The sequence below is a fragment of the Streptomyces sp. NPDC002790 genome (genome assembly GCF_040295505.1).
GTDB lineage: Bacteria > Actinomycetota > Actinomycetes > Streptomycetales > Streptomycetaceae > Streptomyces.
In genome coordinates this window covers 229,653-284,557 of record NZ_JBEOVM010000001.1, presented here as the reverse complement: position 1 = coordinate 284,557, position 54,905 = coordinate 229,653, and the positions used below count along the sequence as shown (strand labels likewise).

At 71.0% G+C, this 54,905-nt stretch carries 58 protein-coding genes (2 of these 58 cut by a window edge); 28 read left to right on the top strand and 30 right to left on the bottom strand.

The annotated features are described in order from the left end of the window. The 3 genes in view from ABT004_RS01335 to ABT004_RS01325 are tightly spaced (each overlapping or abutting the next) and all read right to left on the bottom strand, a layout consistent with a single transcriptional unit that may run on beyond the window. On the bottom strand, positions 1-13 hold the 5' portion of the coding sequence (locus tag ABT004_RS01335) for an ABC transporter permease (RefSeq protein ID WP_351330616.1). 893 nt of this gene lie to the left of the window's left edge; only the first 13 of its 906 coding nucleotides appear in the window; it begins with the start codon at positions 11-13; the stop codon falls past the left edge of the window. Then, positions 10-960, bottom strand: coding sequence for an ABC transporter permease (locus ABT004_RS01330; protein WP_351330614.1), 951 nt, complete (start codon positions 958-960; stop codon positions 10-12). The genes ABT004_RS01335 and ABT004_RS01330 overlap by 4 nt, the downstream gene beginning before the upstream one ends. After that, positions 957-2,816, bottom strand: a complete 1,860-nt coding sequence (locus ABT004_RS01325; protein ID WP_351330613.1) for a peptide ABC transporter substrate-binding protein — start codon at positions 2,814-2,816, stop codon at positions 957-959. The genes ABT004_RS01330 and ABT004_RS01325 overlap by 4 nt, the downstream gene beginning before the upstream one ends. 226 nt (positions 2,817-3,042) lie before the next feature. Here ABT004_RS01325 and ABT004_RS01320 point away from each other — a divergent pair, with 226 nt between their 5' ends. Next, complete coding sequence (locus ABT004_RS01320; RefSeq protein ID WP_351330611.1) at positions 3,043-4,230, top strand: ROK family transcriptional regulator; 1,188 nt, start codon at positions 3,043-3,045, stop codon at positions 4,228-4,230. Continuing rightward, positions 4,227-5,792, top strand: a complete 1,566-nt coding sequence (locus ABT004_RS01315) for a M81 family metallopeptidase (protein ID WP_351330610.1) — start codon at positions 4,227-4,229, stop codon at positions 5,790-5,792. Before ABT004_RS01320 ends, ABT004_RS01315 begins: the two co-directional genes overlap by 4 nt. 3 nt (positions 5,793-5,795) lie before the next feature. Here the strand turns inward: ABT004_RS01315 and ABT004_RS01310 are convergent, their stop codons facing one another. The 3 genes from ABT004_RS01310 to ABT004_RS01300 form a co-directional block, all read right to left on the bottom strand. Continuing rightward, a complete protein-coding gene (locus tag ABT004_RS01310; RefSeq protein WP_351330609.1) occupies positions 5,796-6,620 on the bottom strand; it encodes a transporter substrate-binding domain-containing protein in 825 nt (274 codons plus the stop codon). A gap of 156 nt (positions 6,621-6,776) precedes the next feature. Beyond that, positions 6,777-7,973 (bottom strand): globin domain-containing protein, encoded by a 1,197-nt coding sequence (locus tag ABT004_RS01305; protein WP_351330608.1) that lies wholly within the window; start codon positions 7,971-7,973, stop codon positions 6,777-6,779. A gap of 103 nt (positions 7,974-8,076) precedes the next feature. Beyond that, positions 8,077-8,520: an RrF2 family transcriptional regulator gene (locus tag ABT004_RS01300; RefSeq protein WP_351330606.1), complete on the bottom strand. Its 444-nt coding sequence runs from the start codon at positions 8,518-8,520 to the stop codon at positions 8,077-8,079. Between the two features lie 219 nt (positions 8,521-8,739). Here ABT004_RS01300 and ABT004_RS01295 point away from each other — a divergent pair, with 219 nt between their 5' ends. The 3 genes from ABT004_RS01295 to ABT004_RS01285 all read left to right on the top strand — a co-directional run bounded on the left by ABT004_RS01295 (position 8,740) and on the right by ABT004_RS01285 (position 11,250). Next, complete coding sequence (locus tag ABT004_RS01295) at positions 8,740-9,576, top strand: ABC transporter substrate-binding protein (protein WP_351330605.1); 837 nt, start codon at positions 8,740-8,742, stop codon at positions 9,574-9,576. 62 nt (positions 9,577-9,638) lie between these two features. Continuing rightward, complete coding sequence (locus ABT004_RS01290) at positions 9,639-10,427, top strand: amino acid ABC transporter permease (protein WP_351330652.1); 789 nt, start codon at positions 9,639-9,641, stop codon at positions 10,425-10,427. Positions 10,428-10,434: 7 nt separating this feature from the next. Continuing rightward, positions 10,435-11,250, top strand: coding sequence for an amino acid ABC transporter ATP-binding protein (locus ABT004_RS01285; protein ID WP_351330604.1), 816 nt, complete (start codon positions 10,435-10,437; stop codon positions 11,248-11,250). Positions 11,251-11,265: 15 nt separating this feature from the next. On the opposite strand, the gene ABT004_RS01280 is transcribed toward ABT004_RS01285, so the two are convergent. Continuing rightward, positions 11,266-11,625, bottom strand: a complete 360-nt coding sequence (locus tag ABT004_RS01280) for a nuclear transport factor 2 family protein (RefSeq protein WP_351330602.1) — start codon at positions 11,623-11,625, stop codon at positions 11,266-11,268. Between the two features lie 129 nt (positions 11,626-11,754). Between ABT004_RS01280 and ABT004_RS01275 the strand changes: the two genes are divergently transcribed. Together ABT004_RS01275 and ABT004_RS01270 are read left to right on the top strand one after the other, a co-directional pair. Next, complete coding sequence (locus ABT004_RS01275) at positions 11,755-12,576, top strand: helix-turn-helix domain-containing protein (protein ID WP_351330600.1); 822 nt, start codon at positions 11,755-11,757, stop codon at positions 12,574-12,576. 12 nt (positions 12,577-12,588) lie between these two features. Then, a complete protein-coding gene (locus tag ABT004_RS01270; RefSeq protein ID WP_351330598.1) occupies positions 12,589-13,080 on the top strand; it encodes a nuclear transport factor 2 family protein in 492 nt (163 codons plus the stop codon). A gap of 67 nt (positions 13,081-13,147) precedes the next feature. On the opposite strand, the gene ABT004_RS01265 is transcribed toward ABT004_RS01270, so the two are convergent. Next, positions 13,148-14,230, bottom strand: coding sequence for an NADH:flavin oxidoreductase/NADH oxidase (locus ABT004_RS01265; protein WP_351330597.1), 1,083 nt, complete (start codon positions 14,228-14,230; stop codon positions 13,148-13,150). 172 nt (positions 14,231-14,402) lie between these two features. On the opposite strand from ABT004_RS01265, the gene ABT004_RS01260 reads away from it, so the two are divergent. Then, positions 14,403-14,777: an ArsR/SmtB family transcription factor gene (locus ABT004_RS01260; RefSeq protein ID WP_351330595.1), complete on the top strand. Its 375-nt coding sequence runs from the start codon at positions 14,403-14,405 to the stop codon at positions 14,775-14,777. Between the two features lie 61 nt (positions 14,778-14,838). On the opposite strand, the gene ABT004_RS01255 is transcribed toward ABT004_RS01260, so the two are convergent. Together ABT004_RS01255 and ABT004_RS01250 are read right to left on the bottom strand one after the other, a co-directional pair. Continuing rightward, positions 14,839-16,191, bottom strand: coding sequence for a ferredoxin--NADP reductase domain-containing protein (locus ABT004_RS01255; RefSeq protein WP_351330594.1), 1,353 nt, complete (start codon positions 16,189-16,191; stop codon positions 14,839-14,841). Between the two features lie 80 nt (positions 16,192-16,271). Then, a complete protein-coding gene (locus tag ABT004_RS01250; protein ID WP_351330592.1) occupies positions 16,272-16,949 on the bottom strand; it encodes a DUF305 domain-containing protein in 678 nt (225 codons plus the stop codon). 75 nt (positions 16,950-17,024) lie between these two features. Between ABT004_RS01250 and ABT004_RS01245 the strand changes: the two genes are divergently transcribed. Next, positions 17,025-18,524, top strand: a complete 1,500-nt coding sequence (locus ABT004_RS01245) for an LVIVD repeat-containing protein (RefSeq protein WP_351330590.1) — start codon at positions 17,025-17,027, stop codon at positions 18,522-18,524. Here ABT004_RS01245 and ABT004_RS01240 read toward each other — a convergent pair. From ABT004_RS01240 to ABT004_RS01220, 5 genes are all read right to left on the bottom strand, one after another. Beyond that, positions 18,512-19,222, bottom strand: a complete 711-nt coding sequence (locus ABT004_RS01240; RefSeq protein ID WP_351330588.1) for a TetR/AcrR family transcriptional regulator — start codon at positions 19,220-19,222, stop codon at positions 18,512-18,514. The two genes, ABT004_RS01245 and ABT004_RS01240, sit on opposite strands and share 13 nt — an antisense overlap. A gap of 194 nt (positions 19,223-19,416) precedes the next feature. Further along, positions 19,417-20,112 (bottom strand): HAD family hydrolase, encoded by a 696-nt coding sequence (locus tag ABT004_RS01235; RefSeq protein WP_351330586.1) that lies wholly within the window; start codon positions 20,110-20,112, stop codon positions 19,417-19,419. Between the two features lie 33 nt (positions 20,113-20,145). Further along, a complete protein-coding gene (locus ABT004_RS01230) occupies positions 20,146-20,829 on the bottom strand; it encodes a phosphatase PAP2 family protein (RefSeq protein ID WP_351330585.1) in 684 nt (227 codons plus the stop codon). A gap of 62 nt (positions 20,830-20,891) precedes the next feature. Then, the gene (locus ABT004_RS01225) at positions 20,892-21,827 is read right to left on the bottom strand and encodes a M56 family metallopeptidase (protein WP_351330584.1); all 936 of its coding nucleotides are present in this window, start codon (positions 21,825-21,827) and stop codon (positions 20,892-20,894) included. Between the two features lie 110 nt (positions 21,828-21,937). Further along, on the bottom strand, positions 21,938-22,498 hold the full coding sequence (locus tag ABT004_RS01220) for a DUF5134 domain-containing protein (protein WP_351330583.1): 561 nt from the start codon (positions 22,496-22,498) through the stop codon (positions 21,938-21,940). Positions 22,499-22,662: 164 nt separating this feature from the next. On the opposite strand from ABT004_RS01220, the gene ABT004_RS01215 reads away from it, so the two are divergent. Together ABT004_RS01215 and ABT004_RS01210 are read left to right on the top strand one after the other, a co-directional pair. Continuing rightward, positions 22,663-24,339, top strand: a complete 1,677-nt coding sequence (locus ABT004_RS01215) for an FUSC family protein (RefSeq protein ID WP_351330581.1) — start codon at positions 22,663-22,665, stop codon at positions 24,337-24,339. Between the two features lie 56 nt (positions 24,340-24,395). Continuing rightward, on the top strand, positions 24,396-24,950 hold the full coding sequence (locus tag ABT004_RS01210; protein ID WP_351330579.1) for a MarR family winged helix-turn-helix transcriptional regulator: 555 nt from the start codon (positions 24,396-24,398) through the stop codon (positions 24,948-24,950). Between the two features lie 17 nt (positions 24,951-24,967). Here ABT004_RS01210 and ABT004_RS01205 read toward each other — a convergent pair whose 3' ends face one another. The 5 genes from ABT004_RS01205 to ABT004_RS01185 form a co-directional block, all read right to left on the bottom strand. Further along, positions 24,968-25,708, bottom strand: a complete 741-nt coding sequence (locus ABT004_RS01205; RefSeq protein WP_351330577.1) for a cupin domain-containing protein — start codon at positions 25,706-25,708, stop codon at positions 24,968-24,970. Further along, entirely contained in the window at positions 25,702-26,661 is a 960-nt protein-coding gene (locus tag ABT004_RS01200) for a DUF6807 domain-containing protein (protein WP_351330576.1), read from the bottom strand. The genes ABT004_RS01205 and ABT004_RS01200 overlap by 7 nt, the downstream gene beginning before the upstream one ends. Beyond that, positions 26,658-27,773 carry a Gfo/Idh/MocA family protein gene (locus tag ABT004_RS01195; protein WP_351330575.1) on the bottom strand — a complete coding sequence of 372 codons (1,116 nt, stop codon included), beginning with the start codon at positions 27,771-27,773 and terminating at the stop codon, positions 26,658-26,660. The genes ABT004_RS01200 and ABT004_RS01195 overlap by 4 nt, the downstream gene beginning before the upstream one ends. A 318-nt stretch (positions 27,774-28,091) precedes the next feature. Further along, the gene (locus tag ABT004_RS01190; RefSeq protein WP_351330573.1) at positions 28,092-29,522 is read right to left on the bottom strand and encodes an NAD(P)/FAD-dependent oxidoreductase; all 1,431 of its coding nucleotides are present in this window, start codon (positions 29,520-29,522) and stop codon (positions 28,092-28,094) included. Positions 29,523-29,760: 238 nt separating this feature from the next. After that, on the bottom strand, positions 29,761-30,153 hold the full coding sequence (locus ABT004_RS01185; RefSeq protein ID WP_351330571.1) for a VOC family protein: 393 nt from the start codon (positions 30,151-30,153) through the stop codon (positions 29,761-29,763). 79 nt (positions 30,154-30,232) lie between these two features. Here ABT004_RS01185 and ABT004_RS01180 point away from each other — a divergent pair, with 79 nt between their 5' ends. After that, entirely contained in the window at positions 30,233-30,766 is a 534-nt protein-coding gene (locus ABT004_RS01180; protein ID WP_351330569.1) for a GNAT family N-acetyltransferase, read from the top strand. Between the two features lie 9 nt (positions 30,767-30,775). On the opposite strand, the gene ABT004_RS01175 is transcribed toward ABT004_RS01180, so the two are convergent. From ABT004_RS01175 to ABT004_RS01160, 4 genes are all read right to left on the bottom strand, one after another. After that, positions 30,776-31,459, bottom strand: a complete 684-nt coding sequence (locus tag ABT004_RS01175) for a glycerophosphodiester phosphodiesterase (protein WP_351330567.1) — start codon at positions 31,457-31,459, stop codon at positions 30,776-30,778. Positions 31,460-31,521: 62 nt separating this feature from the next. Further along, entirely contained in the window at positions 31,522-31,647 is a 126-nt protein-coding gene (locus ABT004_RS01170; protein ID WP_351330565.1) for a hypothetical protein, read from the bottom strand. 78 nt (positions 31,648-31,725) lie between these two features. Further along, the gene (locus tag ABT004_RS01165) at positions 31,726-32,331 is read right to left on the bottom strand and encodes a PadR family transcriptional regulator (protein ID WP_351330563.1); all 606 of its coding nucleotides are present in this window, start codon (positions 32,329-32,331) and stop codon (positions 31,726-31,728) included. Between the two features lie 40 nt (positions 32,332-32,371). Next, on the bottom strand, positions 32,372-32,893 hold the full coding sequence (locus ABT004_RS01160) for a heme-binding beta-barrel domain-containing protein (RefSeq protein WP_351330562.1): 522 nt from the start codon (positions 32,891-32,893) through the stop codon (positions 32,372-32,374). A 132-nt stretch (positions 32,894-33,025) separates the two neighbouring features. Here ABT004_RS01160 and ABT004_RS01155 point away from each other — a divergent pair, with 132 nt between their 5' ends. From ABT004_RS01155 to ABT004_RS01130, 6 genes are all read left to right on the top strand, one after another. Then, a complete protein-coding gene (locus ABT004_RS01155) occupies positions 33,026-34,165 on the top strand; it encodes an LLM class flavin-dependent oxidoreductase (protein WP_351330560.1) in 1,140 nt (379 codons plus the stop codon). A 253-nt stretch (positions 34,166-34,418) separates the two neighbouring features. Beyond that, the gene (gene lipP1 / locus ABT004_RS01150) at positions 34,419-35,438 is read left to right on the top strand and encodes a LipP1 family hormone-sensitive lipase (RefSeq protein ID WP_351330558.1); all 1,020 of its coding nucleotides are present in this window, start codon (positions 34,419-34,421) and stop codon (positions 35,436-35,438) included. Positions 35,439-35,519: 81 nt separating this feature from the next. Continuing rightward, positions 35,520-36,983: a DUF6421 family protein gene (locus tag ABT004_RS01145; RefSeq protein ID WP_351330556.1), complete on the top strand. Its 1,464-nt coding sequence runs from the start codon at positions 35,520-35,522 to the stop codon at positions 36,981-36,983. Positions 36,984-37,015: 32 nt separating this feature from the next. Beyond that, entirely contained in the window at positions 37,016-37,777 is a 762-nt protein-coding gene (locus tag ABT004_RS01140) for an SDR family NAD(P)-dependent oxidoreductase (protein WP_351330554.1), read from the top strand. After that, positions 37,774-38,856, top strand: a complete 1,083-nt coding sequence (locus ABT004_RS01135) for a threonine aldolase family protein (RefSeq protein WP_351330553.1) — start codon at positions 37,774-37,776, stop codon at positions 38,854-38,856. The genes ABT004_RS01140 and ABT004_RS01135 overlap by 4 nt, the downstream gene beginning before the upstream one ends. An 86-nt stretch (positions 38,857-38,942) precedes the next feature. Further along, positions 38,943-39,542 (top strand): transglutaminase domain-containing protein, encoded by a 600-nt coding sequence (locus ABT004_RS01130; protein WP_351330552.1) that lies wholly within the window; start codon positions 38,943-38,945, stop codon positions 39,540-39,542. A 1-nt stretch (position 39,543) separates the two neighbouring features. Here ABT004_RS01130 and ABT004_RS01125 read toward each other — a convergent pair whose 3' ends face one another. After that, complete coding sequence (locus tag ABT004_RS01125; protein ID WP_351330550.1) at positions 39,544-40,272, bottom strand: lysophospholipid acyltransferase family protein; 729 nt, start codon at positions 40,270-40,272, stop codon at positions 39,544-39,546. Between the two features lie 186 nt (positions 40,273-40,458). Between ABT004_RS01125 and ABT004_RS01120 the strand changes: the two genes are divergently transcribed. The 5 genes from ABT004_RS01120 (at position 40,459) to ABT004_RS01100 (ending at position 45,075) form a co-directional block, all read left to right on the top strand. Then, positions 40,459-40,779, top strand: coding sequence for a TlpA family protein disulfide reductase (locus ABT004_RS01120; protein WP_351330548.1), 321 nt, complete (start codon positions 40,459-40,461; stop codon positions 40,777-40,779). Between the two features lie 237 nt (positions 40,780-41,016). Beyond that, positions 41,017-41,523 carry a flavin reductase family protein gene (locus ABT004_RS01115; RefSeq protein ID WP_351330547.1) on the top strand — a complete coding sequence of 169 codons (507 nt, stop codon included), beginning with the start codon at positions 41,017-41,019 and terminating at the stop codon, positions 41,521-41,523. A gap of 260 nt (positions 41,524-41,783) precedes the next feature. Continuing rightward, the gene (locus tag ABT004_RS01110) at positions 41,784-42,572 is read left to right on the top strand and encodes an electron transfer flavoprotein subunit beta/FixA family protein (RefSeq protein ID WP_351330545.1); all 789 of its coding nucleotides are present in this window, start codon (positions 41,784-41,786) and stop codon (positions 42,570-42,572) included. A 60-nt stretch (positions 42,573-42,632) separates the two neighbouring features. After that, positions 42,633-43,595, top strand: coding sequence for an electron transfer flavoprotein subunit alpha/FixB family protein (locus ABT004_RS01105; protein ID WP_351330543.1), 963 nt, complete (start codon positions 42,633-42,635; stop codon positions 43,593-43,595). Positions 43,596-43,776: 181 nt separating this feature from the next. Next, positions 43,777-45,075: a DUF6986 family protein gene (locus tag ABT004_RS01100; protein ID WP_351330650.1), complete on the top strand. Its 1,299-nt coding sequence runs from the start codon at positions 43,777-43,779 to the stop codon at positions 45,073-45,075. Positions 45,076-45,340: 265 nt separating this feature from the next. Here the strand turns inward: ABT004_RS01100 and ABT004_RS01095 are convergent, their stop codons facing one another. Continuing rightward, complete coding sequence (locus ABT004_RS01095; RefSeq protein ID WP_451186870.1) at positions 45,341-46,378, bottom strand: LacI family DNA-binding transcriptional regulator; 1,038 nt, start codon at positions 46,376-46,378, stop codon at positions 45,341-45,343. A 149-nt stretch (positions 46,379-46,527) separates the two neighbouring features. Here ABT004_RS01095 and ABT004_RS01090 point away from each other — a divergent pair, with 149 nt between their 5' ends. Continuing rightward, entirely contained in the window at positions 46,528-47,490 is a 963-nt protein-coding gene (locus ABT004_RS01090; protein ID WP_351330539.1) for an ROK family protein, read from the top strand. A 75-nt stretch (positions 47,491-47,565) separates the two neighbouring features. Here ABT004_RS01090 and ABT004_RS01085 read toward each other — a convergent pair whose 3' ends face one another. Next, positions 47,566-47,994 carry an STAS domain-containing protein gene (locus tag ABT004_RS01085; protein WP_351330537.1) on the bottom strand — a complete coding sequence of 143 codons (429 nt, stop codon included), beginning with the start codon at positions 47,992-47,994 and terminating at the stop codon, positions 47,566-47,568. A gap of 637 nt (positions 47,995-48,631) precedes the next feature. Here ABT004_RS01085 and ABT004_RS01080 point away from each other — a divergent pair. Beyond that, positions 48,632-49,627, top strand: coding sequence for an NUDIX hydrolase (locus ABT004_RS01080; RefSeq protein ID WP_351330536.1), 996 nt, complete (start codon positions 48,632-48,634; stop codon positions 49,625-49,627). Here the strand turns inward: ABT004_RS01080 and ABT004_RS01075 are convergent. Next, positions 49,597-50,334, bottom strand: a complete 738-nt coding sequence (locus ABT004_RS01075; protein WP_351330648.1) for an MBL fold metallo-hydrolase — start codon at positions 50,332-50,334, stop codon at positions 49,597-49,599. The two genes, ABT004_RS01080 and ABT004_RS01075, sit on opposite strands and share 31 nt — an antisense overlap. Before the next feature lie 99 nt (positions 50,335-50,433). Next, on the bottom strand, positions 50,434-51,795 hold the full coding sequence (locus ABT004_RS01070) for a dipeptidase (protein WP_351330535.1): 1,362 nt from the start codon (positions 51,793-51,795) through the stop codon (positions 50,434-50,436). Positions 51,796-51,938: 143 nt separating this feature from the next. On the opposite strand from ABT004_RS01070, the gene ABT004_RS01065 reads away from it, so the two are divergent. Next, entirely contained in the window at positions 51,939-53,177 is a 1,239-nt protein-coding gene (locus tag ABT004_RS01065; RefSeq protein WP_351330533.1) for a geranylgeranyl reductase family protein, read from the top strand. A gap of 3 nt (positions 53,178-53,180) precedes the next feature. Here the strand turns inward: ABT004_RS01065 and ABT004_RS01060 are convergent, their stop codons facing one another. Beyond that, complete coding sequence (locus ABT004_RS01060) at positions 53,181-53,639, bottom strand: nitroreductase family deazaflavin-dependent oxidoreductase (RefSeq protein ID WP_351330531.1); 459 nt, start codon at positions 53,637-53,639, stop codon at positions 53,181-53,183. Positions 53,640-53,788: 149 nt separating this feature from the next. On the opposite strand from ABT004_RS01060, the gene ABT004_RS01055 reads away from it, so the two are divergent. Together ABT004_RS01055 and ABT004_RS01050 are read left to right on the top strand one after the other, a co-directional pair. Beyond that, a complete protein-coding gene (locus ABT004_RS01055; protein WP_351330529.1) occupies positions 53,789-54,514 on the top strand; it encodes a TetR/AcrR family transcriptional regulator in 726 nt (241 codons plus the stop codon). 101 nt (positions 54,515-54,615) lie between these two features. Next, positions 54,616-54,905, top strand: partial view of a sensor histidine kinase gene (locus ABT004_RS01050; RefSeq protein ID WP_351330527.1) — the 5' end (the start) only. It continues 958 nt past the right edge of the window; 290 of the gene's 1,248 nt are visible here — the first part of the coding sequence; it begins with the start codon at positions 54,616-54,618; the stop codon falls past the right edge of the window.

The window sequence follows — 54,905 nt, the reverse complement described above, 5'->3', positions numbered from 1 at the left end:
CAGCAGTGGTCATGACACGCTCCGGATCCGGGGGTCGAGGACGGCGTACAGGATGTCGGTGATCAGCGAGCCGAGGACGGTCGCGATGCCGACGACGAGGGTCACGCCGAGGAGGACGGGGAAGTCCGAGCCCTGCGCGGCGTTCCAGAACAGCAGCCCCATGCCGGGGTAGTTGAACATCGACTCGACGACGAGGGCACCGCTGAACAGGGTCGGCAAGTAGAGGCCGAGCAGGGTGGCGAGCGGGATCAGGGCGTTGCGCAGCACGTGCTTGACCATGATCCGGCGGCTCGACTGGCCCTTCGCCATGGCCGTGCGCACGTATTCCTCGGTGAGGTTGTCGAGGACCGCCGAGCGCATGTAGCGGCTGAACATGGCCACGATGCCGAACGCCATGGTCACGACCGGGAGGACCAACCCCGATATGTCGCCGAGAAGTTGTCCGATCGACTCGCCCTGCGGGGCCTCCGCCGGGAAGATCGGCAACACCTGTGCGAACAGGATGATCATGATGAGGCCGAGGAAGAACACCGGGGTCGCGTACATCAGGAACGCGACCCCGGTCAGCGCGTAGTCGGACGCCTTGCCGCGCCGCACCGCCTGGAGCAGGCCGAGCGGCACCGCGATGATCACCGCGAGCACCGTCGACAGGAGGGTGAGCAGGAGTGTCTTCGGCAGCCGCTGGGTGAGCAGGTCGAACACGGGCGAGTTGAGCTTGTACGACTCGCCGAGGTCGCCGGTGAACAGCCGCTTGAGGTACATCCCGTACTGCGTGGGCAGCGAACGGTCGTAGCCCTGAAGGTGGTTGAAGTGCTCGATCTGCTGCGGTGTGCCCTTGGGGCCGAGGATCGCGCGGGCGGGGCCGCCCGGCAGCAGGTGCAGCAGGGTGAAGACGATGATCGAGACGAGGAACAGGACGACGAGCGCCTGAAGGAAACGCTTGACCAGAAAGCCGGTCACTTCTCGGCCTCCTTCTTTACGCTCTTGGAGTTCTTGACGTAGTACCAGTGCTGTGGCGCGAACGTGACCGTCGGGTTCTGCTCGATGCCCCGCAGGTCATTGCGGATCACCGACACCTGGTACGCGGGGTTGGGCATCCACATCACCGGCAGTTGCTCGGCGAGGTACGAGCCGTACTTGTGCATCGCCTTCATGTCGGGTGCGTACTGCACCGCGCGGATCAGCCGGTCGGCCTTCTTGTCGCTGTAGTTGCCGAAGTTGGAGGAGGCGCCCGTGGAGAACAGCTGCTCGCCGCTCGGGTTGAGCGGGTAGTACCAGCTGCCCGCGGTGCCGAAGAAGGACATGTCCCACGTGCAGCCGGGGTCGTCCTTCTTGCACGGAACGGAGTTGCCGAGCACGGAGTTGAGCGGCTGCTGGCGCACGGTCAGGTCGACGCCCGCCTTGCTGAGCGAGGACTTGAGCTCCTGCATCATGTTCGTCGTCTCGGTCGAGCCGGACTGCGTGAGCAGCGTCAGCTCCAGCGGGTCGTTCTTGCCGATGCCCTTGCCGCACTCGTCGTCACCTGTACCGGGCCGGACGCAGTGGGCCGTGCCGTCGACCGTCTTCCAGCCGTGCGCGGACAGCAGGGACCTGGCCTTGGAGACGGAGAACGGGTACTGGTTCTTCGCCATGTCCTTGGACAGGTACTGGCTCTTGGGCGTGACCGGGACGGGGCCGAGCGTGGGTGTCGCGCTGCCCTGCCAGATGACCTTGCTCATCGCGTCCTGGTCGACGAGGTGCTGCATCGCCTGCCGGATGTAGAGCTGGTTCATCGCGGGGCCCGCGTGCGTGGAGTTGAAGTTGTAGACGATGTAGGTGGCCGCCCAGCCCTCCCACGGATCGACGCGGTACCCCTTGTCCTCGAAGCTCTCCTTCTGCGCCATCACAGAGGGCGGGATGTAGCCGTAGTCGACGCCGCCCGAGCGCAGCACGTTGTACTCGGAGTCGGCGGTGGTGAACGGCTTGAAGACGACCTTGTCGAGGTGCGGGCGCTCCGACTTCGGCCCGGTGTACTTCTCGTTCGCGGCGATGGTGACCTGCCCGGTGTCCCGCCAGCCGGCCAGCTTCCAGGGCCCGTTGACGGTCTTCCAGAGCGGGTCGGTCGCGTACGAGCCCAGGTGCTTGGAGTGCTCGGTGAGTCTCGCGAAGACGGCCTTGGCGCCCTTGGCCGTACGGTCGAAGTCCCCGATCTTCCCGCCGTCCTTCGTGGCGTCCCAGGCGTGCTGGGGCAGGGCGCGCATCCGGGAGAGCTGGTTCGCGGTGAACCAGTCCGGGTTGTACGAGCGGTCCAGGCGCAGCCGGGCCGTGTGGTCGTCGACGATCTCGAACTTCTTGACGTTGTCGGGGAACGCCCCGACCGAGTAGCCGCCCCAGTCGGCTTTGTTCGCCTTGGTGAGGTTGAAGGCGAACTCAAGGTCCCGGGAGGTCACTTCGGTCCCGTCGGACCACTTGACTCCCTTGCGCAGCGGGATGGTGACCGTCTTGTTCCCGTCGCTGTACTTCGGTTCGAGGCCGAGGGTGCCGGGGCCCTGTGTGGTGAGTTCGCCCTTGCTCTGCACGGCGTCGTACACGGGAAGGAACAGGAGTTGCTGGATCCCGGCGTTGTACGACGCGGCGTAGCCGGGCGGCGCGATCGGGAAGATCCAGTTCGGGGTCGCCGCCGGGGGCAGGGCCATGGTGGCCGTGCCGCCCTCGACAGGGGTGCCGCCCGTGCGGCCCACGGCGATGCTGCCGGCCTCGTGCGTACAGCCGGTGAGCGTCACGAGCGCCGCCGCGAGGGCGAGCGCGGCGGACGCCTTTGACCTGAGAGAACGCATGCCGAAGGGCCTCCAAGGGGACGGGATCCAGCCCCGTGTGAAGATTCGACGAGGGGCGCTCGAACGCTAAGTCGACCGTTCGAAACAAGTCAATAGGTTCATTCGGAAAGTAACTAAAAATCCGGGGGGTCTGGCGAACCTGGTTCGGTGATGGTTAGTGTTCGGTCTGGCATCGAACGAACTCATCGAAGTAAGTGCGTCTCGGCGTACGACCCAGGGGGACCGGATGACGGACACCGTGAACGAAGGCGAGCCGGGCTCGGCCCAGCACATACTCCGGCTCGTCTCGTCCGGAGCCGCCGCGTCCCGCGCCGACCTCGTCAGGGAACTGGGCCTCGCACCCTCCACCGTCTCGCTGCGCGTGCAGGAGCTGGTGGCCCAGGGCGTGCTCACCGAGTCCGGCGAGGGCGCCTCGCGCGGCGGACGCAGGCCCCGGCTGCTGCGGATCAAGGCGCAGGGCGGTGTCGCGCTCGCCGCCGATCTCGGCAGCCGGCACGCGCGGCTCGGCGCCGTCGACCTCGGCGCGGCCGTGCACGACGCCGAGGACCTGCCGCACGACATCACCGCGGGACCCGAGTCCGCCGTCGACTGGCTGTGCGCCCAAGTGGCCCGGCTCGCCGAGACGCAGCGGGAGTCGGGGCGGACCGTGCGCGCGCTCGGCGTCTCCTTCCCGGGCCCCGTCGACCCGGCGGACGGCCGCGTGCTGAGCCCCTCGCGGATGCCGGGCTGGCACCGCTACCCGCTGCGCGACGTCCTCACCGAGCGGCTCGGCATGCCGGTGACCGTCGCCAATGACGCCACGATGATGGCGGTCGGCGAGCACCGCACGTCCCGGCCCGAGCTCGACCACATGGTCGTCGTGAAGGCAGGCCGCGGCATCGGCAGCGGCGTCATCGTCGCGGGCCGGCCGCACGACGGAGCCAACGGCAGCGCGGGCGACATCAGCCACGTCCGCGTGGAGGAGGCCGGCGAGCGGCCCTGCTCCTGCGGGAACATCGGCTGCCTGGAGACCGTCGCGAGCGGCGCGGCCCTCATCCGCGAACTCGCCGCGCAGGGCGTCGACGTGGCGAACACCACGGAGCTGCTCCAGCTCGTCGCCGACGGCGACCCCGTCGCCACCACCCTCGTACGCGCCGCGGGACGGCACATCGGCACCGTGCTCTCCGTCGTCGTGAACTTCTTCAACCCGCGGGCCGTCGCCATCGGCGGCGTACTCGCCACCGCCGAACCTCTCGTCGCCGCCGTCCGCGGCGTGCTGTACGAGCGCTGTCTGCCGCTCGCCACGGCAGACCTCGAGATCACCACGACGGCCGCAGGCCGCGACGCGGGCCTGCTCGGCGCGGGCCTCACGGCGCTGCACAAGAACCTGTCGGCCGCCGCCCCCGCCTTCAAGGAAGAGAGCGTCCACGCATGACGAGCACCACCCCGATCACCGGCCGCCGCCTGCGCATCGGCATCGGCGGCATCGGTATCGAGTCGTCCACGTTCTGCCCGCACCGGTCCACCACCGAGGACTTCCGGCAGACGCGAGGGCAGGACCTCCTCGACCGCTACACGTGGACGCGGGCCGACTCGGACCTCGCCGAGACGGTCGAGTGGGTGCCGCTGCTGCACGCGACCTCGCTGCCCGGCGGCCCGGTCGAGGCCGAGTCGTACCTGATCCTCAAGAACGAACTCGTCACCCGCATACGGGAGGCGGGCCCGCTCGACGGTCTCGTCTACGACATCCACGGCGCCATGAGCGTCGTCGGCCTCACCGACGCCGAGGGCGACCTGACCGAGGCGGTCCGCGCGGCCCTCGACCACAACGGCACGCCCGACGGCGGCCGGCCCATGATCTCCACGGGCATGGACCTGCACGGCAACGTCTCGCGCCGCTTCGCCGAGCCCATCGACCTGCTCACCGCGCACCGCCTCGCCCCGCACGAGGACGCCTGGGACACCCGCGAGCGCGCCGCCCGCAACCTCGTGCACTGCCTGCGCGAAGGTGCCCGACCGCACAGGGCCTGGGTCCAGGTCCCGGTCCTGCTGCCCGGCGAGAAGACCAGCACCCGCCTGGAGCCCGCCAAGTCCCTCTACGCCTCGCTCGCCGACATCGAGCAGAAGGACGGCATCCTCGACGCCGCGATGTGGGTCGGCTACGCCTGGGCCGACGAGCCGCGCTGCAAGGCGGCCATCGTGGTCACCGGCGACGACGCCGAACTCGCCGCGCAGGAAGCCGAGTCGCTGGCCCGCCGCTACTGGGACGCCCGCAAGGACTTCCTCTTCGTCGGTCCGACCGGCAGCGCCGAGGAGTGCATCGACAAGGCCGTCGCCTCCGACAAGCGGCCCTTCCTCATCAGCGACTCAGGCGACAACCCGACCGCGGGCGGCGCGGGCGACCTCGCGTACATGCTGGGCAAGCTCCTTGAGAACGACGCGATCCGCACGGGGAAGGTCACGGCCGTGCACCCCGGCATCACCGACCCGGACGCCGTCGCCGCCTGCTTCGAAGCGGGAGTCGGCGCGTCGGTCACGCTCTCCGTCGGCGGCAAGGTCGACGCGAACCACGGCGGTCCCTACGAACTCACCGGCACCGTCGAGGCGTTGCAGCGCGCGGCCGACAAGAAGGACGGCGAGGCAGGCGGGGCCTACGCCCGCGGTGTCGACATGGCGGCGGTCCGCGTCGGCGGCCTCACCGTGATCCTCGTCGAACGCCGCAAGCCGTTCCACACCCTCGCCGACTTCACGGGTCCGGCCGAGGGCGGCCTCGGCATCGACCCGCGGACGTACGACGTGGTCGTCGTCAAGATCGGCTACCTGGAGCCGGAGCTGCACGACATGGCCGCCGACTGGCTGCTCGCGCTCACCCCCGGCGGCGTCGACCAGGACCTGCTGCGCCTGGGACACCACCGGGTGGAGCGCCCGCTGTACCCGTTCGACGAGGACGCCTACGAGGCCGGGGTCGGCCCCGACCTCACGCCCACCCTCCTGTAGGCATCAACTCAGCCACTCCGACTCGTACTTCTTGTACGTGCCGTCATGCGTCGCCAGATGCACGAACTGGTCGACGTACTCATGGAAGTCGCGGTCGCCGCGCGGCGTCGCGTAGGCCTTCTCGGCGAACGAGAACGGCTTGTCGGGGTGGATCGAGCACAGCTCGGGGTGGAGCTTGGACTGGTAGAGCGTCTCGCTCGCGTCCGTCATCATCACGTCCGCCCGGCCCGCCACGATCTCGTCGAAGATCGTGCGGTTGTCCGGGTGGACCTTGATGGTGGCCTGCTTGATGTTCGCGCGGGCGAACTGCTCATTGGTGCCACCGGGGTTGACGACGACCGTCGTTCCCGCCTGGTCGATGTCCTTGAGCGTCTGGTACTTGTCCTTGTCGGCGCAGCGCACGATCGGCGTCTTGCCGTCCTCGCGGGTCGGCTCGCTGAAGTACACCTGGCGGGCGCGCGGCAGCGTGATCGAGACACCGCCGACGGCGACGTCGCACTTCCCGGCGGCCAGGTCGCCCGACAGGTCGGCCCACGTGGTGTCCACCCACGTGGCCTTCGCGTCGAGACTCTTGGCCAGTTCCTTCGCCATGTCGATGTCGATGCCGCTGTACGAACCGTCCTTCGGGTCCTTGTACGTGAACGGCTTGTAGTCCCCGGTCGTACACACGCGCAGCACAACGGACTTGGGCACCGAATCGAGCAGGCTCGCCTTCTTGCCGCTCTGGTGCACCGCCGTGGGAGCGGCCGGCGCGGCGGCGGTCAGACCCAGCAGACACACCAGGGCGGACAGGGTGACGACACGTTGTCTGGACGTACGACGGCTCATCGCGAGGACTCCTCGGCGGGTTGGGTGCAGGCTGAGCGGGTTGGGTGCAGGCTGAACGGATCGCCCAGCGGCCCACCCTGCCAGAAGAGTTCGCACCGGTCGATCAAGCCCCGCTGTCGGACGAGAGGCAGCGGGGTCCGGGGCAGAGCCCCGGCATCACGCCGTCGCGGCGAGCCACAAATCCGGCCCGAACACCTCGTAGTGGAGGTCGGCCGCCGCCACCCCCTTGCCCAGCAACTGTCCTCGCATCGCCCGCATAAAGGGCAACGGCCCACACAGGTACGCTCGCGTGCCGGCTCCCACGGCCACCTCCGTAAGATCCGCGAACCCCGTGTTCCCACCGGCCGGAGCCCCCTCCTCATACCAGAAGTGGGCCGCACCCTCGGAGAGCTTCGCGGCGAGCGCCGCATGCTCCGCACGCGACGCATGCGTCCCGGGAGAACGGTCGGCATGCACGACGGTGACCGGCCCCGCATGTCGGGCAGCCACCAGATCCTCCAGCATCGCGAGGATCGGCGTACACCCGATCCCGGCGGAGACGAGCAGCAGCGGCGCCTCGTCGACGGCCAGCACGAGGTCCCCGTACGGCGCGGAGACCCGCAGCCGATCGCCCTCCCGCACATGGCGGTGCAGATGGTTCGACACCTCGCCATCAGGACCCGCACCGCCGCCGTCGACCCGCTTCACCGCGATGGAACGCCCCGCGGCGGCGGGCGCGCCGGTCAGGCTGTACTGGCGTATCTGCCGCGCCCCGTCCGGGAGTTCGACCTGCACGGACACGTACTGCCCCGCCCTGAACGCCGGTGCGGCGGCGCCGTCCGCCGGCCGCAGCAGGAAGGACGCGACGTCGGGTGTCTCCTCGGCGCGGGACGCCACCTCCCACTCCCGCCAGACGTCACCGTCGACCACGCCCCGCTCCGCGTAGAGCCGCTGCTCGATCGCGACGAGGGCGTTCGCCATCAGCCAGTACACCTCGTCCCAGGCCGCCGCGACCTCGTCGGTGACCGCGTCGCCGAGCACCTCGGCGATGGCCTCGAAGAGGTGCTGGTGCACGACCGGGTACTGCTCGGCGCGTACGCCCAGGGAGGCGTGCTTGTGCGCGATGCGGGCCAGCATCGCGTCGGGCCGGTCGTCCGGGTGGTCGACGAGGTACCCGGCGAACGCGGCGATCGAACCGGCGAGCGCCTGGCGCTGCGTGCCGGCCGCCTGGTTGCCGCGGTTGAACAGGTCGTGCAGCAGCGCGGGGTGGGCCGCGAACAGCTTCTCGTAGAAGAGGCCGGTGATGTCCTCGATGGCGGCGCCCACAGCGGGGAGGGTGGTGCGGACGACGGCGGCCGACTGGTCGGTGAGCATCGACAGGACTCCTTAATCTGAATCTCAGATGCGTATTTAAAGGCGGGGGGTGGTTGCCGGGTGGACGTGCACCGACGCCCGGAAGACGGGGGTGCTGGGCTGCTCAGCCCGCCCCGGTAGGCGGCGAAAGGGCCACCAACAACGGGCCGGTGGGCGCCTTGACGAGGTCGTTGAGGCTGAGCGGGTCGAGCGTCGCGAAGAACGCCTCCTGGGCCTCGCGGAGTGCTTGCCGCAGGCGGCAGGCCGAACGCAGGGGGCAGGGCGTCGTCCCCTCGCAGTCCACGACGTCCCCCGGCCCCTCGAGTTCGCGCACGAGTGCGCCGATGGAGGCCGACCGGCCGGCCCCGGTGAGCGCGAGCCCGCCGCCCCGGCCGCGCCGCGCCTCCACGAGCCCCATCCGCTGGAGCTTGGCGACGGCCTTCGCGGTGTGCGTGTACGGCACCTCCATGGCGCCCGCGACCGCGCGGGTGGTGGGCAGTTCGCCCTCCTCGACCGCGAGGCGCATCAGTACGCGCAGGGCGAGATCCGTGAATCGCGTCAACCGCATGGGCGCAGGTTATTAATGTTGCATTTGAAAGGCAAATTAACTCCGGCCGTTGTCGCCGTGAACGAACCCGCATAAAAATGTTGACCTGAGCGTGAATATGCATCAAAGTGGCCCAGTCGCGGTGTTCCCCGAGGTCAGCGCAGGTCCGCACTCGGGGCCGTGCTGACGGGTCTCCGTGTCGCGCACCGCCCCCCCCCACGCCTTGTCCCAGGGAAGCCCGTGAGTTCATCCACACGACTGTTCCACCGCTGCGCCGCGCTCGCGGTCGCGGCCGGCCTCGTGGCCGTGACCACCTCGTGCAGCAAGGGCGCCGAGGCCACGACCACCGCGGACGGGGTGAAGCTGGTCCACAAGGGCCGGCTCACGACCTGTACGCATCTGCCGTTCGCGCCGTTCCAGTTCGAGAAGGACGGCAAGGTCGTCGGCTTCGACGTCTCCCTGATGGACCTCGTGGCGAAGCGGCTCGGGCTGAAACAGGACGTCATCGACAAGTCCTTCGAGACGATCAAGACCGGCGCCGACCTCAACGCGGGCCTGTGCGACGTCGCCGCCGCCGGCATGACGATCACCGACGAGCGCAAGCAGAACCTCGACTTCGCCGACCCCTACTTCGACGGTGAGCAGGCGCTGCTCGCCCGCAAGGGCGTCGACGCGAAGACGATCGAGGACGTCCAGCACGGGAAGTGGACGCTCGGCTCGCAGGCCGCGACCACCGGCGAGTCCCTGGCGCACGACAAGGGCATCGACTCGGTGTCCTTCGAGAGCTCCGACGCCGAGCTGAACGGGCTGCGCACCGGCCAGGTCGACCTGCTGATCCAGGACTACCCGGTCGCCCGGAACTGGCTCAAGACCAACGCCGACGACGCGGCCAAATTCAAGGTGGTCGGCGCCATCCCCACCGGCGAGCAGTACGGCTTCGCCGTGAAGAAGAACGGCAACCCCAAGCTGCGCGCCGCGATCAGCGACACGATCGCGCAAGCAAAGAAGGACGGGACGTACAAGAAGTTGTACGAGAAGTGGATCGGCCCGATGCCGAAGGACGTGACCTCGAAGTGAGCACCGTGAAGACACCGCACGCGGACGGAAGTTCGGAGCGTGCGACCGCGGACCGGCCGCGCATGTCGCCGCGTCGTCGGCGCAAGGTCACCCAGGGCGTCCAGTACGCGGTCCTCGTGGCCGCGGTGCTGCTCGTCGCGTCGCTCGCCGACTGGGGGCAGCTGCAGCGCCAGTTCCTCGACCCGACCGTCGCCCGGCAGATGTTCCCGGACCTGATCACCACCGCACTGGTCAACACGGTGATCTACACCCTCTCCGGCTTCGGTGTCGGTCTGATCCTCGGCCTGGTCATCGCCCTGATGCGACTCTCGTCCGTGGCCCCCTACCGCTGGCTCGCCTCGATCTACATCGAGTTCTTCCGCGGGCTGCCCGCCCTGCTCATCTTCATCTTCATCGGCGTCGGCGTGCCGCTCGCCTTCCCCGGCACGGCGCTGCCCGGCGGGGTGTACGGGCAGGTGGCCGTCGCGCTCGGCCTGGTTGCGGCCGCGTACATGGCGGAGACGATCAGGGCCGGCATCCAGGCGGTGCCGCGCGGTCAGATGGAGGCCGCCCGCACGCTGGGCATGTCGCGCTCCCTGGCCATGCGCTCGATCATCATCCCGCAGGCATTCCGCGTCATCGTGCCGCCGCTCACCAACGAACTGGTGCTGCTGTTCAAGGACTCCTCGCTGGTCCTGTTCCTCGGTGTCTCCCTGGAGACCCGTGACCTCACCAAGTTCGGCCGCGACCTGGCGGGCGAGTCCGCCAACAGCACCCCCATCTTCGTCGCGGGCCTGTGCTACCTGCTGGTCACCATCCCGCTCGGCTATCTCGTACGCCGCCTCGAAGCGCGGCACGCGAAGGCCAGGTGAGGCCGGCATGACGAAGGAAACCACCAGTGGGCACCGGGACGAGGACACCGACATGACGACCGCGGCCATCGAGATCCAGGGACTGCACAAGTCCTTCGGCGACCTGGAGGTGCTGCGCGGGGTCGACTTCACCGTCGCGCAGGGCGAGGTGGTCTGCGTCATCGGCCCCTCCGGCTCCGGCAAGTCCACGCTGCTGCGCTGCACCAACCTGCTGGAAGAGCCCACGTCCGGGCGGGTGGTGGTGGCGGGCGCCGACCTCACCGACTCGGACCTCGACATCGACCGCGTACGCCGCCGGATCGGCATGGTCTTCCAGCAGTTCAACCTCTTTCCGCACCTGAACGTCCTGGAGAACCTCACCATCGCGCAGCGCCGGGTCCTCGGACGCGACCGGGCCGACGCGGAGCGGACGGGGCGCGCGAACCTCGAACGCGTCGGCCTCGCCGACAAGGAGACCGCCTTCCCGTCCCAGCTCTCCGGCGGCCAGCAGCAGCGTGTGGCCATCGCCCGCGCCCTGTCGATGGGGCCCGAGCTGATGCTGTTCGACGAGCCGACCAGCGCGCTCGACCCGGAGCTCGTGGGCGACGTGCTCGGCGTGATGCGCTCGCTCGCCGACGAGGGCATGACGATGCTGGTCGTCACCCACGAGATGGGCTTCGCCCGCGAGGTCGCGGACCGCGTCGTGTTCATGGACGACGGCGTGGTCGTCGAGGAGGGCCGCCCGGACGAGGTGCTTGCCAACCCCCGCCACGAGCGCACCCGTTCGTTCCTCGCGCGCGTCGTGAACCCGGGGGACGGGCGGACCGCGGACGCGGAGTCGTAGGGTCGGGCGGTCGGATCAGGCCGTCGGCACCTTGTCGAGGAAGCCCCTGACGTCCTGGATCCGGCCCTCGTCGTCCAGGACCAGGACGTCGAATCCGATCGCCAGCGGCTCGGTACCCTCGGGGCCGAGGCCCCACTGGAACCTCAACTGCCTGTGGTGTGCGTCCACTTCACCGACCGGCGTGAACACGCAGCCGGGGAACTGCTGGTGCACCCCGTCGATCAGGGCGTCGAGCGCGGCGTGCCCCGCCACCTCGGCCAGCGGGTCGGTGTACGTGGCGTCGGACGCCCAGTGCTCGGCGATGAGCTTCGTGCGCTGCTCGCCCTGGGCGTTCCAGGTGGCGAGGTAGGCGTCGGCGGCGTGGTGTGCGGTCATGGTGGAACCTCCGGTGGATCGGGGTGTGTCGGTGTGTCTCGGTGTCACCACTGTGGGCGGGCCGCGGCAGGACCTCCATGACCTGTGAGGTCATGAGGAGTACGCCGGACCGCGGTTACGCTGCCCGCCATGAGCACCCTCGTGGACTCCACCGCCCCGGCGGCCGACCGCACCGTCGGCCCGCTGCTGCGCGGTTGGCGGGAACGGCGCCGCTTCAGCCAGCAGGAGCTGTCCAACCGCTCCGCCGTCTCCACCCGGCACCTCAGCCGCGTGGAGACCGGCAGGGCGCACCCGACGCCCGAGATGATCCTCCACCTGGCCGACCATCTCGACGTCCCGCTGCGCGCCCGCAACCAGCTGCTCCTCGCGGGCGGCTACGCGCCGCACTACCGGGACCGGGACCTGGCGGACGCCTCGCTATCGGTCGTCATGGACGGACTGCGGGGGCTCCTCGACGCCCATATGCCGTACCCGGCACTGTTGTTGGACACCTACTGGGACGTCGTCGACGCCAACGAGGGTGTGGCCACGCTGCTCGAAGGGTGTGCGCCCCGGCTCCTCGAACCCCCGATCAACGTCATCCGGCTGTGCGTGCACGAGGAGGGCCTCGCCCCGCGGATCCGCAACTTCACCCAGTGGGCCTCCCACCTGCACCACCAGCTGGTCCACCGCGCCGAACGCACCCATGACCCACGCCACTTCGCGCTGGCCGAGGAGACGGCGCGGCACCTCGCCTCCGTGCCCCGCACCGCTCCCACCGGCAGCCCCGTCCTCACCCTCGAACTCGACGTGCCGGGCGCCGGACCACTGCGCTTCTTCAGTACCTCCGTGCAGCTCACCACGCCCGCCGACGCCGCCCTGGAGGGGCTGCACCTGGAGACGTTCCTGCCGGCGGACGACGCGACGCGTCGCCGTTTCGCAAAGAACTCGCAGGCGCACGGGCCCAGTTGATAGGACTGGCGGATGATCGAGGAGAACCCGACGGACGAACTCGGCCCACTGGAACGCCTCCTGGCGGAACGCTCCTGCGAGCGACTGATCCTGGAACTCGTGCGCCGCCTCGACCTCGGGGACCCGGGCACGGTCTGCGAGCTCTTCACCCCCGACGGCGTCTGGGCATGGCCCTACGACAACCGGAGGATCGAGGGCCGACAGGCCCTTCGCGCCTACTTCGACGGCCGCCCGGCCGACCGCCTCTCCCGGCGGATGTGCACGAACATCCTGGTCACCGTCGACACGCCGGACACCGCAACCGCCACCACATACTTCGCCACCTACCGGGTCGACGGCTGCACCGGCGACACGATCGTCCCTGCCCGGCCACCCGCGAACATCGGCCACTACGAGGACACCTTCCGCAGGCTGGACGGCCGCTGGCTGATGGCGAGCCGGACCCTGGTCCTCCCCTTCGGTGGACCGACGGAACATGTGGGCGGGGCCGACCGGGCGCGGTGAGCCGCGTGCCCGAGGTCACGCGTACGCCCCCGTGGTCGGCGGACCACGGGGGCGTACGGCCGTCCGCTCAGACCGAGCGGTGGTACTGGTCCGGCACGTGGCTCTGCGCGCCCAGCTCGCGCGCCGCGTGGCGGGCGAAGGACGGGTCGCGGAGGAGCTCGCGGCCGAGGAGGACCGCGTCGGCCTCACCGTTGGCGAGGATCTTCTCGGCCTGCTCGACCTCGGTGATGAGGCCGACCGCTGCGGCCGGGACCCCGGCCTCGTTACGGACGCGGGCCGCGAAGGGAACCTGGTAGCCGGGGCCGAGCGGGATGCGGACGCCCGCCGCGTTGCCACCGGTCGATACGTCGATCAGGTCCACGCCGTGGGTCTTCAGCTCGGCGGCGAACCGGACGGTGTCGTCGCCCGTCCAGCCCTCCTCGCCGTCCAGCCAGTCGGTCGCGGAGATACGGAAGAGCAGCGGCAGCTCCTCGGGCCACACCTCGCGGACCGCGTCCACGACCTCGAGGGCGAACCGGGTGCGGTTCTCGTAGGAGCCGCCGTACTCGTCGGTGCGCTTGTTGGAGTGCGGGGAGAGGAACTCGCCGATGAGGTAGCCGTGCGCGCCGTGCAGCTCGATGACCTGGAAACCGGCGTCAAGGGAGCGGCGGGCGGCGTCGACGAACTGCTGGACGATCTCCTTGATGCCGTCCACGGTCAGCTCGGCCGGGACCGGGTGCTGCTCGTCGAAGGCAACCGCACTCGGGGCGACGGCCTCCCAGCCGTACGCGTCCGGCCCCACCGGCGCGCCACCCTTCCAGGGCTGATCGGTCGACGCCTTGCGGCCGGCATGACCGAGCTGGATGCCCGGCACCGTGTTCTGCGTCTTCAGGAACGATGTGATCCGGCGGAACGCCTCGACCTGCGCGTCGTTCCAGATCCCGAGGTCCTGCGGGGAGATCCGGCCCTCGGGGGAGACGGCCGTCGCCTCGACGATGATCAGGCCGGTGCCGCCCGCGGCGCGCGCCCCGTAGTGCTGGAAGTGCCAGTCGTTCGGCGCACCGGTGAGCGGACCCTCGGGAGCCGCGCTGTACTGGCACATCGGCGGCATCCACACACGGTTGGGGATGGTCACGGACCGCAGGGTGTAGGGCTCGAACAGTGCGCTCACGGCGGACTCCATTCGGTGTGGATCGCGGAATTGCCTCGCGGATGGCGGCGAGGACCTCGTTAGTACGATAGCCGCCGTAGTACGGCAGATGTCAAACTACGATGATTCTCGTACAATGGCCGTGACGCACCGCACGCATCCAGCCACCCGCGCCGCAAAAGGGGAGTCGTCCATGACGACCGCAGCACCGCACATCGGGACCGCCGCCGGCGGCCGCACGCTCGCGCACCCCGACCGCACGGACATCCGGCTCGAAGCGGTGCTGCACGCGCTGTCCGACCCGATGCGGCTCGCCGTCGTCCGGGAGATGGCGGCCTCGGCGGAGGCCGAGCTGTCCTGTTCGGCCTTCGACCTGCCCGTCAGCAAGTCGACCACCACGCACCACTTCCGTGTGCTGCGCGAGGCCGGAGTGATCGAGCAGGTCTACCGGGGGACCGCCAAGCTCAACGGCCTGCGCCGGGCCGACCTGGACACACTCTTCCCCGGCCTCCTCGACGCCGTCCTCGACGCGGCCGCCCGGCAGGAGGGCCGGCTCGACGGGCGCTGAAACGAGGCCGATGGGCGCTGAACGGGACCGGCGGGCGCTGAACGGGGCTGGCTGGCGTTGCCTACGAACCCCGCGCCGCGCCCAACAGGCCGTCCCAGTCCGGGATCTTCACCGAGCCCCGCCCGAGCCCCCGCCCCAACTCCGCCTCGGCCCGCTCGATCGCCCGCCACCCGTCCCACCGCACGGGCCGCGCCCCGGCCGCGATCAGCCCGCTCAGCGGATCCCGCGTGGTGCCTACGAGGGCGGGGTCCGCGAGCGCGGCGGCGTCGTCCAGGAGTGAGGTGACCGTCTCCTTGGCGCAGGGGCGGTTGGTGCCGATCACGCCGGTCGGGCCGCGCTTGATCCACCCGGCGACGTACTCGCCCGGCGTCACCCGCGCGTCCCGCAGCACCCGCCCCGCCGCATGCGGCACGGTGCCGCTCCTCTCGTCGAACGGCAGGCCCTCCAGCGGCACTCCGCGATAGCCCACCGACCGCAGCACCAGCTCCGCCCCGATCTCCTCGAAGTCACCCGTGCCGGTCACGCCCCCGTGTCCGTCGGGCCGCGTCCGCTCGAAGCGCACCCCGGCCACCCGGCCGTCGCCGCCCGCGAGCACCTCGGTAGGCCGCAGGTAGAAGCGCAGATGGATCCGGCGCCGCGTACGCCGTGGTGGCTCGGCGGCCCAGCTGCGCAGCACCTCCACGTTGCGCCGCTGAGCGGCGGGCAGCGCGGAGGGGTCGTCGTACGCCGGGTCGAGCGTCAACTCGCGCTCATCGACCCGTACTTGCGTGTCCGGAAGGCCGCCCAGCTCGCGCAGTTCCTTCGTGGTGAAACGGGCCTGCGAGGGGCCGCGCCGACCCACCATGTGCACGTCCCGGACCTCGCTCGCGGCGAGTGTGTCGAGCGCGGCGCCCGGCATGTCCGTGGGCAGGAGTTCGGCGGCGCCGCGGGCCAGCATCCGGGTCACGTCCACCGACACATTGCCCACGCCGATGGCGACGGCCGTGTGCACGCCCCGTACGAAGCCGCCGTCGACCGCGTCCGGGTGGGCGCTGTACCAGGCCACGAAGTCGGTCGCCGACCAACTGCCCGGCAGGTCCTCGCCCGGCAACCCGAGCCGCCGGTCGGCCGCCGCGCCCACGCAGTACACCACCGCGTCGTACAGCTCCAGGAGCTTCGCGGGCGGCAGGGCCCGGCCGATCTCCACGCCGCCGAGGAAGCGGACCCGCTCGTCCTCCAGGACCGCGCGCAGATTGTTCTGCAACGACTTGATCTTCTCGTGGTCCGGTGCGACGCCGTAGCGCACGAGCCCGTACGGGCAGGGGAGCCGGTCGAGCACATCGACGCGGATGTCCGGAACGCGATCCTGCCCCACGAGGCCCTGCGCGGTGTAGACCCCGCTCGGACCCGAGCCGACGACGGCGATGTGCGGCACGGGAGGCTCCCTCCGCCGGGGTGCTGATGTGTCTCAGCATGACACCGGGAGGCCCGGTGGGGGAGAGGGCGCGGCGGCGCTCAGGACATGTCGCGCATCCGCTCGATCTCGCTGGTCTGCTGCGCGATCACATCGTCGGCCATCTCTTCGACCTGCACGTTGTTCCCGCCGCTCTTGACCTCCGTGGCCATCGTCACGGCCCCCTGGTGATGCGTGATCATCAGCTTCAGGAACAGCTCGTCGAACGCCTTGCCGCTGGCCGCCTTCAACTTCTTCAGCTGTGCCTCCGTCGCCATCCCCGGCATCGCGTCGTGCGCGTGGTGGCCCTCGGGTGCGGTGTCGCGACCGTACTTCTGCAACCAGCCGCGCATCGTCTCGATCTCCGGCCCCTGCGCGGCGGTGATCCGCTCGGCGAGCCCCTTGACCTGCTCCGACTCGGCCTGTTTCGGGGCCAGTCGGGTCATCTTCAGGGCCTGCTCGTGGTGCGGGATCATCATCTGCGCGTAGGTCACGTCGGCGGAGTTCGGGGTGTCGTCCGACCCGCGCTGTTTCGCGTCCTTGGCCGACAAGGTCTCGGCCGCGTCGCCCGGTTTGCCCGGCGCGATGACCGAAGGTCCGTCGGACGGGCGGGAGTTGGACCCACCGGCCTCGTCCGAGCCCCCCGAGTCGCATCCGGTCAATGCCAGCGCCGACACCGCCGCCAGCGCGGCGGCAGCAACTTTCATGACGATTGCGTTGCCACCTATTGATCTGTGCATGAGGAAGACGATACTCGGGGAGATCCGTGAATCGTTCACGTACGAGCGAAGTCACCGTCACTCAAGGAGACAACAGTGACCCTGTACTCCCCCCGAACACGGCGCAGACGCCTGGGAGTTGCCACCGCGGCGGCCGGACTCCTCGCGGCGCTGCTCGCCGCGGGCCCCGTCTCGGCGACGCCCGACCCGGGCGACAAGTCGTCGGCTCCCAAGAGCGTTTCAAAGAGCACCGAGACCGAGGTCGAGAAGGCGATATCCGCCGGCGACATACCCGGCCAGGACGAGATCGTCCACTCCGACAACATCCAGCACGTCACCAACATCCCCAAGGACGCGCTGCCCGGCACCAACTCGGACCTCGCCTTCCAGGGCAAGTACGCCTTCGCCGGGAACTACGACGGGTTCCGCGTCTTCGACATCAGCAACCCGAAGGCGCCGAAGACGGTCGCCCAGGTGCTGTGTCCCGGCTCCCAGAACGACGTCTCCGTCTCCGGGAACCTGCTGTTCCTCTCCACGGACAGCTCCCGCAGCGACGACTCCTGCGCCTCCACCACCCAGCCGGCGACCGAGAAGTCGTCCTGGGAGGGCATGAAGGTCTTCGACATCAGCGACAAGGCGAACCCGAAGTACGTCTCCGCCGTCGAGACCTCGTGCGGCTCGCACACGCACACCCTGGTGCCCGAGAAGAAGAACGTCTACGTGTACGTCTCCTCGTACTCGCCGAGCGCGACGTTCCCGGACTGCCAGCCGCCGCACGACGGCATCTCGGTCATCAAGGTGCCCCGCAAGGCGCCGCAGAAGGCTGCCGTGGTGAACTTCCCGGTCCTCTTCCCCGGTGAGGGCGAGGACGGCGGCGGCAACCCCGGCGCGCCCACCAACCCGGGCGTCTCCAAGACCACCGGCTGCCACGACATCACGGTCCTGCCCTCCAAGGACCTCGCGGCGGGCGCCTGCATGGGCGACGGCATCCTGTTCTCCATCAAGGACCCGGCGAACCCGAAGGTCATCGACCAGGTCCAGGACAACGTCAACTTCGCGTTCTGGCACTCGGCGACCTTCAACCAGAAGGCCAACAAGGTCGTCTTCACCGACGAGCTGGGCGGCGGTGGCGCGGCCACCTGCAACGCGGAGATCGGCCCGGACCGCGGCGCCGACGGCATCTACGACATCACCGGCAAGGGCGACAAGCGCAAGCTCGTCTTCAAGAGCTACTTCAAGATCCCGCGCCACCAGGCCGACACCGAGAACTGTGTCGCGCACAACGGCTCGCTGATCCCGGTCAAGGGCAAGGACCTCATGGTGCAGGCCTGGTACCAGGGCGGCGTCTCCGTCTGGGACTTCACCGACTCCGCGAAGCCCAAGGAGATCGGCTACTTCGAGCGCGGCCCGCTCACCACGGACAAGATGACGACGGGCGGCTCCTGGTCGGCGTACTACTACAACGGGTACGTCTACTCGAACGACATCGCGAAGGGCTTCGACGTCCTGAAGATCAAGGACGCCAGGACCGACCCGGCCGCCAAGATCCGGCTGGGCGAGCTCAACGTCCAGACCCAGCCGGACTACTTCGGCTGACCGGTCCGCTCACCGTTGACGGCCGGTGACAGCGGCTCGAAGTAGCGCGAGAAATCGGCCGGTCTGCCGTGGGCGGGGCTCCCGTCGGACGACGCGTCATCCTCGTCGTCCGGCGGGAAACCCCACTGCCACTCCAGTTCGTAGCGGCGGAACAGCTCGGCGCGCATCGGGGCGAGCCGCATCGGCACCCCGGGCACCAGCATCGAGAACACGGCGCCCATCAGCACGGCGCGCAGCATCGGATAGCCCGTGTCGACATCGAGCGTCCCGTGCCGTACGACGGTGTCGCGCAGCAGCGCCGCGAGCCGCTGCTGCTCCGGGCACTGCACAAAGCCCTCGGCCTGCAGGATCCCCGCCATGTGCGTGCGCATGAGGACGGGTTGGTCGCGGACGAGGCCGAGGATCGCGTCGATCGCGCGGGCCAGCCGCTCGTCCCCGCTCTCCGTCCTGGGCTCGCGCTCCAGGGTCTCCTCGAGCGTCCGGTGCATCAGCCGGTGCACGGCGGACTGCAGCAACTGCCGCTTGCCCGGGAAGTAGTACGAGACCAGACCGCGCGCCGAACGGGCGCGGTCCGCGATGTCGCCGAGCGTCGTCGCCTCGTACCCGCGCTCCCCGACGAGCTCCAACGTCGCCTGCAGGAGCCGTTCGCGGGAACGTCGGCGCAACTCCTCATTGACCGATGCGCTGCGGGGGGACATTCTTGACTCCTGCGTTGACTGGCTAGGAGCCAACTATACTCAGCGCTTCCCGGCCACCGGCCTGTTGGGTGTGGTGTGCGCGGGAGGGCCGGCTGCATTTGGGCGACGCGGGGGATCGTCCAAATGCAGCCGCGTCACGTGCGGGGTCGTCAGGTGTCGGCGCTTCAGGTGTCGCCGCTTCACGTGAAGCCGGTTCAGATCAGGCCGAGCACCGGTCGCAACCCGTCCGGCCGGGTCTCGGCCGGCAGATGGTCCACGAAGTGCACCGCACAGCCCAGCTCCGCGGCCCCGCCGTCCGCGTGCCGGTCGTCGCCCACCATCAGCGCGTCACCGGGCGCCACGCCCAACTCCTCGCAGGCAGCGGCGAACAGCCGCGGATCCGGCTTCGTCACGCCGTGCCGGTACGACAGGACGTAAGCGTCGACGTACTGGTCGAGGTCGTGTCCGACGAAGACGGGGCGCGGGTCCCAGCCGATGTTGCTGACCACGGCCACCGGGACACCGCGCTCGCGCAGACCGGCGAGCACCTCACGGGCGTCCGGGTAGGGCTGCCAGGCGGCGGGCGTCATGTGCCGGTCGTACAGGGCGTCGTAGAGCCGCTCGTCGGGCAGCGGGACCTCGCGGGCCAGGCCCGTGTACGCGGCGCGGTGCCGCGTAGCGTCGACGTCGCGTACGGCGACGAGCTCGGCGAGGTGTTCGGGGACGTTCACCTGATGCGTGCTGCCGCCGGGCAGCGCCCCCGCCGCCTCCAGGCCCTCGGCCGCCCGCGTGAACTCCTCGTCCGGCAGCACGAGTTCGCTCTCGTCGAGTACGGCGCGCAGCCAGGATTCAGTGGACTCGATCCGGAAGAGCGTCCCGGAGAAGTCGAACAGCACGGCTTTGATCGTCATGCCGTCGATCCTCCGACGTGCCGAACGCACAGGTCAAGCGCGGGCGTTGGGAGCGACCCACTTCCCGTACGCCGCCGTGGACACGACCACCGTCAGCGCCCCGAGCAGCCAGCCGGCCAGCACGTCCGACGGCCAGTGCACCCCCAGCCACAGCCGGGTGAGGCCGACGCCGAGCACCGACACCACGGCGAGCGCGAGCGCGGTGCGCCACAGCGTGCGCCCGGCCCCGTACCGCCGCAGCAGCCACAGGACGAGCGCGCACACCACGGTCGCCGTCATCGCGTGCCCGGAGGGGAACGCGGCATAGTGCGCCGAGTCCACCGGCTCGCGCCACACGGGGCGCGGCCGGTCGACGGCCGCCTTCAGGCCCTGTTGCAGCAGCGTGCCGACCAGGCAGGTGGCCGCCACCCAGCCCGCGAGCAGCCAGTCCCGCAGGCGCCATACGAGGACCAGCACGATCACCGCGCACAGGAGCCGCATCGTCCAGGGGTCCCATACCCAGTCGGTGAGGACGCGGTTGACGTGCGTGACACCGGGATCGGCGAGGGCCCGTCCGTGCAGCGAGCCGGCGACGTCCCGGTCGAGGTCCATGAGCGGGCCCCACCGGAACGCCACAAGGACGAGCAGGAGGGCGGAGGGCAGGGCCAGTGCGGCGGTGGTGAGCGCGAGGACGGGGCGGGGGCGTCGGGGCGGGGAGTCGAGCCGTACCGGGTGCATGGGGACGATCCTCGCTCATCGGGCGCCGCGCGTGCCATCCCGGTGGGCGGTGCGGCGTGGTGCTACCCCAGTGCTCGCAGGGCGGGGACGAAGGTGACCAGGAGGGGAACCAGCGGGACCAGCGCCGCGGCCGCCGTGAGGCGCAGCCGGTGCGCAGGCGTCAGGCGCGAGGGCGGCGCGAGCAGCCGGTGCACGCGCTGCGGGACCTGCGCGTGCGGCGTCGGGCAGGGGCCGAACACTCCCCGGTCCTCATTGAGTTCGACCAGCGCGAGCGCGATGCTCATGCGGCCGAAGCGGCGCGACGCGACGTCGTCCGCCGCCAGCTCGACCAGTCGGTGCATCTCGTTCCGGAACGAGGCGAAGACCGGCACCTGCGGAAAGCCGGAGGCCAGCGCGCCCGAACAGTGCAGCAGCCAGTCGTGCCGCCACCGCGCGTGACCCGTCTCGTGCGCGAGCACCGCGTCCAGTTGGCGGCCCTTCAGGCGCTGCAACGCGGCCGTGGTGATGATCAATTGGGGCGTCGACCCCGACATCCACCAGGCGTCCGGGCGCTTGCCCTCCAGGATGACGAGGCGATCGGGGCCCGGCTCCTCGCCGGGCAACAGCGGTGCGCGCTCCAGGAGTTCGGCCCGCCTGGCGCGCCGCCGCGCCCGTGCGTTGCGCACCTCGCGCACCAGCATCGCCGCCGTCCACGCCCCGCCCAGGGCGAGCGTCACGGCGACGGTCGCCGCCCACGGCCCCGCGGCGCGCAGCGCGTACGCGTCCACGACCCCGTGCGGCGCCGCCGCGAACACATGCCCGCGCACGGCGCCCCAGGCGGCCGCCGCGCTCAACGTCATCGACAGGGCGCAGCACAGCAACACACCCGCCACCACGCACTGCCACGCCCACAGCGCGACGATCGGCTCCCGCTCCGTCCAGTCCGCGCGCGCGAGCAACCTCGGCGCGACCAGGGCGGCAAGGGCGCCGAGTAGCAACAGTGCTACGGGGACCGTCATGTCCGTCACCTTATGAGGCGAGCGCTACCCACGGGTATGACCTGGCGCGTCAAGTGACGCACGCCACGGTTTCGTTGATCGGCCCGCTACATGTCAGCGGCATCGGCCCGCTACATCGTGAGCAGCATCGCCAGCATCCCGATCCCCATCGAAAGCCGGCACGCACGCGCCAGTTCCGGGCGGTCGCCCCAGCCGCCGGTGGCTACCGCCGGGCCGGTTGCCGTCGTGGCCGTCGTGGCCGGAACGAGGCGGGCGCCCGACCACAGGACGTAGACCGTGAAGTAGAGGAGGAGGGCGCCCGTGAGGACCGGGGCGCCGGCCCCGCCGTGGTGCGCGTGGGCCGCGGGGCGGACGGCCATCGCCACCGCCATGTACGCCATGGCGAACGTGCCCACCAGGTGATGCAGGTGATGGGTGCCCGTCCGGGAGGTCCACAGGGCGTGCAGCGCGGCGGCCCCGAACACGGCCGCGTACAGCAGCCACGCCCAGTGCGGGGGCGTGAGCACCGCCGCCGGGACCGCCATCAGCGCCATCCCGAATCCCATCAGGGCCTCGCCGCCGGCCGTGCGGCGCTGCTCCTCGACGTCGCTGCGCAGGCGCAGCAGGCAGTACGCGCCGGTCGCCGCGCACAGTGCGACCAGCAGCCAGGCGGCCGAGAGCGGTCCGTGCACCGGGTCCCCCATCGTGTCCGTCTCGTCGTCGGTGTCCGTCAGGGAGATGCCCAGGCGCGCAGGGGCGTATGGCGGCGCAGAGGAGCACGGATGGTCGCGCGCGAGAAATGTGCATCTGAACACTCGACATCGTTTACGGGTAAAATACCTGCTAAGGTTTTCTTATGAGCAGCACACCCCCGTCACTTCGCACCCCCGCCGTCCATCGCCTCCCGCTCGCCGGAGTGCTGCGCCTCAACAAGCCGTCGGACGTCTGGTTCAAGCCCGCGACCAGCGTGGTCGTCGCCACCGCGATACCGAACGTGACACTGCTCGCCCTGGGCCGCCTTGACCTCGCCATGTACACGATGGCGGGCAGCCTGTGCGCCCTGTACGGGCACAACCTCCCGTACGCGGCACGCGCGCGTGCCCTCGCGTGGGTGGTCGCCGGGATGGTCGCGAGCATCGTCGTCGCCATGGTCTCCGCCTCGCTCACCTCGTCCGCGGCCGTCCTCGTCGCCGTCGGCGCGCTGCTCGCCGCCGCGCAGAAGGGGCTGTGCGACGCCACCCGGATCGGACCCCCCGGCAACCTCATCTTCACGTTCATCAGCTCCGCGATGCTGTTCGCGCCGCAGATCATCGGGCAGGTGCCCGGGCATCTCGCGCTGACGCTGGCCGCCGGAGCCGTCTCCTGGATCGTGGGCATGGCCCCCGCCCTCGTCCGCCCCCACGGGCCCGAGCGCCGCGCCACCGCCCGCGCGCTGAACGCCGCCGCCGCGTACGTCGAGCGGCCCGAGCACGCGCCCGCACGTGGCGCCGCGGCCGCGGCCGTGCACGCCGCGTGGCAGTCGCTGCTCGCCACCGGGGCGCGCACCGAGGCGCGGCGCGCCCTGGAGCGGCTCGTGCTGCGCGCCGAGGTCGCCATCGCCGCCCCCGGCGACACCGACGCGGACCGGCTGCGCGCCTGGGCGGGCGGTCTGCGAGGCGGGGGCTCGGTGCCGCGGCCCGCCCGGATCGCCGGGATGGACGACGAGCTCCTCGGCATCGAGGCCGAGCTCGCGGGCGGCAAGCCCTCGTTGTGGCGGCGGATCGGCCCCGGCTCGCCGCTGCTGCCCATCGTCCTGCGTACGTTCATCGGCTGCGCCCTCGCCGGATACGGTTCGCTCGCCCTCGGTTTCGGCCGCCCCTACTGGGCCCTGGTCACCGCCGCCTCGATCTACCAGGCCAACCTCACGCTGTCCTGGAAGCGTGGCGTACAGCGCGTCGTCGGCAACGTCGGGGGCGTGCTCGTATTCGCCGCGGTCGTCCCGCTCGCCCATGCCAGCCTGCTCGCCCTCGTCGTGCTCTGCCTCGCCTGCGCCTTCGGCGCCGAGGCGTTCATGGCCCGCAACTACTGGCTCGGCAGCCTGTGCGTGACGCCGATGGCGCTCCTGGTCACCGAGTTCGCCCGCTACCAGGAGCCCGGTGAGCTGATCGGCGACCGCATCGTCGAAACCCTCGTCGGTGCCGTACTCGGCATCGTCGCGGCCATCGCCGTCACCAACCGGCGCGCCACCGACGGCATCGAGCAGGCACTCACCACCAGCGACACCGCCCGCGAGGCCGCCGAGCGCACCCTCGCGCTGCCCGCCCCCGGCCACGCCGCGCTGGAGACGGCCCGCCGCGGCCTCGCCGCCGCCCTCGTCGAACTGCGCGCCGCCGCCGACGCCGCGGCCGGCGAGTGGTGGCAGCGCGCCCTGCCCGAGGAACGGGTGCTCGCCACCGAGCAGTCCGGGCACCGTACGCTCGCGGCCACGGTGCGCCGGCAGGCGGCCCGGACGGGCGTCGCCGCCTCCCCGAGTGGTGCGGGCACCCAGCAGTAGCGGATAGTGGCGGACGCACAGCGTTCGGCCCATGAGGAAGGTCCGGTCAGGCAGGCATGAGTACGCAGCAAGGCGCGGCGGCAACGGCGCCGCTCGACATCGTGTCGTCGGTCGTACGGCAGTGGCAGGCCGTACGCCCCGACATCGACACCGGCCCCATGGAGATCATCGGGCGCATCAACCGGTGCGCCGCACTGCTCCAGCAGGCCGAGGACGCGCCGCTGCGGCACGCGGGCCTGACCAGGGCCGAGTTCGACCTGCTCGGCACGTTGCGCAGGACCGGCCGCGAACTCACCCCCGGCGACCTCGCCCGCGAGACCTTCGCCTCCGGCGCCGCCGTCACCAAGCGCCTCAAGCAGCTCCAGGAACGCGGCCTCGTCTCCCGCCGCGGCGACACCCGCGACCGCCGCGTCTCCCATCTGAGCCTGACCGACGAGGGCCGGGCCCTCGTCGACGAGATCCTGCCGAGCCAACTCGCGTACGAGGGGGCGGTCCTTTCGGGCCTCGGCGAGGGGAAGGACGCACAACTCAGCGGCCTGCTGGGGGAGTTGCTGCTCCAGCTGGAGGGGCGGCTGGGGAGCGGGCCGCACTCAAGCCTGTCCGCGCGCTGAGGTAGGTGCCTGCACGGTCAGCGCGGCACCGTCGCTCCCTCGATGCCGTACTCCTCGCGGCGGCCGCACATGCCCAGGCCGCCGTGGCGGGTGGGCGTCGCGGTGTGGGTGGTCGACGCGGCCAGGTAGCCGTCGGCGTCGCCCTTTTCCAGGGCGTCGAGTTGGGCGCCCGTGCGCTCGGCCGTGGCCAGGGCGCCGGTGCGCCACAGCTCGCGCCAGGCCGCGACGCGCGGGCGGACCAGGGCGGCGGCCGCCCGCTGGAAGGTGCGGAGCGGTTCCGCGTCGCCCGCGGAGAGGGCTTCGCGCAGCGGCAGATACCCCTCGACCGCGAGGTCCCGACGACGGCGCGCGGCCGCCTCCGCCTCGGGGCCCGCCGGGCCGGGAAGTGCGGCCGCGGCCGCGTACTTGTCCGGGTCGGCCAGATACTCCGGCGGGAACGTGAACACCGCGTCGCCCGCCTCCGGAAGCCCACTGTTCTGCATCAGGACCGTGATCCGCAGATCCTCGCCCTGCACCATGCGGTGCACCGTGCCCGGCTCGAACCACGCGAGCGAACCCGCCTCCAGGGGTGTGTCGCGGTAGCCGTCCGGGCTCAGCGTCTGCACCGCGCCGCGCCCGCCCGTCACGACGTACGCCTCCGTGCACACCAGGTGCAGATGCGGGCTGCCGCCACAGACGCCGTCCGCCGCCTGCCAGTCGTACGCGGAGATGTGCGAGAGGCCGATCCCGCCGGGCAGCGGCCGGTCGAGGCTCACCACGCCAGCTCCTTCAGGCGGCCGGCCACCCGCTCCTCGTCCCAGGCGCCGTCCGCGACCACGATCCGGTACCGATAGCGGAACGTCTCGCCCGGCGGCAACGCGAACTCCTCGAAGAACGCCCAGGAGAACGCGACCGTCGGAATCGGCTCCGAGCGCACGAACCAGTGCGAGGCGTGGATCGCCCCGGCATTCTCCGGGGCGTGCTCGAACACCAGCGTGGAGTGCGCGTCGACGTCGTCGTGCTCCCCGGTGAACGCCAGCCACGGGCCCTGCGTCCCCATCAACTCGCTGTCGGAGGCGTCCCCTCGGGGCCCGAAGACCTTGCCGCCCGTGAAGTCGCGCGGCCCGCGCCACTGAAGACCCGTGTAGCCGGCCATCTCGCGCCCCGCCGTGGTCGGCGAGCCGAAGCGCAGGGCCTCGCCGTCGGCGCGGGTGTTCGTCAGCTCGATCGACCAGTCGACGGCGTACGAACCGGACTCCGGATCCACGGAGTGCACCCGCACGCCGCGCCGCTCGCGGGCCCACTCGTCGCCGCCGTTCTCGATCCAGGACAGGCGCTCGGTGAGGCTCAGCTCGTCGCCACCGGCCTCGACGGCGTCGAAGCCGTCGTGCCGCATCGAGCCGATCCGGTCGTGCAGGGGGAGGTAACCCTCGCCGTGGACATAGCAGTTGCCGCCCCAGAAGTTCTGCCCCGAGAGGTGACTGGCCGTCATCTGCAGGCCCTTGTGCCAGCGGTGGTCATTGGGCCGGTAGCCCGAGACCAGGTTGCCGGACAGGGTGCGCAGCGGATGCACGTACGGCTTGCGGGCCTCGAAGGCGTCCGGGTCCGGCTTGTAGACGTAGGAGAAGAGGTCGGCGCCGGTGGCCGCGGAGCGCACCACGACGCGGTCGCCGAGGAGGTGGTCGACCTGAAGGCTGTTCCCGATGTCGCTGCTCACTGCTGCGGAACTCACTGCTTCGGGCTCCAATCCGGGTGGCCGCCGTGCATCGCGGCGTAGAACGGGTCGCCGGGACCGATCTCACCGGCCGCGACCGTGGCACCGGTGAACGCCGACTTGTACAGCGCGGCGGCGAACTCCAGCGTGCTGCGGGCGCTCTGTCCGCTGCCGGGCGGGCGGGCGCCGGCGTCGTACGCGTCGAGCAGCGCGGTCAGCTGCGCGGTGTGTGAACTGGGTACGTCGGCGGTGGGCGCGGGCGGCTGCTGGCTGCCGGGGGCCGGGGTGTAGCGCCAGTCGTCGTTGCCGTGTCCGTACAGGTGGGTCAGCTCGACGGTGGCCTTCTCGCAGTCGATGCGGATGCGGCTCGTCTCGTCGGGCGAGAGCACGGAGTTGACGACCGTACCGAGGGCGCCGTCCTTGAAGCGGACGAGCGCGGTCGACACGTCCTCGCTCTCCGTGTCGTGCACCAGCCGGGCCGCCATCGCCCGGATCTCGGTCCACTCACCGAGCAGATGCAGCATCAGGTCGTACTGGTGGATGCCGTGGCCCATGACGGGGCCGCCGCCCTCACTGGCCCACTTACCGCGCCACGGAACTTCGTAATAGGCGGCGTCGCGGTACCAGGTCGTCTGACAGTGGGCGACGAGCGGGCGGCCGAGCGCGCCCCCGGTCAGCAGCGAGCGGGCGTGCACCGCGCCCGAGCCGTAGCGGTGCTGGAAGACGACGGACGCGTAGGCGCCACTGGCTTCCTCGGCGGCGGCGATCTCGTCGTACTCGGCGAGGGAGAGGGTGAGCGGCTTCTCGCACAGCACCCAGGCGCCGGACTTGAGGGCCGCGACGGTCTGTTCGCGGTGGAACACCGGCGGGGTGCCGATGAGAACGAGATCGGGCCGCGCCTCTTCGAGCATCGCGGTCAGGTCGGTGTGCACGGAGACGTCCGCGAACCCGGCCTCCGCGGCCTGGGCGCGGAATCCGTCGAGGCGGCTCTGGTCCACGTCGACGGCGGCGACGAGTTCGACGCGGTCGCGCAGGGAGGTGAGGGCGGGCAGGTGGCTGCCGGTGACGATCGCGCCGGTGCCGACGACGGCGGCACGCAGGCGGGATCCCTGGCGGGCGGGGCTTGGCATGCGGGGTCCTCGCGGAGAGCTGTCGGAGGGGAAAGCGCTTTCCGTTACGTCGACCCTAAGCGGGGCGCGCGGGTCCGGACAAGGGGTGCCGGGGAGTTGGGCCCGCCGGGCCGAGACCTCGGCATCGTCCGCCCGCCACCAGGCGGACGATGCCGAGGAGGCCGCGGCCACCTATGCCGTGGGCTACGTCGCGCGCCCCATCGGTGCCGCGGTGCTCGGCCACTGGGGAGACCAGAAGGGCCGCAAGAACGTCATGGTCCTGGCCATGTTCCTGACGGGCCTTTCCCGGTTCGGGTGGCCCAGAAGGCAGCGGTGGGGTCAGCTGAGGGGAAGTTCCGGCTTCTCCGGGGTCATCGAGCGGCCGTCGACCCGCGCCGCGATCACCTCGTGGAGCTCCTCGGCGGAGAGATACGCGTCGGTCATCTCGAAGTCCCTGAGCGTCGCGGGACGGTTCCGCTGGAAGCCGGTGCGGACGAAGTCGTCGCCCGCGACCGCGTTGAGGGCCCAGTTGGCCGCTGTGCGGAACCGCGCCGTCATGGTGCGCAGCGCGCCGATGTGGTAGCCGCGCGCCACGACCTGGGCGGGCAGCCCGGTCAGCTGGATGCCCAGCGGCTTCGACACCGCCTGGATGCCGCCCAGGTCGACGACGAGGCCGAGGTCCTTGTGGCGGTAGGGCTCCAGCGGGATGCCGCGCACCGAGGCGAGGATGTTGCGGGCCGCCGCCCAGCCCTGCCGCATCGCGTGCTGCGCGGTCGGCGGGCACATCGCGTCGCCGCCCTTGACGAGGTCGGGCACGGCGGCCGCGTCGCCGAGCGCGAAGACCCCGTCGAGCCCGGGCACGGTCAGTTCGGGCGTCACCACGAGCCGGCCGCGGTTGGTCTCCGAACCGAGGGTCGCCACGAGTGGGCTGGGCGCGACACCGGCCGTCCAGATCAGCGTGTGGCAGGGCAGCTCGCGCCCGTCGGTGAGCGTCACCGTGTCCTCCGTGACGCTCGCCACCGACACCCCGAGCGAGACGTGCAGCCCGCGCCGCTCCAGGATGTCCATCGCCTTGTCGCCGAGCCGCTCGCCCAGCTCCGGCATGAGCTTGGGTGCCACGTCGACCAGGTGCCACTTGATGAGCTTCGGGTCGAGCCCGGGGTAGCGCTTGACCGCCGCGGTCGTCAGGCGCTGCAGATACGCCGCCGTCTCCGTGCCCGCGTAGCCGCCGCCGACCACGACGAACTGCAGGCGCGCCTCGCGCTCGGCGGGGTCGGAGCTTGCCGCCGCCAGGTCCAGCTGCGTGATCACGTGGTCGCGGATCCAGGCCGCCTCGGCGAGCGTCTTCACGCCGACCGCGTACTTGTCCAGGCCCGGGATGTCGAACTGGCGCGTCACACTGCCCGGCGTGAGCACCAGGTAGTCGTAGTGCTCGACACTGACCTCACCGTTTATCTTCCGTACGACGACGGCCTTCGCCTGCGGGTCGACGCCGATCGCGCCGCCCGGCACGATCTGGGTGCGCCGCAGCATCCTGCGCAGCGGCACCGCCACGGACTGCGGGGTGAGCACGCCGGAGGCCACGTGCGGAAGCAGTGGCAGATACAGCTGGTGCGCGGTGGGGCTGATGAGCCGCAGCACCGCCTCTCCGGGCTTGAGCTCCTTCTCCAGCTTGTGCGCGCACTCCATACCGGCGAATCCCGCGCCGATGATCAGGATCCGGGGGACGGACGACGTACGGGAAGCGCTGGTGTTCCGCGGAGTGGTCATGTCGGATCTCTCCTGGGGTGGGCTGCGTGGCACCGGTGAGGCGTCGTTGATCCCTGCGTATCCGGATTCGGCACGCCCGAATCCCGAACTCCCGCCATCCTCCGTCCCGGGCCGGGCCACCGCACGCGATCGGGGCACGGAACCAGACTCCTCACCCGCGCCCCGCCGCGTCAGGACAACCCCCTGCGCGGGGCGCCCCGCCGTAGGCCGTTCGAGCGAGGCGGGCCTACGGAGCGGCTCAGATGCCCGGCCGGTAGCGGATCGGATGCTCCTGCGGCACCTCGACGAGGATGATCTCGTGGCCGTCCGGATCCGTGATCCACATTTCGATCAGGCCCCACGGCTCCTTGACCGGCTCCCGGACCACCGTGACGCCCCGCTCCACCAGCTCCGCGTGCGCCGCGTGCACGTCCGCCACCTGCATCCACAGCTTGAGGCTCGGCACCACAGGCTCCGCGGAGCGGCCCGCCACCTCCAGGAAGCCGCCGCCCAGGAAGTACACGGTGCCCCGCTCGGGCCCGGTGCCGAACTCCCGGTAGACCGCGAGGCCCAACGCCTCCCCGTAGAACGCCCGCGACCGCTCGGGGTCGGTCGGCCGGATCAGGACCCTGCTGCTCAGTACGTGAACCATGCCGACGCAGCGTAGTCCGCTCGCGTTAATCTCGACGGCGCCCCGCACACACGCCGTCCCTCAACCTGGAGGCCCTCACATGACCACCGTCGACCTTGTCTTCCGTGACGCCGGGCCCGAGGACGTCGACGTGCTCGTCGCCCTCATCGAGTCGGCCTACCGGGGGGACTCCAGCCGGACCGGCTGGACCACGGAGGCGGACATCCTCGAAGGGCAGCGGACCGACCCTCAGGGCGTGCTCGAGGTCATCGAGGACCCCGACAGCCGGCTGCTCACGGTGGAGCGGGACGGCGCGGTCGTCGCCTGCTGCCAGCTGGAGCACCGCGGAGAGCACGCCTACTTCGGCATGTTCGCGGTCAGCCCCGCCCAGCAGGGCGCCGGCCTCGGCAAGACGATCATCGCGGAGGCGGAGCGCAGGGCCCGCGAGACGTGGGGCGTGGGCGAGATGCACATGACGGTGATCGACGCCCGCGAGGACCTCATCGCCTGGTACGAGCGCCGCGGCTACTGCCGTACGGGACTGACCATCCCGTTCCCGTACGGCGACGAGCGCTTCGGCATCCCGCAGCGCGACGACCTCAAGTTCGAACTGCTCGTCAAGCCGCTCGCGTAGGCACACAGGTCACGCGGTGAAGCGGCCCGTGCGCTTGATCTCCGGGTAGTCCGTGGTCGCGCCGTCGAGGCCGAGCGCCCGTACGAGCCGCAGATCGTCCTGGGTGTTCACGACCCAGCCGATGATCCGCAGGTCGGACTTGCGGGCATGCTCGACGACCTCCTGCGTGAGCCGCCGGATGTTGAGCACCAGCGTCGTGGCCCCCGCGGTGACGGCCCGCTCGACGACGCCCGTCCCGTAGCGGCTGGCCACGAGCGCCGTGCGTACGCCGGGCACGAGCCGGGCGATCTCCGCGATCGCCTCGTCGTGGAACGAGATCACCTCGACCCGGTGCACAAGGTCGCGGCGCAGCAGGACATCGGCGAGCGCCTGGGCCGCGGCGGTGTCCTTGATCTCTGCCTGCAGCGGGGAGCCGACCGCGTCGAGCACTTCCTCGAAGACCGGCACGCGCTCGCCGCGCCCGGCGTCGAGGCCGCGGATCTCGGCGAGGGTCTTCTCGGCGATCGGGCCCTGGCCGTCCGTGGTCCGGTCGACGTCGGCGTCGTGCATGACGACGAGCGCGCCGTCCTTGCTCAGGTGCAGGTCGAGTTCGATGATGTCCAGTCCTCCGCGCTCGGCGGCGACGAAGGACCTCAGGGTGTTCTCGGGTTCGACACCCATGGCTCCGCGATGTCCGATGGTGAGGAAGTTCAAGGTCGTCTCGCCTCCGTCGACTGCGGCTCGGTGCTGCCGCGCGGACGCGACAGACTCGTACACTAACGGGCCGTCTGCGCGAGGGAACCGTGCCTGCGAGAAGGAGCGGAGTCGTGGGTTCGGGCACCCACGACCCCGAGGATCAGTCCAGTGATCACGGCGGCGACGAGGACGGCACGGGTACTCATGGCGGATGCGCCTCCGAGCGGTACGGGCAGGGGTCCGGCCCCGTCCTACCGGGCAGGTCACCCTCGGCGCGAGTTCGCTCACCCGGTGGTGGGCGCGTCCCCGTCGGCGTTGACTTCGGGGATGGCGGGCAGCGCGTCCAGGTCCGCCAACATGCCGCGCGCGAGCTCGACTTCGGCCGCGAGGTGCCGCTCGCTCCAGCGCAGCGCGATCTGCGGGTGCGCCCACGCCTCCACGCCCTGTGCCCGCGCGGCCGCGTCCCGCACCTCCTTCAACTCGCCCTCGGCGCGCGCCACATGCTCCTCGACCAGGGTGCGCAGCCGCCCCGGGGCGGCGAGATGCCCCAGCCATACGCGCAGCAGCACCGGGTGCCGCAGCGACACGGCGGCCGTGTCCCGGTCGTCGGCCGCCCACGCGGCGAGCGCGTCCCTGCCCGCGCGCGTGATGGCGTACGTGCGCTTGGTGCGCGGCTCCTCCGGGCCCGAGCGCCTGGACGTGGCGTAGCCGAGCCGCTCCAGCCTGCGCAGCTCGGCGTAGATCTGGCTGAACGCGGGGGAGCCGTAGAAGAAGCGCAGCGACGCGTCCGCCCACTTCTTCAGCTCGTACCCGGTCCGCTCGCCGGGCGGGAAGGACAGCAGACCGAGAACGGCCCAGGCGGTCGGCGGCAGCTGCTGCGTGGTCGGCATGGCTCCGCATTGAATCCAGCGGAGGTCACGGACGCAAGAGCTACTTTCGGCGCAGCCGCGCCGCGAGGTGGTGCTGGAGCGGTTGGCCGACGGCCGCGAGCCGGTGGCTGAACGTGAGGGTGTCGTCGTCGGTGAGCGTGTAGCGGCGTCCCGTGGCGTCGACCTGCTTGGCGGTCGGCGTGAGGCCCACGGCGTGCGTCGTGAGCTCGACCGTGCCGTCGGTGACGGCACCGACCATGACCTCCGCGATCCCGGTGGGCTGCGTGATCAGCGCCTCGACGCGGCCCTCGGGCTGAATCCGCCACCAGCCGCTCTCGCGTGCGGCGGGCCGCACGGGGGCGTCGTCGGCGTCGATCAGCCAGGCCCGCGCCTCGTACCGCAGAAAGGGCCTGCCGTCGTGGCTGAACGTGACCTCCTGCGCGTACGTGAAGTCGCTGTCCAGGGTGGGGTACTCGCCGCTTCCCCGGCCGCTCCAGGTGCCGAGGAGCCCGAGGACGGGCGCGAGCAGCGGGTGCGGCTCGGGGGTCCCGTCGTACGGGTAGGGCGGGGCGGGGTCGAACACGGGTGACTCCAGGGGGTCGAGGGGGCTACCGGGGAAGCGTAAAGCGTGTCCGGAGCGTCGCACCCCTTCCCATCTCTGACGGCTCGTCATATAGCTATTAGTCATATGGCAGCTCCACGTCCGGGAGGCACCGTGAAGTTCAGCGTCATCTTCGAGGCCCAGCTCGCCGACCCCACCGTCGAACGCGAGCACCAGCTGCTGCGCGACAGCGTCGAACAGGCCGTGTTTGCCGAGGAGATGGGCTTCGACCGGATCTGGGCGGTCGAGCACCACTCCCTCAAGTGGTACGCCCACATGTCCGCTCCGGAGATCTTCCTGACCTGGGTCGCGGCCCGCACCTCCCGCATCCGCGTCGGGCACGGTGTGGTGTGCATGCCGTTCAACTTCAACCACCCCGCGCGCGTGGCCGAACGCGCCGCCATGCTCGACCTGTTGTCCGGCGGGCGGCTCGACCTCGGGGCCGGGCGTGGCGGCACCACGCAGGAGACGTCGCTCTGCGGAGTCGACAAGGAGCGGACCACGCAGGAGGTCGAGGAGGCGCTGCGGATCATCGGGAAGGCGTGGGAGAAGGACGAGCTGGAGCACCACGGGCCGCTCCTCGACATCGACCCGCACCCGATCCTGCCGCGCCCCGCCCAGACCCCGCACCCACCCCTCTTCCTCGCGTGCAGCCGCACGGAGACGCTGCGCCAGGCCGCCGAACTCGGCGTCGGCGCCCTGGTGATGGGCTTCGCGGGCCCGGAGGCGATCGCCGACATGCGCGCCGCCTACGACGCGGCGATCACGGCCCGCACCACGGAGCGCCATGTCTCCTCCGTCGTCAACGACCACTTCTCCGTGCTCTGCCCGACGATCGTGCTCGACGACCGGGAGACGGCCCGCGGCATCGGCATCCGCGGCCAGCGCTTCTTCGCGCAGTCCATCGGGCACTGGTACGGCGGCGCGGGCATCCCCGACGAGGCCGTCGTGGAAGGCGCGGACGAGGCGGAGGAGATGCGCCGGGCCGCCGAACAGGTCGTGGCCCGCCTCCACGAGCACCACATCCCCGTCCGCCCCACCGCCACGGCCACCTTCAACGCCGACCACGCGTACGGCACCGCCGACGACGCCATCGCCTACGTCGAACGCCTCCGCGACGCGGGCGCCGACGAAATCATGTGCCTCATCCAGATGGGCACGGTGCCGCAGGAGGCGTGCATGGAGACGCTTCGGCAATGGGGCGAGAAAGTGATCCCACACTTCCGGCACGCATCAAGCCCCGCCGCCTTTTGACCAGCCAAGTCCGGCCGGCGATCGACAATTCAAGCCCCTCCGGTGGTGAGTACTTTCAAGCCCCGCCGACGGTGAGCATTTTCAAGCCCCGCCGGCGATTGCCCCGTAAACCCCCGCTGCCCGGCGAGCAATTTAAGCCCCGCCGGCGATTGAGGCGCGGGGTCCGGGGCAGAGCCCCGTGACGTCGCCCCCGGCCGACCGCACCCGCACCCACCCCCGCCGAACCTCGCCGAGCCGAACCAAGGAGCCGCCCATGACCCCCCACCCGCTCGACCGCCTCGCGCCAGAGGCCCGTCCCCTCGTCGACGCCATCGCCACCGCCTTCCCTGACCTCGGCGGCACCGTCACCGACGCCGCCGAGGCCCGCCGGATCCTCGCCGCCGCCCCCGAGTCACCGTTCCCCGCCCCCGCGGTGGGGTCCGTCGAGGACCGCGCGATACCCGGACCGCCGGGCGCGCCCGCGATACCCGTGCGCGTGTACCGGCCGAAGCCGGAGGCGGATGCGGAGCCGGACGCGCCGGGATCCCGCCCCGTCGTCGTCTTCTTCCACGGCGGCGGCTGGGTCATCTGCGACCTCGACAGCCACGACCGCACGGCCCGCGCCCTGTGTCGTGACGCCGGCGCCGTCGTCGTATCGGTCGACTACCGGCTCGCGCCCGAGGCCCCGTTCCCCGCCGCCGTCGAGGACGCGTACGCCGCCCTGTGCTGGACCGCCGACCACGCGCGCGAACTGGGCGCCGACCCACAGGCATTGACGGTGGCGGGCGACAGCGCGGGCGGGAACCTCGCCGCGGTCGTCGCACAGATCGCACGCGACGAGGACGGCCCCGACATCGCTCGCCAGGTCCTCGTCTACCCGGCCACCGACGCCCGCCAGAAGTCCGGCTCCTTCGCTGCCAACGCCGAGGGCTACTTCCTCACCGCCGCCCACTGCGGCTGGTTCCGCGAGCAGTACCTGGGCGCCGACGGGGACCCCGCCCACCGCCACGTATCGCCGCTCCTCGCCGAGGACCTCGCCGGGCTGCCCGCCGCGCACATCGTCACCGCCGGCTGCGACCCGCTGTGCGACGAGGGCCGGGCGTACGGGAAGGCGCTGCGCGACGCGGGCGTCGCGGTCACGGAGGACCACTTCCCGCGGATGTTCCACGGATTCTTCGGCTTCCCGGAGCTGCTCGACGACGCCCGGCAGGCCCTCGCCGGAGCGGCAAAGGCGATCGCGACCACCGCCCGTCACAGGAAAAACAGCGGCGATCAAGGGGGTAGTGCAGGATAATTTCCCGAGATCCCCCTTGTGGTCGAGAACCTCGCGTGCATACGGTGTCCTTACGCGAGGTTCTCCCGTGGAGGTTGGGACATGACGGAAATTCTTGTGCAGGCCGGCGCGGGGGAGACGGATTCTCCGGCCTCTCCGGTCCAGGTGGTCGGACCCAGGGTGGTGGAACACCCGGCCTGGCCCTTGCTCAAGGACGCCGTGGAGGAGTTCAGGCCTCTGCAGAGCAAGGACGGCTCGATCGACTTCGAGGCCGAAGGCGCCCCGGCGAAGGCCGACGCCGAGCGGATCGTGGGCCGTGTCATAGCCGCGGTCGACGAGCTCGCCCCGCTGCTGCCGCACGACGCCGCGTACCACGAGGCGCTCGTGCGCGACCTGAGCCGCTGGGTGCGGGACGGCTTCGGGGTCCCGGACTTCCTGGACTCGCTGCTCGCCTTCCAGCCCGCGGCCCAGCGTCGGGACGGCCTCCAGCACCTGGTGCTCTTCCCGATGTACACGCAGAACGGCAACCCGGACCGCAATCTGGAAGCCGTCGTCCTGAAGATGGTGTGGCCGCAGTGGCTCGCCGAACTCGAGGCGACCCGTTACGACAACCCGCTGTTCTGCGGAATCACCTTCGAGGACTTCACCTCCGGGTACGACACGAACTCGGCGGTGCTCTTCCCGGAGACGATCGCCGTGCGCGAGGCGCCCGAGCGGTTCTCCTGGGGCGGCATCTTCTGCGACCGCGAGGCGGCCCGCTTCCGCCGCGTCACCGAGGCCGCCGTCGACATCCTCGGCGTCGAACTGCCCAAGGACATCGAGGAGATGGTCGCCGACCAGGACCGCTGCCAGCAGGCCTTCGTACTGTGGGACATGGTCCACGACCGCACGCACAGCCACGGCGACCTGCCCTTCGACCCGTTCATGATCAAGCAGCGCCAGCCGTTCTGGATGTACGGCCTCGAAGAGCTGCGCTGCGACCTCACCGCCTTCAAGGAGGCCGTGAAGCTGGAGGCCGACGGCGTCCCGCAGGCGCGCGACGTGCAGTACGCCGTGCTCTTCGACCGGATGTTCCGCTTCCCGGTCACCGGCGACCGCGTCAAGAACTACGACGGTCTGGGTGGCCAGCTGCTCTTCGCGTACCTGCACAAGCACGACGTGGTGCGCTGGACGGACAACAAGCTGCACATCGACTGGCAGCGCGCCCCCGAGGTGACCAACCAGCTGTGCGGCGAGATCGAGAAGCTGTACCGCGACGGCATCGACCGCCCGAAGCTGGTGCACTGGTTCGCCGCGTACGACCTGGTGTCCACGTACCTGTCCCCGCACCCGGGCTCCACCTGGGCGAAGGGCCCCGACGCCCTGGACACGTCCCTGCCGCCGCGCAAACTCGTGGACGAGGTGCTTCCCGACGAGTTTCCGCTCAGCATGTTTTATGAGGCGCTTTCGAAGAAGCTGAAGAAGGTGATCGCTTCTACGAAGGGGATCACCGCGGAGAGCGTCGCAGAGAAGGGCGCGGCGAATGCCGCTCCAGTGGAGCCGGTGCTTGCATCGGGGGCCGCGTGAGCCACGGCGAAAAGCAGCAGGAGGCGACTGTCATGAGCGACACCAGCGGGACCAGGGACTCACTGGACGGTGCGGTGATCGCGGTCGCCGGAGCAGCGGGACCGGCGGGCCAGGCCACCCTCAAGCGGCTCGCGGAGGCCGGCGCCACCGTGATCGGCGCCGACGCGGACGCGGAGCGCCTGGTGGCGGCCGTCGACGAGGCGCGCTACGCGCACGGCGGGGCCACGGTCATCGGCGACAACGTCGACCTGCTCGACCTGCACGCCACCCGTGACTGGGCCGGGCGCATCGAGAAGGACTTCGGCCGTGTCGACGGCCTCGTGCACCTCGTGGGCGGCTGGCGCGGCGGCGCCACGTTCGCCGACACCGACCTCGCCGACTGGGAGCTGCTCGAAAAGCTCCTGATCCGCACGGTGCAGCACACCTCCCTCGCGTTCTACGAGGGCCTGTCCCGCAGCGACCGCGGCCGCTACCTGCTCATCAGCGCCGCGGGCGCCTCCAAGCCGACCGCGGGCAACGCCGCGTACGCCGCTTCGAAGGCCGCGGCCGAGGCGTGGACGCTCGCGCTCGGCGACTCCTTCCGTAAGGCGGGGGGTGAGGCGGGACCGCAGCAGGCGGCTGCGATCCTGGTGGTCAAGGCGCTGGTGCACGACGCGATGCGCGCCGAACGCCCCAACGCGAAGTTCGCGGGCTTCACGGACGTCACGGACCTGGCCGAGGCCATCTCCGGCGTCTGGGAGCGGCCCGCCGCCGAACTGAACGGGACCCGTCTGTGGCTGACCGAGAAGCCGTGAATCCCCCCAACCAGGTACAGAGGACCGATGCCCACCGGCATCACGACCCCACCACGCAGGGGTTCGCCAGCGACAACTACGCGGGCGGCCATCCCGAGGTGATGGCGGCGCTCGCCCTCGCCAACGGCGGGCACCAGGTCGCGTACGGCGGGGACGAGTACACGGACCACCTTCAGACGATCATCCGCAGCCACTTCGGCCCGACCGCCGAGGCGTTCCCGGTGTTCAACGGCACGGGCGCCAACGTCGTCGCGCTCCAGGCGGTCACCGACCGCTGGGGCGCGGTGATCTGCGCCGAGTCCGCGCACATCCACGTGGACGAGGGCGGCGCCCCCGAGCGGATGGGCGGCCTGAAGCTGCTCACCGTGCCGACCCCGGACGGCAAGCTCACCCCCGAGCTGATCGACCAGCAGGCCTACGGCTGGGACGACGAGCACCGGGCGATGCCGCAGGTCGTCTCGATCACGCAGTCCACCGAACTCGGCACGCTCTACAAGCCCGACGAGATCCGCGCGATCTGCGAGCACGCCCACGGGCACGGCATGACGGTGCACCTCGACGGCTCCCGGATATCCAACGCCGCCGCGTCCCTTGACGTCCCCATGCGGACGTTCACGAACGCGGTCGGCGTCGACATCCTGTCGCTCGGCGGCACCAAGAACGGCGCGCTGTTCGGCGAGGCCGTCGTCGTCCTCAACCAGGACGCGGTGCGCCACATGAAGCACCTGCGCAAGCTGTCCATGCAGCTGCACTCCAAGATGCGCTTCATCTCGGTGCAGTTGGAGGCGCTGTTCGCCAAGGACCTGTGGCTGCGCAACGCCCGGCACGCGAACGAGATGGCCCAGCGCCTCGCCGAGGGCGCCCGCGCCGTCGACGGCGTCGAGATCCTCTACCCGGTGCAGGCCAACGGCGTCTTCGCCCGCCTCCCGCACGACGTCTCCGAGCGCCTGATGAAGAAGTACCGCTTCTACTTCTGGGACGAGGCGGCCGGCGACGTGCGCTGGATGTGCGCCTTCGACACGCGCGAGGAGGACGTCGACTCCTTCGTGGCGGCCCTCAAGGAAGAGATGGCGCGATAGCCGCCCCTACAGCCGAGGCGCATATATATGCGACCACCTGTAAATGTATTGACTTACAGGTGGTCGCATTTCTATGCTCGCGTGCCATGCAGCTGATCCAGCAGAACCCCGACCTGTCCGCGTATTTGGCGGCCGACGACGTCATCGACCACCATCAGCCGCTCGTACGCGAGACGGCGGCGCGCCTCGCGCGCGATGTCGCCGATTCATATGTATACGCCCAGGCTGCCTACGAGTTCGTACGCGACGCCATTCCGCACTCCGCCGACAGCGGGGACCCGCGGGTCACCTGGCGGGCGTCGGACGTCCTGGAGAAGGGCACCGGTATCTGCCACGCGAAGGCGCACGCGCTGGCGGCGCTGCTGCGCGCCGAGGACATCCCGACCGCACTCTGCTATCAGCGGCTGACGCACGACGCGGGTACGGGCTGGTGCGTGCACGGACTGGTGGCCGTGCGGCTGCGCGGGGCGTGGCACCGGCAGGACTGCCGCGGGAACAAGCCGGGTGTAAACGCCCAATTCTCCCTGGACGGAGAGCGGTTGGCGTGGATACCCGACCCGGAGGCGGGGGAGGCGGACTACCCGGCGCTCCACGACGCGCCGCACCCGGCGGTGCTCGACGCGCTGCGCGGCGCGCCGGACCGCCCGTACTTGCGGGAGAGCCTTCCGGACGCCCTCCCGGTGTGACTCAGCCTGCCCCGGCGGCCTTGACCTCTTCCGGGGTCGGGGCGGTGCCGCCCAGGTGCGCCGGCATCCACCATGTGTCGTCCTCACCCTTGGGGCGCACCGGGTAGGCGCGCTGCGCGGCCTCGAGCAGCTCCTGCATGCGCGTGCGCAGCCGGCGCGTGATCGCTCCCGCGTACTGGTCGCTCGGCGCCTCCATGGCCTCACCGACGCGGACCGTGACCGGGATGTGCTGCCGCTTGAAGTTGCGCGGACGCCCCTTGGTCCACAGCCGCTGCGTGCCCCACAGCGCCATCGGAATCAGCGGCACGCCGGCCTCCTGGGCCATGCGCACCGCGCCCGTCTTGAAGCTCTTGAGCGTGAAGGACTCCGAGATCGTCGCCTCCGGGAAGACGCCGATGATCTCGCCTGCGCGCAGCGACCGCAGCGCGTGCTGGTACGCGTGCTCGCCCTGGGAGCGGTCCACCGGGATGTGCTTCATGCCGCGCATCAGCGGGCCGGAGATCTTGTGCCGGAAGACCGACTCCTTGGCCATGAAGCGGACGAGACGCTTCTGCGGCAGCGCCGCCAGGCCGTCGAAGATGAAGTCCAGGTAGCTGATGTGGTTGCTGACCAGGACCGCACCGCCGGTACGCGGAATGTTCTCCGAGCCCTTGCAGTCGATCTTCAGGTCGAGCGCCTTGAACATCGTGCGGGCGGCGCCGATGACCGGAGGGTAGACGAGCTCTGCCATGGAGGGGGTTGGCCCTTCAGTAAGTTACGCGGCCGTAGGTTTTCCGGCTTGCGCAGATGGTGCCCCATCAACGGCTGGGGGGCCAGTCCTGGTTCCAGCACGGTACGAGATCCTGGTCACGTGCCGGGAATACGCGAACGGCCGGAAAACGCTGCACGGAATGCGGCGAAATGGAGGAGGAGCAGGGTGGCGGTCGGTGAACAGACGTGGGGCGCGGCGCAGTTGGGCGAGGAGCTGGGGGAGCGGGCGACGCTCGTGCAGTTCTCCAGCGCGTTCTGCGCGCCCTGCCGGGCCACCCGCCGGGTCCTCGACGAGGTCGCCGCGATGGTGCCGGGCGTCTCTCACGTGGAGATCGATGCCGAGGACCGCCTCGACCTCGTACGGGACGTGGGCATCCTCAAGACCCCGACCGTGCTCGTCCTGGACGCGCGCGGACGCGAGGTGCGCCGGGCGTCCGGGCAGCCGCGCAAAGCGGACGTCATCGCGGCGCTCGGCGAAGCCGTGTGAGGCGGGCGGGCATGGAGGGAAGCGGGAGCGTGGGGGCGTCGCGTGACGCATCTCCCAGATGACGGAACGCACTTGACTGCATGCGCCACGTATCGTCAGAGTGACCTTATGCCTTCGGAACTCCTTCTCGTCGAGCGGGTCCACGTGGACCTGGCTCGCTGTTCGAGCGCCCGCTGTCCGCGCGTCTGACGCAGCTACGGCCCCTTGCTCGAACCCTCCTGTCAGAAGGACAACTCCATGACGGCCACGCCCGATCTGCGCCCCGCCCAGGCAGCGACCCCCGACCTGTTCCGCTCCGTCTTCCGGCAGCACGCGGCAGGTGTGGCGGTGGTCACCGCGCCCGGGGCGGCCCCCGTCGGCTTCACCGCCACTTCCCTCACCTCTGTCTCCGCGAGGCCCCCGGTCGTCTCGTTCGGCATCGGTGTCGGCTCGTCGAGCTGGCCGACCGTCGCCGAGGCCGAGTGCGTCGGCGTGCACATACTCGGCGAGCACCAGGCCGAGCTCGCGGCGACGTTCGCGAAGAGCGGCGCGGACCGCTTCGGCGCGTCCACCCGCTGGTTCGAGGGCCCCGAGGGTGTGCCGATCCTCGACGGCGTGCTCGCCTGGCTCGTCTGCAAGGTCATCGCGCGCGTGCCCGCGGGGGACCACCAGGTCGTGCTCGCGGAGGCGGTCTGCGGCGACCCGGCGGGCGCCGGCCGTCCGCTGCTGTACCACCAGGGCCGCTTCAACGGCCTGCGCGACTGAGAGTTCCTGTGCCGCGCGATTACACAGCGTTGGCAAGGTCACAGTTCAAAGCGCTTGCTTAGTGGGCATATCCTGGGTGTACTGGCGAGTAACCTTCTATTCGGAGCGCGGGCCGCCCCGACCGGAAGAGTCCGCACAAGGCGCATATGCTGCCTGCGAGAAGGCGTTTTCAGCCGTAGCAGTACAGCTAGGCGTGTGGCCAGTACAACTGGCAGCAAGACAGCCGCCCAGATAAAGACGATTGCAGTAGGAGAGCCGGCGTGAGCTTGAGGATCGTTGTCACCGTGAAGTACGTGCCGGACGCCACGGGCGACCGGGGTTTCGCCGATGACCTGACGTTGGACCGCGACGATGTCGACGGTCTGCTGTCGGAGCTGGACGAGTATGCGGTGGAGCAGGCGCTGCAGATCTCGGAGAACTCCGATGACGACGTGGAGATCACCGTGTTGACGGTGGGTCCCGAGGACGCCAAGGACGCGCTGCGCAAGGCGTTGTCGATGGGTGCGGACAAGGCGATCCACGTGGAGGACGACGACCTGCACGGCACGGACGCGATCGGCACCTCGCTGGTGCTGGCCAAGGCGATCGAGAAGGCCGGCTACGACCTGGTGGTCTCCGGTATGGCGTCCACGGACGGCACCGCGGGCATTGTGCCGGCGCTGGTCGCCGAGCGTCTGGGTGTGCCGCAGGTGACGCTGCTGTCCGAGGTTGCGGTCGCCGACGGCAAGGTGACGGGCCGCCGTGACGGGGACACCGCCTCCGAGCAGTTGGAGGCGTCGCTTCCGGCCGTGGTGTCGGTGACGGACCAGTCCGGTGAGGCCCGCTACCCCTCGTTCAAGGGGATCATGGCGGCGAAGAAGAAGCCGGTCGAGGCGTGGGACCTGTCGGACCTGGACCTCGAGGCCGAGCAGGTGGGCCTGGAGGGCGCGTGGACCAAGGTCGCCTCCGCGGATGAGCGTCCGGCGCGGACCGCGGGCACGATCGTCAAGGACGAGGGCGAGGGCGGCAAGCAGCTCGCCGAGTTCCTCGCGGGCCAGAAGTTCATCTGAGCTTCAGCCACCACCACCCCCTCGCCCAAGTTCTTTGTGATTGCAGGAGATTGAAGTCCCATGGCTGAAGTTCTGGTCTTTGTCGACCACGTGGACGGTGCCGTCCGCAAGCCCACCCTGGAGCTGCTGACCCTCGCGCGCCGGATCGGTGACCCGGTCGCCGTCGCGCTGGGCAACGGCGCCGGTGACACCGCCGCTGCGCTCGCCGAGCACGGCGCCGTGAAGGTCCTCACCCACGAGGCCGCCGAGTACGCCGACTACCTGGTCGTGCCGAAGGTGGATGCGCTGCAGGCCGCCGTCGAGGCGGTGTCCCCGGCCGCCGTGCTGGTGCCCTCCTCCGCCGAGGGCAAGGAGATCGCCGCGCGTCTGGCGCTGCGCATCACGTCGGGCATCATCACCGACGCGGTCGACCTGGAGGCCGGCGACGGCGCCCCCGTCGCCACGCAGTCGGTGTTCGCCGCCTCGTACACCACCAAGTCGACGGTGACGACGGGCACCCCGGTGATCACCGTCAAGCCCAACTCCGCCCCGGTGGAGGCGGCCCCGGCCGCCGGCACGGTCGAGGCCCTTGCCGTGTCGTTCTCGGACACCGCGACCGGCACGAAGGTCACCTCGCGCACGCCGCGTGAGGCGTCCGGCCGTCCGGACCTGACCGAGGCCGCGATCGTGGTCTCCGGTGGCCGCGGCGTCAACGGTGCCGAGAACTTCTCGGTCATCGAGGCGCTCGCCGACTCCCTCGGCGCGGCCGTGGGTGCCTCGCGTGCCGCCGTGGACGCGGGCTGGTACCCGCACTCCAACCAGGTCGGCCAGACCGGCAAGTCCGTGTCGCCGCAGCTGTACATCGCCTCCGGCATCTCGGGTGCGATCCAGCACCGCGCGGGCATGCAGACCTCGAAGACGATCGTCGCGATCAACAAGGACGCCGAGGCGCCGATCTTCGACCTCGTCGACTACGGCGTCGTCGGCGACCTCTTCGACGTCGTCCCCGCCCTGACCGACGAGGTCAAGACCCGCAAGGGCTAAGGGCCTTCGGGACTGGTCGAGGTTGCCGACGGGGCCGCGTGGTGTTCGCACCGCGCGGCCCCGTCCGCGTGACGGGACGACGAAAAGGACCCATTGACGCCGATCACGCCGACCGTTAACTTCGCTATACGGATTGTTGATTCCGTGAAGTGGAAACATCGAGCATATGGAGAGTGCACGAATGGGTCAGCAGGAGAAGGTGTCGACGAGCCTCGCGGGCGCGGTCAGCGAGAGCATCAGCGCCTCACTCGCCCCGGTCGACGCGGAACTCGCCCGCCGCTACCCGGGAGACCCCGGCACCCGTCAGCCCGTGCACACGGTCTACGTCCCCGGTGACGCCTTCGACGCCGGGACCATCCGCACCTGGGGCGACAAGGCGCTCGCGCAGCTCGACGAGCACGCACCGGACGCGGCCTCCTTCGCCGCCGTCCTCGGCCTGAGCGAGGAGCTTGCCGGGCCGGTCTACACCCGCGTACGCGCGAAGCTGGAGCGCGAGCCGGTGGAAGACCTGCGGGTCGACTTCGAGGACGGCTACCGGCCCGCCTCCGACGCCGACGAGGACGAGACCGCGGCGCGCGCCGCCCGCGTCATCGCCGAGGCGTACGCGAACGGGACGGCCGCTCCGTACATGGGCATCCGCATGAAGTGCATGGAGGAGGCGGTCCGCGACCGCGCCATCCGCACCCTCGACATCTTCCTCACCGGCCTCATGGAGCACGGCGGCCTGCCCGAGGGCCTCGTCCTGACGCTTCCCAAGGTGACGTATCCGGAGCAGGTCACCGCCATGGTGCGGATCCTGGAGGCGTTCGAGAAGCAGCACGGGCTCGAGGCCGGCCGGATCGGCTTCGAGATCCAGATCGAGACCAGCCAGTCCATCCTCGGCGGCGACGGCACCGCCACGGTGGCCCGCATGATCGAGGCGGCGGAGGGGCGCGCGACCGGCCTGCACTACGGCACCTTCGACTACAGCGCCTGCCTCGGCGTCTCCGCCGCCTACCAGGCCAGCGACCACCCGGCCGCCGACTACGCGAAGGCGGTCATGCAGGTCGCCGCCGCGGGCACCGGGGTCCGTGTCTCGGACGGTTCGACGAACGTGCTGCCCGTCGGTTCCACCGCCAAGGTCCACGACGCCTGGCGCCTGCACTTCGGCCTCACCCGGCGCGCCCTCGCCCGCGCCTACTACCAGGGCTGGGACATGCACCCGGGCCACATCCCGACGCGCTACGCCGCCGTCTTCGCCTTCTACCGCGAGGGGTTCGAGGCCGCCGCCGCGCGACTGTCCGCCTACGCCAACCAGGCCGAGGGCGACATCGCCGACGAGCCCGCCACCGCGAAGGCCCTGGCCGGTTACCTGCTGCGTGGTCTCGACTGCGGCGCCCTCGACGTCGCCGAGGTCGCCCGCCGCTCCGGCCTCACCCGCACCGACCTGGAGTCCTACTCGGCCCCCCGCCGGGGCGACCTGACGGCTTCGGCCCAGTAGGGCCAACCTCAGCCTCTGGTTCGGCCCATCGGCCCCTGCGGCCTTACCAAGCCCCTGCGGCGGTCGACCGATTCAAGCCCCGCCGTTCGAACGAGAGCCAGCGGGGTCCGGGGCGGAGCCCCGAGGCGTCAACCCCGGCACCGCCTGCTCAATCGCCGCAGGGGCTCAAAAGATTGGGACTCTGCCCCATACCCCGCTGGCTCTCGTTCGAACGGCGGGGCTTGAAATGGCCGCACCGGCACTGAGCCGCTCCGGCCCGCCCCGCTCAGTCCGCCGGAGGCAGTTCGCCCGAGCCGCGCTGGATCAGACGCGTCGTCAGCTCTATCCGCTCGGGCGGCAGCGCCGCCCCGTCCAGCTGCAGGAAGAGACGGTCCGCCGCCGTGCGGCCCAGCTGCGCCGCGTCCTGCGACACCACTGTCACGCCCGGCTTCAGCAGGTCGCCCAGCTCGATGTCGTCGAAGCCCACCAGGGCGACGGGGCGCTCGCGCTCGGCCAGGACACGGATCGCGGTGACGGTCACACGGTTGTTGCCCGAGAAGATCGCCGTGACCGGGTCGGACCCCGTGAGCATGTCCTCGGCGGCGCGCCGCACCCGCTCGGGCTCGGTGGCACCGAGCGAGACCCACCGGTCGGCGATGGCCAGCCCGGCATCCTCCATGGCCGCCCGGTACCCGCGCACACGCTCGACCGCCGTGTGGATACGGGGCTGGTCACCGATGAAGCCGATCCGGCGGTGCCCCTGGGCGACGAGGTGGGCGACGCCGTCGCGCGCGCCGCCGAAGTTGTCGGACAGCACCACGTCCGCGTCGATCTTCCCGGCCGGCCGGTCCACGAAGACCGTCGCGACGCCGGCCGCGATCTCCGGCGCCAGGTACTGGTGGTCGATGCCAGCGGGGATCACGACGAGACCGTCCACGCGCCGCGCGCACAGCGCGAGCACCAACTCCTGCTCCCGCTCCGGGTCCTCCGCACTCGACCCGTTGATGAGCAGCGCCCCGTGCGCCCGCGCGACCTCCTCGACGGCGCGGCTGAGCGGCCCGTAGAACGGGTCGGCCAGATCCTCCAGGACGAGTCCGATGCTCGCCGTACGTCCCTTGCGCAGGACGCGCGCGCTGTCGTTGCGCCGGAAGCCGAGCGCGGCGATCGCCTCCTGTACGCGGCGCTCGGTGTCCTCGGTGACACCCGGCTCCGCGTTGACGACGCGGGAGACCGTCTTCAGGCCGACCCCGGCCCGCGCGGCGACGTCCTTCATCGTCGGTCGGTTGCCGTAGCGGTTCTCGGTGCGGCGGGCGGTACGGTCCACTGTGCGCTGTCCTGTCCTGTCGTCCCGGCGTGTGGCGTCGAGCATAGGGCCTGGACAACGTTGTCAGATGCGGGAGAGACTGTCCACCACTGATCGGTTGCCGACCGCAGCCGCCCATCCGACCTGCCGTTCCGGGGGAACAGACACTGATGCACATGGACCTCGTCGCCGCGCTCGACATCGGCGGCACCAAGATCGCCGGTGCCCTCGTGGACGACCGGGGCCGCCTCCTCCTGCGAGCGCAGCGGCCCACCCTCGCGCAGGAGGACGGCGAAACGGTGATGGGCGCGGTGGCGGAGGTGCTCGGTGAGCTGACCGCCTCCGAGCTGTGGCCCCGGGTACGCGCCGTGGGTATCGGCAGCGCCGGTCCCGTGGACCGCACGCGGGGCACGGTCAGCCCGGTCAACGTGCCGGGCTGGCGCGGGTTTCCGCTGGTCGACCGGGTCCGCGCGGTGACCGGAGAGCTGCCCGTCGAGCTGATTGGCGACGGCGTGGCGATCACGGCCGCCGAGCACTGGCAGGGCGCCGCCCAGGGCCACGACAACGCGCTGTGCATGGTCGTGTCGACCGGTGTCGGCGGCGGCCTGATCCTGGGCGGTGAACTCCACCCCGGCCCGACGGGCAACGCGGGTCACATCGGCCACATCAGCGTCGACCTCGACGGCGATCCCTGCCCGTGCGGCGCGCGCGGCTGCGTCGAGCGCATCGCCAGCGGCCCCAACATCGCCCGCCGCGCTCTCGCCGAGGGCTGGCGGCCGGGGTCCGACGGTGACGCCACCGCCGCTGCCGTGGCGCGGGCGGCCCGCGCCGGTGACCTGGTGGCGATCGCCTCCTTCGAGCGTGCGGCGCAGGCGCTCGCGGCCGGAATCGCGGCGACGGCGACGCTCGTGGAGATCGACATCGCGGTGGTCGGCGGTGGCGTGGCGAAGGCCGGTGACGTCCTGTTCATGCCGCTGCGCCGCGCGCTGCGCGACTACGCCACGCTGTCGTTCGTTCAGGGCCTCACGGTGGTCCCGGCGTCGACGGGCACGGACGCCGGTCTCGTGGGCGCGGCGGCAGCGGCACTGCGCGTGGGCCCGGGCGTGAACGGGGCGCGCCGACAGGCGGTGTGAGGCGCCGACGGGCGCGCCGTCGCCGCTGTCCGGCCGGCTGCCGGCCCCGGCGCACCCCGGGCACGCAGTCGTCGGCTACGCGGGCAGTTGCCGGTCCCGGCGGACCGCCTCGCCCACCGTCCAGGCCGGCGCCAGCAGCCCGGTCAGGCCGCCCAGCGTGATGAGGCGCAGGGTGAGGCGGTCGCGGCAGACCACGGTGACGCGGCCGTCGTGCTCGCCGGCCCTGTTCGCGGCGCGCTCCAGGAGCCTGAGGCCGGAGCAGTCGATGAACGTGGTGCCGGTCAGGTCGACGACGACCACGCGATAGGGTCCGGCGGCCACCGAGTTGAGCATCGGGGAGATCCGGTGGAACGTCAGGATGTCGATCTCACCAGAGAGTTCGACCACGACGCAGTCACCGACGGTGCGCAGCCGCGGCGTGAGGACGCCGTCCTCCGGTGCGGATGTGATGTCGATGGGTCCGAAGGCGCTGAAAGCGCCGTCCTGTTGCCCACTCTGTAGCATCTGGCCCCCCGGGTCACATGCCCGGCCGGGTCCGAAGGCGGTACCGGCGGGCGGAACGAGGCCACCGGGGTCCTGGGTGCCTGGCCGATCACGCTAGCCGGAGGCTTCCCCCGCTGTGGTGGCGTAACGATTCCCGAGCGGCATACGTCACTTGAAGGGGTGAGTAAATCCGAAATCGCTTGACGTCCAGGGCTGTTCCTCTAGGGACGTCATCCGTGTGTTTCGCGCACACCCCGTGTGAACTCCGCACCGTCACCAGGCGTGCGCACACGGTGTCGCCCACCCTCGGTGCACGCTTGACTGGCTCGGAGAAGTGCGGGAGGTCATGATCAGGGCCGGCCGTCGACCGTCGGGCAGCGGTGGGCGCCCTCCGTCCTGTGGGGTCTCCCGCGCGTGGCTCCGGGGCTCCCCCCGATGTCCCGGAGCCGCTCGGGCGGTGTCATGGCGTGCGACCGCCTGGTACGCAGAGCCCGCCTGCCGCGACTTCCCTGGGTGGCGGTCGGGCTCTGCGTACGGCGGGCCCCGCGCGGCGGTCCGGGAGGTCGCTGCCGTATACATCGATCCCCTCATCAGCCGCTGGTTTCCGTGACAGGGTGTTGCGGGCAAGCCACAGGGGGCCGATGGATGAGGGGGAACCGTGATCGTCTGGATCAACGGGGCGTCCCGCGCGGGAAAGACCACCGTGGCGCGGGAGTTGATCGACCTGCTCCCCGATTGCACGCTCTTCGACCCCGAGGTGATCGACGGCGAACTCGAGCGGCTGCTGCCCGCCAAGCGGCTCGCCGAGGTGAGCGACCATCAGGACCTGCCGATCTGGCGGCGCCTTGTCGTCGACACCGCCGCCGCGCTCCTCGCCGAGCTGGGCGGCGTCCTCGTGGTGCCGATGGGGCTGTTCCGCCAGGAGTACCGCGACGAGGTCTTCGGTGGGCTCGCGGCCCGGCGGATCCCTGTGTGTCATGTGCTCCTTGCTCCTGGGGAAACGATCCTGCGCGCCCGTGACCCCGCCGATGAGCCCCCCGCCGACGTCGAGCCGTACCGGGCCGCGCTCGGCGGCTGGCTCGCCGGCGACGCCTACCCCGTCGACAACGGCGCCCTGTCCCCGTACGAGACCGCCGTGCGGATCGCCGCCGCCCTGCGCACTGGGGACGCGCCGTCCTGCGACATCGTGCAGACGCCCGAGCCCACCGCCGAGACGGTCGCCGCGGGCGTGCTGCTCTTCGACGACGAGGACCGGGTGCTGCTCGTCGACCCCACGTACAAACCGGGTTGGGAGTTCCCCGGCGGTGTCGTCGAGGCCGGCGAGGCGCCCGCGCGCGCGGGGGTGCGCGAGGTGGCGGAGGAGACGGGGATCCAACTCGACGATGTACCACGGCTGTTGGTCGTCGACTGGGAGGCGCCCGTCCCGCCCGGCTACGGCGGCCTGCGCCTCCTCTTCGACGGCGGCCGCCTCACGGGCGCGCGGGCGCGCGAAGTGCTGCTGCCGGGCCCCGAGTTGCGCGCATGGCGCTTCGTGACGGAGAGCGAGGCATCCGTGCTGCTGCCCCCCGTGCGCTTCGAGCGGCTGCGCTGGGCCCTCAGGGCGCGCGAACGCGGCGCCGCCCACTACTTGGAGGCGGGAGTCCCGGTGGGGTGAGCGCGCGCCACCGCCGCCCGCAGCGCCGCGCCCGCCCCGCCCACCACCGGATCGCCGTGCCCGAAGCAGGCCACCTCGCTGTCGAGTGCGGCGAGCCGCCGGTGCGAGGCGATCGCCCGCTCCTTGTCGAGGTTGAACACGCCGAGCATCACCTGCCCGTCCAGCGGTGACACCGCGATCGCGTCGCCGGTGAACAGCACGCCGTGGTGGGGGAGATGGAGCGCGATCGACCCCTCGGTGTGTCCCGGCGCCGCGACCACGTGCGCCCCGCCGCCGAAGTCGAGCACGTCACCGTCGTCCAACTCCCTTACGTAGTAAGGGAGCACAGGGTCGACCGGAGGCGGCGGGAGCTGGGCGAGTGCCTGGGCGTGAAGGGGGCGCTCCCACTCCTCGTGAACCGGCTCGGGCCCCACCGCCTCGCCGCGCACATACGGGGCGTCGAGCCGGTGCGCGGACACCTCCGCCCCGCTCAGCCGCGCGAACTCCCCTGCCCCGCCCGCGTGGTCCTCGTGGAAGTGCGTGAGCACGATCCGCCGTACGTCACCGGGCTCGTGCCCCCACGCGCGTACAGCCTCGGCGATGGGCTGTGCGGCGCCGACCGCGCCCGCGTCGACGAGCGTCAACCCGGCCGCGTCACGCCAGAGATACGCCTGGCCGACGGCGAACCGCAGCAGCCGGAGCCGGGGCGTGACATCGATGGTCTCGATGATCGGGTACGCGTCGGTGGTGTCCATGCCGCGACCGTACGAGCCCCGTGCCCCGAGCCGCGTACGACTTGGCTCAGGGCAGAGACGTGTTGTGCGTGCTCAGTTGGCGGCCGCGTACTTCTGTAGGAAGAGGGCCTCCGCCACCGAGAGGCGCTCCAGTTCCTCGGGGGACACCGACTCGTTGACCGCGTGGATCCGGGCTTCCGGCTCGCTGAGGCCGATGAGGAGGATCTCCGCCTCCGGGTAGAGCGAGGCGAGCGTGTTGCACAGCGGAATCGAGCCGCCCTGGCCCGCGTACTGCATCTCCTGGCCGTCGTACGCCTGCCGCATGGCGTCGGCCAGGGCCGCGTACGCGGGGCTCCCGGTGTTCGCGCGGAACGGCTGGCCCTGGCCGACCTGTTCGACCAGGACCCTGGCGCCCCACGGGGTGTGCGCCTCGATGTGCGCCATGAGGAGCTTCGTGGCCTCCGAGGCGTCGGCGCCCGGCGGCACGCGCAGGCTGATCAGCGCGCGGGCGCCCGCCTGCACCGACGGCGTCGCACCCACGACGGGCGGGCTGTCGATGCCGAGGACGGTCACGGCGGGGCGCGCCCAGATGCGGTCGGCGACCGTGCCGGAGCCGATCAGGCCGACGCCGTCGAGCACCTTGGCGTCGGAGCGGAAGGATTCCTCGTCGTACTGGAGGCCGTCCCAGGACTCGCTCGCCTCCAGGCCGTCGATCGTCGTCGAACCGTCCTCGGCGCGCAGCGAGTCCAGCACGCGGACCAGGGCGGCGAGGGCGTCCGGGGCGGCGCCGCCGAACTGTCCGGAGTGCAGGTTGCCTTCGAGGGTGTCGACCTGGACGCGGACCAGCGTCATGCCGCGCAGGGTCGCCGTCGCGGTGGGCAGGCCGACGCGGAAGTTGCCCGCGTCGCCGATGACGATCGTGTCGGCGGTGAGCAGCTCCGGGTGCTGCTCGGCGTAGCGCTCCAGGCCGCCGGTGCCCTGCTCCTCGGAACCCTCCGCGATCACCTTGACGTTGACCGGCACCCCGCCGTTCGCCTTCAGCGCGCGGATCGCCAACAGGTGAAGCAGCACGCCGCCCTTGCAGTCGGCCGAGCCGCGCCCGTACCAGCGGCCGTCCGCGCGCTCCGTCAGCTCGAACGGGGGCGTCACCCACGCCGCCTCGTCGAGCGTCGGCTGTACGTCGTAGTGCGCGTACAGCAGCACCGTGGGCGCGCCTTCGGGGCCGGGCAGGAAGCCGTACACCGACTGCGTGCCGTCGGGGGTGTCGAGCAGCGCGACATCCTGGAAACCCTCGGTGCGCAGCGCGTCGGCGACCCAGTTCGCGGCGCCCTCGCTCTCGCTCTTCGGGTACTGCTCGAAGTCCGCCACCGACTTGAAAGCGACCAGTTCGGTCAGCTCCGCCTTGGCCTTCGGCATGAGCGAGGCGACGGTTTCGGCAATCGGATGCGGCGACATGGGCACGCTCCTCGTAGGTGCGACGTTGTGCAGGGTGTGCGGAAGATCCTCCCACAGAGGGCTCGCGCACTGCCCGCCGTAGGATGCCTGGGACAGGTGCGGCAGGCATTCCAAGATGGCCGAAACGGGAGCAGCAGACAGTCGTGAGCAGCGAGAATCCGGCGACGGACGGCACGGGCGGGCACGAGACGGGCGACGGGGGGCCCGCCGGGAGCGTGTGGGACGTCGTGGTGGTGGGCGCGGGCCCGGCCGGCGCCTCCGCCGCGTACGCGGCCGCGAGCGCGGGGCGTCGGGTGCTGCTCCTGGAGAAGGCCGAACTGCCCCGCTACAAGACGTGCGGCGGCGGGCTCATCGGCCCATCGCGGGACGCGCTGCCGCCCGGTTTCGTGCTGCCGTTCAAGGACCGGATCAACGCGGTGACGTTCTCCCTGAACGGCAGGTACACCCGCACCCGGCGCTCCAAGAAGATGCTGTTCGGGCTCATCAACCGGGCCGAGTTCGACGCGCAGCTCGTCGAGCACGCGCAGAAGGCCGGCGCCGAACTGCGCACCGGCGTCACGGTGACGAGCGTCGAGCAGCACGGCAGCGCGGTGCCCGACCGGCGCACCGTCGCGGTCGGGCTGCAGGACGGCGAGACGGTCCTGGCGCGGGCCGTGATCGGCGCCGACGGCAGCGCGAGCCGGATCGGGGCGCATGTCGGCGTGGAGATGGACCAGGTCGATCTGGGCCTCGAGGCGGAGATCCCCGTCCCCCGGAGCGTCGCCGAGGACTGGCAGGGGCGGGTCCTCATCGACTGGGGGCCGATTCCCGGCAGTTACGGCTGGGTGTTCCCGAAGGGCGACACGCTCACCGTGGGTGTGATCTCCGCGAAGGGCGAAGGCGCCGCCACCAAGCGGTACTTGGAGGACTTCATCGCGCGCCTCGGGCTCGCCGGCTTCGAGCCGTCCATCTCGTCCGGGCATCTGACGCGCTGCCGGGCCGAGGACTCGCCGCTCTCGCGCGGCCGCGTCCTGGTGTGTGGCGACGCGGCGGGGCTCCTGGAGCCGTGGACCCGTGAGGGCATCTCGTTCGCCCTGCGCTCGGGGCGGCTCGCGGGGGAGTGGGCGGTGCGCGTCGCCGAGGCACACGACGCGGTGGACGCGCGACGCCAGGCGCTGAACTACGCGTTCGCCGTCAAGGCCGGGCTCGGCGTCGAAATGGCCGTCGGGAAGAGCATGGTGGCGCTCTTCGAGCGTAGGCCGGGGCTGCTGCACGCGGCGCTCACCTCGGTACGCCCCGCGTGGAACGCGTTCGCGAGGATCACGCGGGGCTCGTCCACCCTGGGCGAGCTCGTGCGGGCGCATCCGGTGGCGGGGCGGGCGCTGTCGCGTCTCGACCGCTGAGGGTCATTTGACCGTGATGCGGAAGACGGGGTGGTCCGGCGAGGCGGCGGTGAGTTCGTCGTCCGTCGACTTCGCCGTGACGCCCTTGAAGTAGTCGTTGACCTGCCAGCCCCACCGCGTCAGGTAGGTGCGCAGCACCTCGCGCTTGAGTTCGTCGTCGCCGATCTCGACGGCCTCGAACGTACGAACCTTGCGGCCCACTCGCAGTTCGCCGCCGCCCGCGGCCAGCATGTTCTTCACCCATTGTGAGTGGCCGCGGGCCGAGACGAGGTACTGTGCGCCGTCGTGCGCATGCGGGTTCACGGGGATCCTCTGCATCTGGCCGCTCTTGCGGCCGCGTACCGAGAGCTCCGCGGAGCCCGCGAGGCTGAGCCCGCGGCGGGCCAGCCAGCCGATGGCCTTGTTCATGCGGATCGCCGTCGGGTTGGCCTTCAGGTAGTAGGGCTCGGGCTGTGCGTTCATGGTGGCTCCCGGAATCCTTTTGGAGAGCGGTGCTCTCACTTGAGAGCAGTGTGCACCGGATTGGTGATCCAAAGCAAGAGCGGTGCTCTCTTCTTTGAGCACCGCACCGCAATGTGTGCACCGCTCCCCATCCGTGGAACACTCGGACCATGAGTACGAGCCGCAGTACGCCCCCACGAACCAAAAGTGCCGCCCAAGGAGCCCGCGCCCGCGCCCGGCAGGAGGTCACCTCCGCCATCAAGGACGAGGCGCGCAGACAGCTCGCAGAGGACGGCGCGGCCAAGCTCTCGCTGCGCGCCGTGGCCCGCGAGCTCGGCATGGTCTCCTCGGCTCTGTACCGCTACTTCCCCAGCCGCGACGACCTGCTGACCGCGCTCATCATCGACGCGTACGACGCCATCGGCGCGGCCGCCGAGCAAGCCGACGTCGGCTTCGTGCGGACATCGCCGGCCACTGAGCGCTGGAGCGCGGTGTGCGGGGCGGTACGGGACTGGGCGCTGGCATACCCGCACGAGTACGCCCTCATCTACGGGTCGCCCGTGCCCGGTTACACGGCCCCGGACAGTACGGTGCGGGCCGCCGCGCGCGTCGGACAACTGCTCATCGGGATCGTCCGCGACGCGCACCAGGGCGGCGCGGTGACGCCGCCCCCGCTCTCCGAGGCGCTGCGGCCCGAGGCCGAGCGGATGGCCGCGGACCTCGCGCCGGATCTGCCGCCGGAGACGGTGACCGCGCTTGTCGCCGCGTGGGCGCAGCTCTTCGGGCTCATCGGCTTCGAGCTGTTCGGCCAGTTCAACCGGGTCGTCGAGGACCGCCCCGCGTTCTTCGCGCACGCCGTGGAGCGGCTCGCCCGGGACGTCGGGCTCGCCGCGTAGCCGTACACCATCGGACGCGTCACGCGTACTCCCCGGGAAGTACGCGTGATCACCTCGCACGGCGGACGCCAGGCGCCACCCCCGGCGCTTAGCGTGGCGGCATGGACGAGCAGCGCGTACGCGACGGTGGGCCGCCCCTGCAGTGGGACGGCCCGCCGTGGCTGCGTGCCCGCTGGGGACGAGGCCCGATAACGGGCGACAGGGCGTGGCCGTGGCGGTCCACACTGCTCGTCACCGCGTTCGTGCTCGTGGGGACGAACTTCGCCGCGCACGGGCAGGCGGGCGAGCGCGCGGACCTGGACGTCTTCGCGCGGCTGCTGATACTGGCCGGGGGCGCCCTGCTGCTGTGGCGCCTGCGCCGCCCCGTGCTCGTCGCGTTCGGGACCGCGGC

What these genes read in the sequence shown, in the direction of transcription:
- ABT004_RS01325 (WP_351330613.1), bottom strand. Translation starts at nt 2,816, where the DNA reads ATGCGTTCTCTCAGGTCAAAGGCGTCCGCCGCGCTCGCCCTCGCGGCG.
- ABT004_RS01320 (WP_351330611.1), top strand. Translation starts at nt 3,043, where the DNA reads ATGACGGACACCGTGAACGAAGGCGAGCCGGGCTCGGCCCAGCACATA.
- ABT004_RS01315 (WP_351330610.1), top strand. Translation starts at nt 4,227, where the DNA reads ATGACGAGCACCACCCCGATCACCGGCCGCCGCCTGCGCATCGGCATC.
- ABT004_RS01310 (WP_351330609.1), bottom strand. Translation starts at nt 6,620, where the DNA reads ATGAGCCGTCGTACGTCCAGACAACGTGTCGTCACCCTGTCCGCCCTG.
- ABT004_RS01305 (WP_351330608.1), bottom strand. Translation starts at nt 7,973, where the DNA reads ATGCTCACCGACCAGTCGGCCGCCGTCGTCCGCACCACCCTCCCCGCT.
- ABT004_RS01300 (WP_351330606.1), bottom strand. Translation starts at nt 8,520, where the DNA reads ATGCGGTTGACGCGATTCACGGATCTCGCCCTGCGCGTACTGATGCGC.
- ABT004_RS01290 (WP_351330652.1), top strand. Translation starts at nt 9,639, where the DNA reads ATGTCGCCGCGTCGTCGGCGCAAGGTCACCCAGGGCGTCCAGTACGCG.
- ABT004_RS01285 (WP_351330604.1), top strand. Translation starts at nt 10,435, where the DNA reads ATGACGAAGGAAACCACCAGTGGGCACCGGGACGAGGACACCGACATG.
- ABT004_RS01280 (WP_351330602.1), bottom strand. Translation starts at nt 11,625, where the DNA reads ATGACCGCACACCACGCCGCCGACGCCTACCTCGCCACCTGGAACGCC.
- ABT004_RS01275 (WP_351330600.1), top strand. Translation starts at nt 11,755, where the DNA reads ATGAGCACCCTCGTGGACTCCACCGCCCCGGCGGCCGACCGCACCGTC.
- ABT004_RS01270 (WP_351330598.1), top strand. Translation starts at nt 12,589, where the DNA reads ATGATCGAGGAGAACCCGACGGACGAACTCGGCCCACTGGAACGCCTC.
- ABT004_RS01260 (WP_351330595.1), top strand. Translation starts at nt 14,403, where the DNA reads ATGACGACCGCAGCACCGCACATCGGGACCGCCGCCGGCGGCCGCACG.
- ABT004_RS01250 (WP_351330592.1), bottom strand. Translation starts at nt 16,949, where the DNA reads ATGCACAGATCAATAGGTGGCAACGCAATCGTCATGAAAGTTGCTGCC.
- ABT004_RS01240 (WP_351330588.1), bottom strand. Translation starts at nt 19,222, where the DNA reads ATGTCCCCCCGCAGCGCATCGGTCAATGAGGAGTTGCGCCGACGTTCC.
- ABT004_RS01235 (WP_351330586.1), bottom strand. Translation starts at nt 20,112, where the DNA reads ATGACGATCAAAGCCGTGCTGTTCGACTTCTCCGGGACGCTCTTCCGG.
- ABT004_RS01230 (WP_351330585.1), bottom strand. Translation starts at nt 20,829, where the DNA reads ATGCACCCGGTACGGCTCGACTCCCCGCCCCGACGCCCCCGCCCCGTC.
- ABT004_RS01225 (WP_351330584.1), bottom strand. Translation starts at nt 21,827, where the DNA reads ATGACGGTCCCCGTAGCACTGTTGCTACTCGGCGCCCTTGCCGCCCTG.
- ABT004_RS01215 (WP_351330581.1), top strand. Translation starts at nt 22,663, where the DNA reads ATGAGCAGCACACCCCCGTCACTTCGCACCCCCGCCGTCCATCGCCTC.
- ABT004_RS01210 (WP_351330579.1), top strand. Translation starts at nt 24,396, where the DNA reads ATGAGTACGCAGCAAGGCGCGGCGGCAACGGCGCCGCTCGACATCGTG.
- ABT004_RS01195 (WP_351330575.1), bottom strand. Translation starts at nt 27,773, where the DNA reads ATGCCAAGCCCCGCCCGCCAGGGATCCCGCCTGCGTGCCGCCGTCGTC.
- ABT004_RS01190 (WP_351330573.1), bottom strand. Translation starts at nt 29,522, where the DNA reads ATGACCACTCCGCGGAACACCAGCGCTTCCCGTACGTCGTCCGTCCCC.
- ABT004_RS01185 (WP_351330571.1), bottom strand. Translation starts at nt 30,153, where the DNA reads ATGGTTCACGTACTGAGCAGCAGGGTCCTGATCCGGCCGACCGACCCC.
- ABT004_RS01180 (WP_351330569.1), top strand. Translation starts at nt 30,233, where the DNA reads ATGACCACCGTCGACCTTGTCTTCCGTGACGCCGGGCCCGAGGACGTC.
- ABT004_RS01170 (WP_351330565.1), bottom strand. Translation starts at nt 31,647, where the DNA reads ATGAGTACCCGTGCCGTCCTCGTCGCCGCCGTGATCACTGGACTGATC.
- ABT004_RS01165 (WP_351330563.1), bottom strand. Translation starts at nt 32,331, where the DNA reads ATGCCGACCACGCAGCAGCTGCCGCCGACCGCCTGGGCCGTTCTCGGT.
- lipP1 (WP_351330558.1), top strand. Translation starts at nt 34,419, where the DNA reads ATGACCCCCCACCCGCTCGACCGCCTCGCGCCAGAGGCCCGTCCCCTC.
- ABT004_RS01145 (WP_351330556.1), top strand. Translation starts at nt 35,520, where the DNA reads ATGACGGAAATTCTTGTGCAGGCCGGCGCGGGGGAGACGGATTCTCCG.
- ABT004_RS01140 (WP_351330554.1), top strand. Translation starts at nt 37,016, where the DNA reads ATGAGCGACACCAGCGGGACCAGGGACTCACTGGACGGTGCGGTGATC.
- ABT004_RS01130 (WP_351330552.1), top strand. Translation starts at nt 38,943, where the DNA reads ATGCAGCTGATCCAGCAGAACCCCGACCTGTCCGCGTATTTGGCGGCC.
- ABT004_RS01125 (WP_351330550.1), bottom strand. Translation starts at nt 40,272, where the DNA reads ATGGCAGAGCTCGTCTACCCTCCGGTCATCGGCGCCGCCCGCACGATG.
- ABT004_RS01115 (WP_351330547.1), top strand. Translation starts at nt 41,017, where the DNA reads ATGACGGCCACGCCCGATCTGCGCCCCGCCCAGGCAGCGACCCCCGAC.
- ABT004_RS01105 (WP_351330543.1), top strand. Translation starts at nt 42,633, where the DNA reads ATGGCTGAAGTTCTGGTCTTTGTCGACCACGTGGACGGTGCCGTCCGC.
- ABT004_RS01100 (WP_351330650.1), top strand. Translation starts at nt 43,777, where the DNA reads ATGGGTCAGCAGGAGAAGGTGTCGACGAGCCTCGCGGGCGCGGTCAGC.
- ABT004_RS01090 (WP_351330539.1), top strand. Translation starts at nt 46,528, where the DNA reads ATGCACATGGACCTCGTCGCCGCGCTCGACATCGGCGGCACCAAGATC.
- ABT004_RS01085 (WP_351330537.1), bottom strand. Translation starts at nt 47,994, where the DNA reads ATGCTACAGAGTGGGCAACAGGACGGCGCTTTCAGCGCCTTCGGACCC.
- ABT004_RS01070 (WP_351330535.1), bottom strand. Translation starts at nt 51,795, where the DNA reads ATGTCGCCGCATCCGATTGCCGAAACCGTCGCCTCGCTCATGCCGAAG.
- ABT004_RS01060 (WP_351330531.1), bottom strand. Translation starts at nt 53,639, where the DNA reads ATGAACGCACAGCCCGAGCCCTACTACCTGAAGGCCAACCCGACGGCG.
- ABT004_RS01055 (WP_351330529.1), top strand. Translation starts at nt 53,789, where the DNA reads ATGAGTACGAGCCGCAGTACGCCCCCACGAACCAAAAGTGCCGCCCAA.